Annotated in this window: 38 protein-coding genes and 2 pseudogenes (1 of these 40 running past the window's edge); 15 read left to right on the plus strand and 25 right to left on the minus strand. The window is 72.6% G+C overall.

The genetic code is table 11. The features are described from left to right. Window positions 1–392: 392 nt before the first annotated feature. Window positions 393–1,100, plus strand: coding sequence for a TetR/AcrR family transcriptional regulator (locus ABT057_RS29650; protein WP_352346683.1), 708 nt, complete (start codon window positions 393–395; stop codon window positions 1,098–1,100). Between the two features lie 75 nt (window positions 1,101–1,175). Here the strand turns inward: ABT057_RS29650 and ABT057_RS29655 are convergent, their stop codons facing one another. The 4 genes from ABT057_RS29655 to ABT057_RS29670 form a co-directional block, all read right to left on the minus strand. Then, complete coding sequence (locus ABT057_RS29655) at window positions 1,176–1,709, minus strand: TetR/AcrR family transcriptional regulator (protein WP_352346793.1); 534 nt, start codon at window positions 1,707–1,709, stop codon at window positions 1,176–1,178. 22 nt (window positions 1,710–1,731) lie between these two features. Continuing rightward, complete coding sequence (locus ABT057_RS29660; protein WP_352346684.1) at window positions 1,732–2,568, minus strand: alpha/beta fold hydrolase; 837 nt, start codon at window positions 2,566–2,568, stop codon at window positions 1,732–1,734. 95 nt (window positions 2,569–2,663) lie between these two features. Further along, a complete protein-coding gene (locus ABT057_RS29665) occupies window positions 2,664–4,805 on the minus strand; it encodes a SpoIIE family protein phosphatase (RefSeq protein WP_352346685.1) in 2,142 nt (713 codons plus the stop codon). Between the two features lie 58 nt (window positions 4,806–4,863). Beyond that, window positions 4,864–5,874, minus strand: coding sequence for a Ppx/GppA family phosphatase (locus ABT057_RS29670; protein WP_352346686.1), 1,011 nt, complete (start codon window positions 5,872–5,874; stop codon window positions 4,864–4,866). A gap of 109 nt (window positions 5,875–5,983) precedes the next feature. On the opposite strand from ABT057_RS29670, the gene ABT057_RS29675 reads away from it, so the two are divergent. Then, window positions 5,984–9,157, plus strand: a complete 3,174-nt coding sequence (locus ABT057_RS29675; RefSeq protein ID WP_502973983.1) for a beta-N-acetylglucosaminidase domain-containing protein — start codon at window positions 5,984–5,986, stop codon at window positions 9,155–9,157. A gap of 9 nt (window positions 9,158–9,166) precedes the next feature. On the opposite strand, the gene ABT057_RS29680 is transcribed toward ABT057_RS29675, so the two are convergent. Next, the gene (locus tag ABT057_RS29680; RefSeq protein ID WP_352346687.1) at window positions 9,167–9,955 is read right to left on the minus strand and encodes a sugar isomerase domain-containing protein; all 789 of its coding nucleotides are present in this window, start codon (window positions 9,953–9,955) and stop codon (window positions 9,167–9,169) included. 180 nt (window positions 9,956–10,135) lie between these two features. On the opposite strand from ABT057_RS29680, the gene ABT057_RS29685 reads away from it, so the two are divergent. The 6 genes from ABT057_RS29685 (at window position 10,136) to ABT057_RS29710 (ending at window position 19,528) form a co-directional block, all read left to right on the plus strand. Continuing rightward, window positions 10,136–11,020: a MurR/RpiR family transcriptional regulator gene (locus ABT057_RS29685; RefSeq protein ID WP_352346688.1), complete on the plus strand. Its 885-nt coding sequence runs from the start codon at window positions 10,136–10,138 to the stop codon at window positions 11,018–11,020. 108 nt (window positions 11,021–11,128) lie between these two features. After that, a complete protein-coding gene (locus ABT057_RS29690; protein ID WP_352346689.1) occupies window positions 11,129–15,394 on the plus strand; it encodes a glycoside hydrolase family 38 N-terminal domain-containing protein in 4,266 nt (1,421 codons plus the stop codon). Continuing rightward, window positions 15,391–16,083 carry a peptidyl-prolyl cis-trans isomerase gene (locus ABT057_RS29695; RefSeq protein WP_352346690.1) on the plus strand — a complete coding sequence of 231 codons (693 nt, stop codon included), beginning with the start codon at window positions 15,391–15,393 and terminating at the stop codon, window positions 16,081–16,083. The genes ABT057_RS29690 and ABT057_RS29695 overlap by 4 nt, the downstream gene beginning before the upstream one ends. A 177-nt stretch (window positions 16,084–16,260) precedes the next feature. Continuing rightward, the gene (locus ABT057_RS29700; protein WP_352346691.1) at window positions 16,261–17,631 is read left to right on the plus strand and encodes an extracellular solute-binding protein; all 1,371 of its coding nucleotides are present in this window, start codon (window positions 16,261–16,263) and stop codon (window positions 17,629–17,631) included. Further along, window positions 17,631–18,653, plus strand: coding sequence for a carbohydrate ABC transporter permease (locus ABT057_RS29705; RefSeq protein ID WP_352346795.1), 1,023 nt, complete (start codon window positions 17,631–17,633; stop codon window positions 18,651–18,653). Before ABT057_RS29700 ends, ABT057_RS29705 begins: the two co-directional genes overlap by 1 nt. A 26-nt stretch (window positions 18,654–18,679) precedes the next feature. Continuing rightward, entirely contained in the window at window positions 18,680–19,528 is an 849-nt protein-coding gene (locus ABT057_RS29710) for a carbohydrate ABC transporter permease (RefSeq protein ID WP_502973984.1), read from the plus strand. Here the strand turns inward: ABT057_RS29710 and ABT057_RS29715 are convergent. Further along, window positions 19,492–21,807: a glycoside hydrolase family 3 N-terminal domain-containing protein gene (locus tag ABT057_RS29715; RefSeq protein WP_352346693.1), complete on the minus strand. Its 2,316-nt coding sequence runs from the start codon at window positions 21,805–21,807 to the stop codon at window positions 19,492–19,494. The two genes, ABT057_RS29710 and ABT057_RS29715, sit on opposite strands and share 37 nt — an antisense overlap. A gap of 8 nt (window positions 21,808–21,815) precedes the next feature. Then, window positions 21,816–22,853, minus strand: a complete 1,038-nt coding sequence (locus tag ABT057_RS29720; RefSeq protein WP_352346694.1) for an N-acetylglucosamine kinase — start codon at window positions 22,851–22,853, stop codon at window positions 21,816–21,818. 109 nt (window positions 22,854–22,962) lie between these two features. On the opposite strand from ABT057_RS29720, the gene ABT057_RS29725 reads away from it, so the two are divergent. Further along, on the plus strand, window positions 22,963–24,189 hold the full coding sequence (locus ABT057_RS29725; RefSeq protein ID WP_352346796.1) for a glycoside hydrolase 5 family protein: 1,227 nt from the start codon (window positions 22,963–22,965) through the stop codon (window positions 24,187–24,189). Between the two features lie 40 nt (window positions 24,190–24,229). Here the strand turns inward: ABT057_RS29725 and ABT057_RS29730 are convergent, their stop codons facing one another. From ABT057_RS29730 to ABT057_RS29755, 6 genes are all read right to left on the minus strand, one after another. Continuing rightward, on the minus strand, window positions 24,230–25,723 hold the full coding sequence (locus ABT057_RS29730; protein WP_352346695.1) for a glycoside hydrolase family 3 N-terminal domain-containing protein: 1,494 nt from the start codon (window positions 25,721–25,723) through the stop codon (window positions 24,230–24,232). 184 nt (window positions 25,724–25,907) lie between these two features. Continuing rightward, window positions 25,908–27,653: an RICIN domain-containing protein gene (locus ABT057_RS29735; RefSeq protein ID WP_352346696.1), complete on the minus strand. Its 1,746-nt coding sequence runs from the start codon at window positions 27,651–27,653 to the stop codon at window positions 25,908–25,910. Window positions 27,654–27,695: 42 nt separating this feature from the next. Beyond that, window positions 27,696–28,457 carry a carbohydrate ABC transporter permease gene (locus tag ABT057_RS29740; RefSeq protein ID WP_352346797.1) on the minus strand — a complete coding sequence of 254 codons (762 nt, stop codon included), beginning with the start codon at window positions 28,455–28,457 and terminating at the stop codon, window positions 27,696–27,698. Window positions 28,458–28,501: 44 nt separating this feature from the next. Beyond that, window positions 28,502–29,464: a carbohydrate ABC transporter permease gene (locus ABT057_RS29745; protein WP_352346697.1), complete on the minus strand. Its 963-nt coding sequence runs from the start codon at window positions 29,462–29,464 to the stop codon at window positions 28,502–28,504. A 6-nt stretch (window positions 29,465–29,470) separates the two neighbouring features. After that, on the minus strand, window positions 29,471–30,715 hold the full coding sequence (locus ABT057_RS29750) for a sugar ABC transporter substrate-binding protein (protein ID WP_352346698.1): 1,245 nt from the start codon (window positions 30,713–30,715) through the stop codon (window positions 29,471–29,473). A gap of 39 nt (window positions 30,716–30,754) precedes the next feature. Further along, complete coding sequence (locus tag ABT057_RS29755; protein ID WP_352346699.1) at window positions 30,755–32,695, minus strand: glycoside hydrolase family 127 protein; 1,941 nt, start codon at window positions 32,693–32,695, stop codon at window positions 30,755–30,757. Window positions 32,696–32,919: 224 nt separating this feature from the next. Here ABT057_RS29755 and ABT057_RS29760 point away from each other — a divergent pair, with 224 nt between their 5' ends. Further along, window positions 32,920–33,939: a LacI family DNA-binding transcriptional regulator gene (locus tag ABT057_RS29760; RefSeq protein ID WP_352346700.1), complete on the plus strand. Its 1,020-nt coding sequence runs from the start codon at window positions 32,920–32,922 to the stop codon at window positions 33,937–33,939. 245 nt (window positions 33,940–34,184) lie between these two features. Here ABT057_RS29760 and ABT057_RS29765 read toward each other — a convergent pair whose 3' ends face one another. Next, entirely contained in the window at window positions 34,185–34,811 is a 627-nt protein-coding gene (locus ABT057_RS29765) for a hypothetical protein (RefSeq protein ID WP_352346701.1), read from the minus strand. A 304-nt stretch (window positions 34,812–35,115) separates the two neighbouring features. Between ABT057_RS29765 and ABT057_RS29770 the strand changes: the two genes are divergently transcribed. Beyond that, window positions 35,116–36,498, plus strand: a complete 1,383-nt coding sequence (locus ABT057_RS29770; RefSeq protein WP_352346702.1) for an FG-GAP and VCBS repeat-containing protein — start codon at window positions 35,116–35,118, stop codon at window positions 36,496–36,498. A 17-nt stretch (window positions 36,499–36,515) separates the two neighbouring features. On the opposite strand, the gene gap is transcribed toward ABT057_RS29770, so the two are convergent. From gap to ABT057_RS29800, 6 genes are all read right to left on the minus strand, one after another. Then, entirely contained in the window at window positions 36,516–37,514 is a 999-nt protein-coding gene (gene gap / locus ABT057_RS29775) for a type I glyceraldehyde-3-phosphate dehydrogenase (RefSeq protein ID WP_352346703.1), read from the minus strand. A gap of 117 nt (window positions 37,515–37,631) precedes the next feature. Next, window positions 37,632–38,591: a GlxA family transcriptional regulator gene (locus ABT057_RS29780; protein ID WP_352346704.1), complete on the minus strand. Its 960-nt coding sequence runs from the start codon at window positions 38,589–38,591 to the stop codon at window positions 37,632–37,634. Window positions 38,592–38,623: 32 nt separating this feature from the next. Next, the gene (locus ABT057_RS29785) at window positions 38,624–41,686 is read right to left on the minus strand and encodes an alpha-mannosidase (RefSeq protein ID WP_352346705.1); all 3,063 of its coding nucleotides are present in this window, start codon (window positions 41,684–41,686) and stop codon (window positions 38,624–38,626) included. 39 nt (window positions 41,687–41,725) lie between these two features. Next, a complete protein-coding gene (locus ABT057_RS29790) occupies window positions 41,726–42,622 on the minus strand; it encodes a carbohydrate ABC transporter permease (protein WP_352346706.1) in 897 nt (298 codons plus the stop codon). Continuing rightward, the gene (locus tag ABT057_RS29795) at window positions 42,622–43,539 is read right to left on the minus strand and encodes a carbohydrate ABC transporter permease (RefSeq protein ID WP_502973985.1); all 918 of its coding nucleotides are present in this window, start codon (window positions 43,537–43,539) and stop codon (window positions 42,622–42,624) included. The genes ABT057_RS29790 and ABT057_RS29795 overlap by 1 nt, the downstream gene beginning before the upstream one ends. 5 nt (window positions 43,540–43,544) lie before the next feature. After that, window positions 43,545–44,921 carry an extracellular solute-binding protein gene (locus ABT057_RS29800; protein ID WP_352346707.1) on the minus strand — a complete coding sequence of 459 codons (1,377 nt, stop codon included), beginning with the start codon at window positions 44,919–44,921 and terminating at the stop codon, window positions 43,545–43,547. Between the two features lie 232 nt (window positions 44,922–45,153). Here ABT057_RS29800 and ABT057_RS29805 point away from each other — a divergent pair, with 232 nt between their 5' ends. Then, window positions 45,154–46,398, plus strand: a complete 1,245-nt coding sequence (locus ABT057_RS29805; protein ID WP_352346708.1) for an ROK family transcriptional regulator — start codon at window positions 45,154–45,156, stop codon at window positions 46,396–46,398. Between the two features lie 18 nt (window positions 46,399–46,416). Here ABT057_RS29805 and ABT057_RS29810 read toward each other — a convergent pair. Further along, window positions 46,417–46,827: pseudogene (locus ABT057_RS29810) on the minus strand (MFS transporter); the annotation flags it as partial. 177 nt (window positions 46,828–47,004) lie between these two features. Here ABT057_RS29810 and ABT057_RS29815 point away from each other — a divergent pair. The 3 genes and pseudogenes from ABT057_RS29815 (at window position 47,005) to ABT057_RS29825 (ending at window position 53,998) form a co-directional block, all read left to right on the plus strand. Continuing rightward, window positions 47,005–52,185 carry a hypothetical protein gene (locus ABT057_RS29815; protein WP_352346709.1) on the plus strand — a complete coding sequence of 1,727 codons (5,181 nt, stop codon included), beginning with the start codon at window positions 47,005–47,007 and terminating at the stop codon, window positions 52,183–52,185. Window positions 52,186–52,218: 33 nt separating this feature from the next. Then, window positions 52,219–52,416: pseudogene (locus ABT057_RS29820) on the plus strand (helix-turn-helix domain-containing protein); the annotation flags it as partial. A 103-nt stretch (window positions 52,417–52,519) separates the two neighbouring features. Beyond that, window positions 52,520–53,998: a glutamate-cysteine ligase family protein gene (locus ABT057_RS29825; RefSeq protein WP_352346710.1), complete on the plus strand. Its 1,479-nt coding sequence runs from the start codon at window positions 52,520–52,522 to the stop codon at window positions 53,996–53,998. A gap of 126 nt (window positions 53,999–54,124) precedes the next feature. Here the strand turns inward: ABT057_RS29825 and ABT057_RS29830 are convergent, their stop codons facing one another. From ABT057_RS29830 to ABT057_RS29845, 4 genes are all read right to left on the minus strand, one after another. Further along, window positions 54,125–54,655: an AAA family ATPase gene (locus ABT057_RS29830; protein WP_352346711.1), complete on the minus strand. Its 531-nt coding sequence runs from the start codon at window positions 54,653–54,655 to the stop codon at window positions 54,125–54,127. Window positions 54,656–54,876: 221 nt separating this feature from the next. Beyond that, window positions 54,877–56,967: an NAD-dependent DNA ligase LigA gene (gene ligA / locus ABT057_RS29835; protein WP_352346712.1), complete on the minus strand. Its 2,091-nt coding sequence runs from the start codon at window positions 56,965–56,967 to the stop codon at window positions 54,877–54,879. A 39-nt stretch (window positions 56,968–57,006) separates the two neighbouring features. Continuing rightward, window positions 57,007–57,378 carry a hypothetical protein gene (locus ABT057_RS29840; RefSeq protein ID WP_352346713.1) on the minus strand — a complete coding sequence of 124 codons (372 nt, stop codon included), beginning with the start codon at window positions 57,376–57,378 and terminating at the stop codon, window positions 57,007–57,009. A gap of 114 nt (window positions 57,379–57,492) precedes the next feature. Beyond that, a protein-coding gene (locus ABT057_RS29845) for a VCBS repeat-containing protein (protein WP_352346714.1) crosses the window boundary here: on the minus strand, window positions 57,493–57,671 show its 3' end. 592 nt of this gene lie beyond the right edge of the window; only the last 179 of its 771 coding nucleotides appear in the window; its start codon lies off the right edge, out of view; its stop codon occupies window positions 57,493–57,495.

A 57,671-nucleotide genomic window follows, 5' to 3' on the forward strand; every position in this document is an offset into this window, starting at 1 on the left:
ACTTCTACGGCGCCAACATCCCCGGCAAACCGATCAAGCAACTCCTCAACCCGGCCGGACGCTGGAAACTCCAGGAGCTGATCCGGGAATCCGTCCAGAACGACTTCCCCGCCTTCACCTTCTCCAAAGCCGACACCCCGGACGCCTGAACACACCCGATGCCCGTGCCACCCCGCAAACCGGCGGCACGGGCGTCACACGTCATGGAATCCGGGTATGCCCTTCCGCGCCCGCGCGGCCGGAGCCCAACGCTAATGTACCGTTTGGTCTAGCAAACTGATCACAAGGGAACGAGGCTCCGGATCCGCTTCCCCCCGGACGGTCCACAGGCCGTCCGGACGCGGACACGGCGCCTCGGCGACACATCGACATGACAGGCGGGGAGAGAAGCAATGCCACGACCACCGGGCCACGGGCCGGACTTCGAGGTCCGACGCCAGAAGATCATCGACACCGCCGCGGAACTCTTCGCCCGCCAGGGCTACGCGGCGACCTCCGTCAACGACCTCGGCCGGGCGGTCGGGCTCGCCAAGGGCGCCCTCTACTACTACATCGTGTCCAAGGAAAACCTGCTGATCGAGATCCAGTCCCGGGTCATGGACCCCCTCCTCGCCCGCGCCCGGCAGATCACCGCCCTCGACACCGACCCACTGGTCCGGCTCCGCCTGCTGTCGGAATCGCTCCTGACGATCATCCTGCACCGACTCGACCACATCTGGGTCTACGAACACGACTACCGCAGCCTCACCGGCGACTACCTCCAGACCCTGCTGGGCCAACGCACCGAATTCGAACACCTCGTACGCACCCTGCTCACCGAAGCCGTCGAACAAGGCCGGTTCCGCCCCGTCGACCCGAGCCTGGCCACCCTGCAGTTCCTCAACCTCCACAACCACACCTACCAATGGGCCAGACCCGACGGCCGCTGGGACGCCAACCACCTCTCCCGCGAATACTGCGACACCCTCCTGCGCGGCTTCGGCGCCCCCGGCACCCCCCTCCCCGACATCGAAGAAGCAGCCGCCGCCTTCAAACGCGATCGTCCCGAACTCCCCCTCGACCCCGAAACCGCCTGGCAGCCCACCCCCGTCGCCGGCTGACCACCAAGCCCGCGGCACCCGCCGCCCGGCCACCGGGCCGGGAACGAACGCCTCGCGATCTCCGAAGGGCTGAACTCACATGGCACGCAGGCCCCGGTCGGCGAAGGCGATCAGCCACTCGAAGCTCGCGTCGATGTCGGTGCTCCACTGGAAGCCGCCTGCCACCTGCAGCGTGGCGAAGCCGTGGCAGAGGCTGCGGAGCATGCGCAGGGCGTGGTCCACGTCGGACTCCCCGAGTTCGTAGCCGCGCAGGACCGTCGTGAACGCGCCGAGCAGCCGCTCACCCGCGATGGCCAGCGGATCGTCCGGGCCGGACGGTTCCACGCCGATCGTCGCGGCGTACCGGCCGGGGTGCTCCAGGACGAAGGCACGGAAGGCGCGCGCCGCGGCCGCCAGGGCGTCACGGCCCGCGTACCCTTGGACCGCGCCTCCGACGGCGTCGGCGGCCTCGCTCAACGCCAGGGCCGCGATGCGCCGGTTGAGGTCCTCCTGACCGCCCACGTGCTTGTACAGGGACGGCGTACGCACGCCCACCCGTTCGGCCAGCAGCCCCATCGTCAGGCTGGCGAGGCCCACCTCGTCGGCGAGGGCGGCACCGGCCGCGACCACGGCCGCCGGGTCCAGGCCGGCCCTAGGCACGGGCGGCGTCCGAACGGAGGAAGGCGAGCACGAGCGACACCACCTGGTCGGAGAACTGGTCGTGCGGGTAGTGCCCGGCGCCCTCGATCATCTCGAGGCGGCCGAGGCCGGACGGGAGGGCGTCGACGATCGCCGAACCCTCGGCGTGCGGGTCGGCCCAGTCGGGGTCGAGCGTGCCCATCACGACCAGGACCGGGCAGCGGACGTTGCCGAGCTGCGCGTCGGCGTCGGTCGGGGCGCTGCGGCCCATGCCCTGCAGGGCCTTCATCCTGCCCGGCTCGCGCAGCAGGGAGTCGATGCGGCCGAGCCGCTCGGCCCAGTCGGCCGGCTTCACGCCGGGGTAGGCCACGTCGAGGTACGAGCGCCAGAGCGGCACGCTGCCGAGGACGGCCGTGCCGAGCAGCCGCAGCATGCCCCGGCGGACGCGCTTCACCCGCAGGTCGCCGAGGCGGATCGACTGCTTGCGGGTGAACGGCGCGAGCTCGACGACCGCGGTGACCAGCGAGGGCTCCTGGGCCGCGGCGATGGTGGCGGCGCCGCCTGAGATCGAGTGGCCGACGAGCACGGCCGGGCCGCCCAGGTGACGGATCACGGCGAGCAGGTCGCCGGCGACGGCGGTGCGGTTCCAGGCCGGCCAGTCGGAGCCGGACTCGCCGCAGCCGCGCAGATCGACCGCGGCGACCCGGTAGCCGGCCGCCAGGAGCGGCGGGATCACGGCGCGGTACGCGGCGCGGCTGTCGCCCATGCCGTGCGCGAGAACGATCAGCGGGCCGGACCCCGCCACCTCGTATGCGATCGTGCCGCCGTCGACGGCGAGGTACTCGGTCATGGCCTCTCCCAGGCTTGGCTAACTTCGTTAGCCAAAAGCTAATCCAATTAGCCAACTCTGTCAACGGCATGGGAATCACCCGGCACCGGATCGCCTCAGGTGTCGGGGTGGACCAGGAGGAGCGCGATGTCGTCGCTGCGCGGTGCGGAGCGGCGGGCATGCTGCACCAGGGTGTCGGCGAGGGCGTCCATGGTGGTGGGCCCGGTCCGGGAGAGCTGTCCGGCAAGGGCTTCGAGGGCGTCGTCGAGGTCGATGCCCGGAGCTTCGACGAGGCCGTCGGTGTAGAGGACGAGCACGGAGCCCGGTGGCAGGGTGATCTCCGTGGACTCGTAGCGGGCGTCGGGTTCGATGCCGAGGAGGAGCCCGGGCGGCACGTCGAGGACTTCGGCGCGGCCGTCGGGGTGGCGCAGCAGGGGCGGGGGGTGTCCGGCGGTGGCCAGGCGGGCCCGGTGGGTGCTCAGGTCCAGGTGGACGTAGAGGCAGCTGGTGAACAGGCCGGGGTCGAGGTCGGTGAGGAGGCGGTTGGTGCGGGTGAGGACCTCGTCGGGGGCGGCGCCGGCGGAGGCGTGGACGGCGGTGCGGACCTGGCCCATCAGGACGGCGGCGTTGACGTTGTGGCCCTGGACGTCGCCGATGGCCGCGGCGACCGTCGTGTCGTCGAGGCGGATGAGGTCGTAGAAGTCCCCGCCGATGTCCATGCCGCGGGTGGCCGGGAGGTAGCGGGCCGCCACGTCGAGGCCCGGAACACGCGGCAGGGTGCGCGGCAGGAGGGCGGCCTGGAGGTCGTGGGCGAGCTGCTGCTTGGTGTCGTACAGCCGGGCGCGGTCGAGGGCCTGGGCGATCAGTCCGGCGGTGGAGGTGAGGACGGAGCGTTCCTCGGACGGGAAGTCGTGGGGACGGTCGTAGGCCAGGACCAGCGTGCCGACGGGCCGGCCCGAGGTGATCAGGGGCAGGAAGGCCCAGGCGCCCATGCCGTCCTGGAGGGAGGCGGGCGGGTAGGTGCGCCTGAGGTCGGCGAAGGTGGCGAAGAATCCCGGGACGCCCGTGGTCAGGACGCGTACGGCGGGGGTGTCGGAGGTGAGCGGGGCCGCGTCGAAGCGTTCCATGAGTTCGGCGCTGTAGCCGCGGTAGCCGATGATCCGCAGCCGGCCGTCCTCCGCCGTCATCAGGGCGAGGGCTTCGGCGCCGAAGGCGGCCGGAATCTGCTCGGTGACCTGGTCGACGACGTCGCGTACGCCGACGGCCTCGGTGAGGGTGGCGGCCAGGTGCATCAGGTGGAACAGCGTGGCCGCCCGCCCCGCTGTGGCCGTGGACGCCGACGGCGGCTGCGGCGGGCTCGTCACATGGGCTTGGGCCGAGTGGGTGGGCGCGATCTGGACACTGATGCCGGAGGCGTCCGGATGGAGGCGGAAGGACAGCCACCGGTCGGGCGGGCGCAGGGCGGTGAAGGACACCGGTTCACGGCTGAGCACGGCCGACCGGTAGCTGTCCTCGGCGGTCGGCTCGTCCAGCCAGGGCAGGGACTCCCAGGGCTTGGTGCCCAGCAGGTCGGTGACGGGCGCGTCCAGCAGTTCGGCGGCCTTGGTGCTGACGAAGGCGATCCGGCCGTCCGCGTCGAGCGAGCAGCAGCCGCCGGGCACGCGTTCGGCGAAGTCGACCGCCGCCTGTGCCTCGGCCGGTCCCGCGGCGCGGGCGCGCACGGGAGGCAGCATCACCGGCTCGGGGGCGGGCCGTATCGGACGGCCGTCGGCGGCGGCCTGACGCAGCAGCCGGCCCAGTTCGTCGCAGACACCGGTGATGGTGTCGCGTTCCGTGGGACCGAGCCGGGGCGGATGGGAGGCGGGGAACTGCAGGACCAGGCCGCCCCAGGTGTCGGGGCCCGTGGTGATCGCGGCGGCGGCCAGGGCGAAGCGGTACGGCACGACGAGCGCGAGGCGCGGGTAACGGCGCGCCATGTCCTCCTGGCCGCCCACCCACACCAGGCGGCGCTCGCGCACGGCGTCGGACACCGGGGAAGCGGTGTCCAGGGTCAGCCCCGCCCACGGCGTGGACATCTCCGAGGGAATCCCGCCCAGCACGGCCAGCCGCAGGGTCGGCTCGTCCCGCGCCAGCAGGTACAGCGCGGTCACGGACGCGCCGGTCGCCCGGGCGAGTTCCACCAGAGACGGCTTCAGCCGCTCCGGACCCCCGCCCCGGCCCGGCGCGGCACCGCGGCGGACACGCCGGTCGCCACCCATAAGCGGACGATACGCCCAACCTGCCGGAACGGCCTCCGATGGCGCCGGGGCCCCGCGCTCAGGCGGGGGCGTCGGCGGCGAGGCGGAGGTTGCCTCTGGCGTGCGGCACGGCGGTGCCCGTGTCCCGGACGACGTCCGTCCACCAGCCGGGGCCGTCCTCGATGCAGCGCAGCATGACCCCCTCCCGGATGGCCCACGGGCTGACCGTGGCCGCGCGCAGTCCCATGAGTTTCAGAGCGGTGTGGCCGACCACCGCCCCGGCCAGGCTCTGCGCGGCACGGGGCGCGGTGATGCCCGGCAGCTGCGCGCGCTCGTCCACCGGGAGCGCGGCGAGGGTGCGGACGGCCTCGCGGAGGTCCCCGCGGGCCATCCGGCGGTGGCTGAACGGCCCCCGGCGCCCCGGGGCGGCGCCACACAGCCGGGCCAGTTGCTGGAAGGTGCGCGAGGTGACCGCGGCGGTCGTCGGGCGCTCCCACCGGATCCGGGCCCCCACGTCCCGCAGTTCGTGCCGCACCTTGCGGCGCAGCGCCTTCAGCTCCGCCGCCGTGGGCGTGTCCTCGGAGAGGAAGAACTCGCGGGTCAGGCGGCCCGCGCCGAGCGACAGGGACGCGGCGAAGTCGGGCACGCGGCCGCGGCCGAAGGCCACCTCCAGCGAGCCGCCGCCGATGTCGAGCACGGCCATCGGGCCCGCTCGCCAGCCCATCCACCGGCGGGCCGCCAGGAAGGTCAGTTCGGCCTCGGTCTCGCCCGTGAGGGTGCACATGGGGACGCCGGTCTCCTGGTGCACCACGCGCAGCACGTCCAGCCGGTTGGGCGCGTTGCGCACGACCGCGGTCCCGAACGCCAGGGGTTCCGCGGCGTGCCAGCGCTGGGCCGTGCGGGCCGCGCCCGCGACCGCGTCGGCCAGTTGTCCCAGGGCTCGGTCGCCGATGGTGCCGTCCGGCTCGACCTGTTCGGACAGGCGCAGTTTCCACTTCGACGTGTGCACGGGCAGCGGCACGCCGCCCGCCACGTCCGCCACCACGAGCCGGACCGTGTTCGACCCCGCGTCCACCACGCTGATTCTCATTGGGCCGCAGTACCCGGGCCACCCGCACCGAAACGGCCGCTTTCGGACGGACATCGAGTCCGGGGGCGACACTATTGAATGATTGATTCAACATCTCTAGCATTTTCCGGTGACTTCAATCACCTCATCACCCCCACGCCCCTCACGTCCCCCCAGACCCCGGCGGCTGCGCTGGGCCCTCCTCCTGGCCGCCATCGGTCTGACGGTCCCTTCCCTCCCTGCCGCCGCCGCACCGGCGGCCGCCACCGCGCCACGGCCCCAGGTGTGGCCGACTCCCCGGCAGCTCGAGACCACGGGCCGTCGACTCGCCATCCCCGACCGGGTGGTGGAGGTCGTCGGACCGCACACCGACCCCTCGGCCCGCCGCGTCGTCGAGACGGCGCTGCGCTCCGCGGGCGCCGACCGGATCGTCACCGTCGGCGCGGACGAGCACCGACCGGCGGCCGGGCTCACCGTCTTCGTCGGCGGCCCCGGCGAAAACCCGGCCACCCAAGGCGCGTTGAAGCGTCTCGGCGTCACGTCCCCGGCCGGGCTGCCCGCGGAAGGGTACGTCCTCGCCTCCGGCCGTGGCGCGAGCGGCGCCCTGCTCGCCCTCTCCGGCGTCGACACCACCGGCACCTTCTACGCGGCCCAGACCCTCCGTCAGCTCCTCACCGGCCCCCGCCTGCCCGAGGTGACGGTCCGCGACTGGCCGACGGCCCGGCTGCGCGGGGTCGTCGAGGGCTTCTACGGCACTCCCTGGACGCACGCCGAGCGGCTGAGCCAGCTCGACTTCTACGGCCGAACCAAGCAGAACGCGTACGTCTACTCCCCCAAGGACGACGTGTATCTGAGGGAGCGCTGGCGGGACGAGTATCCGGCCGCCGAGCTGGGGCGGTTGCGCGAACTCGTCGACCGGTCCGCCGTGAACCACGTCCGTTTCACCTACGCCCTCTCCCCAGGCCTGTCGGTCTGCTACTCCTCGGACACCGATGCCGCCGCGCTGGTCCGCAAGTTCGCCTCGCTGTACGACATCGGGGTGCGCTCCTTCGCGGTCCCGCTGGACGACATCAGCTACACGAAGTGGAACTGCCCAGCCGATCAGGAGGAGTTCGGCACCGGGGGCGGGGCCGCCGGGGCCGCGCAGGCCCGGCTGCTGAACCGGGTGTGGCAGGAGTTCTCCGCCGGGCGTTCCGGACTCCAGCCCCTGGAGACGGTCCCCACCGAGTACTCCGACCTCGCCGACACGCCCTACAAGAAGGCGCTGCGCGAGCAGCTCGCCCCGGACGTCGTCGTCGAGTGGACCGGCGTCGGAGTGATCGCGCCGACGGTCACCGCCGCACAGGTGCGGCAGGCCCGCGCGGTCTACGGGCATCCGATCCTGCTCTGGGACAACTACCCGGTCAACGACTACACCACCAGCCGTCTGCTGCTCGGCCCGTACACCGGCCGGGAGGCGGGCGTGGCGCGGGAGGCCGTCGGCGTCACCGCCAACCCGATGGTCCAGGGCGAGGCCAGCAGACTCGCGCTGTTCACCTCGGCGGCCTTCGGCTGGAACCCGGACACCTACGACCCGCGGGCCGCCTTCCTCGCCTCCGTCCGCGACCTCGCACAGCCCGCGGCGACCGCGACGACCGCGACGACCGCGGCGACCGCGACGAAATGGCTGCGGATCTTCGCCGAGAACAACTACTCGTCGCAGCTCGACGCCACCGAGTCCCCGACGCTGACCCCGCTCATCGCCGCCTTCCGCACGGCGTACGAGCAGGACAGGGGTCTCGCGCGAGCGACGGCCGCGCTGCGGTCCTACTTCGCCGACATGGCCGCCACACCGGCGCAGTTGCGCGCCCGCCTCGCCAACCCCGGTTTTCTGACGGAGACTTCGCCCTGGCTGGACAAGCTGGGCTCGTACGGCACCGCCGGGCTGACCGCCGTGGACCTGCTGCTGGCCGGCAAGCGGGGCGACACCGAGGCGGTGTCGACGTACTGGAACCGGCTGCGGAGCGAGCGGAAGGCGCTGGACACGGTTCCGCAGCAGGTGGCGCCGGGTGTGATGGACGACTTCCTGTACCGGGCGATGATCCGCAACGCCCCCGATCCCGGCGTGGATCCCTCCTTCTCGCCCGCCTCGCTGTCCCTCGCGCCCGGGGAGAGCGCCACGGTCGAGCTCACGTTCGCCGACGACCGGTCCACCGCCGCGACGTCCGTCGACTGGAAGCTCACGGTTCCCGCCGGGGTCGGCGCGTCCCCGGACGGCGGCACGCTCTCCGTCCCGGCGGGCGGCAGCGCGACGGCCGCCGTCACGTTCACGGCCGCCGAGGGCGCCTCGGCGGGTGTCCGCTCGGTCGTGGTGTCGAGCGGTTCCGCCGGCCTCACCCGGGCGATACCCGTCCAGGTGAGCGACGGCCGGGGGACGCCACGGGCGCTCACCGCGAACTTCAGCGGCGCGTCGGTCAGTTCGCTGGACCTCGGGTCCGGGGACGGCACCGAGATCAAGGTGGGCGCCAACCCCGGCGAGGTGGTGGTGAGCGCCGACGGCCGTACCGCGTACGCGGCGAACCAGGGGTCGGACACGGTCAGTGTGATCGACGTGTCGAGCGGGACGGTCACCGGCACGGTGGCGGTGGGCCGCGTCCCGTCCGGGCTGGCGCTCACGCCCGACGGCGGCACGCTCTGGGTCGCCGACTACACGGACGGCACGGTACAGCCCGTCGACACCGGCACGCTCACCGCGGGAGCGGCGGTCACGGTCGGCTCGGGTCCGGAGAACATGGCGGTCACGCCCGACGGGGACACGCTGTACGTGGCGAACATCCACGACGCCACGGTCACCCCGGTCGACCTCGCGACCCGCACGGCGGGGAAGGCGATTCCCGTGGGCCCGTCACCGTTCAACGTGGTCGCGGCGCCCGACGGCAGGACCGTGTACGTGTCCGACTCGGGCGGTTCGACGGTGACTCCGATCGACACGGCCACGAACGACACCGAGCCGACCCTCCTGGTCACCGGCCAGGCGTACGGCCTGGCTCTCTCGCCCGACGGCCGCACCCTGTGGGTCAGTCCGAGCAACGGCGACACCGTCACACCGGTCGACACGGTGACCGGTGCCCCGGGGACACCGGTCACCGTGGGCAGGTCGGCCTTCGACGTGGGCCTGGACTGGAAGGGCGGCACGGCGTACGTCACGACGGCCGACGGCAACACGCTGGTGCCGGTCGACACGGCGTCCGGAACCCTCGGGCCCGCGCTGCCGACCGGCGCCTATCCGCTGGCGGTCGCGCTGACCCCCGTACCGGTGCCGTAGGGCCCCGGCTCAACTGGCGGTGCGCCGGATCCGTCCGGCGTACCGCTTCTCCAGTTCGAGGTTGCCCTCGAAGCCGCCGGGCACGTTGGCGGAGACATAGACCGGGGGGCGGTCGCCGGTGGCGAGGAGGCGGGCGGCGGCCCCGGCGACCGCCATCTGCACCAGCAGCACCCCGGTCAGCGTGGACAGGGCGCAGACCGCGCCGCCGCCGGGGAGTTCGAGGAGGGCGTCCCCGCGCGGGGCCGCGTTGTCGAGGACGACGTCGGCGAGGTCGACGAGCTTCTTGCCGCTGGGGTGGGCGGCCGGGACGGCCCGGGTGTGGGTGAGGGAGGTGATGGCGAGGAGCCGGTGGCCGTGCTCCTTGGCCTGCAGGGCCATCTCGACGACAACGTTGTTCACACCGGAGTTGGAGATGATGACGAAGAGATCCTGGCGGTGCGGGGCGGCGAGGTCGTAGAGGCGGGCCGCGACACCGGGCTGCCGTTCCAGCAGCGGGTCGTCGAGGACGCTCGGGTGGTCGCCGCCGTAGAGGACGAGGTCGGCCATGCTGAGCCGGTTGGTGGGCACGAGGCCGCCCGCGCGGCCGGCGAGTTCGAGGACCATGGCCTGCGAGTGGCCGGTGCCGAACGCCTGCACGACGCCGTCCTCGCGCACACAGTCGGCGATCAGCGCGGCGGCGGCGTCCACGTCGGCGCGCGCGGACTCGGTGAGGCGGTTCAGGACGGAGAGACTCTCGCGCGCGAAGCGGTCGGCGCTCACCGGTTCGGTCACGGACTCGTTGGCGGACTCGACGGACACCTGGGACTCCCCACTGGCGGTATCTGGTGGATTGAACCACCTCATACATAACTATCAGTGAATCAATAAATCACAGCCCCGGCGCCGCGGGCAATGGCGCAGCTCGCCAAGGGTGACGGGGGCCGATCTCGGTCCTGGTATTCAAGGGCTGCGTCAACGGGTGGCTGATACCTTCTTTGCATGCCCTCGACCGATGTCACCACACTGATCCGCACCGAGCTGCCCCGGCTGCCCGGCTCCCTGCGGAAGGTCGGCGAGCTGATCCTCGAGGATCCGGCCGCCGTCACCCACTGCTCGGCGGCGGAACTCGGCCGGCGCACCGGCACCTCCCAGGCCACCGTGACCCGGTTCTGCCGGGCCATCGGTCTCGACTCCTACCAGCATCTGCTGATCGAACTGGCGCAGGAGCGCGGCCGCGGCGAGTCCTCCGACTGGGGCAGCGCCGAGATCGGCCCGGACATCTCCCCCGACGACAGTCTGGAGCGGGTCGTGCAGGTCGTCGGGACCGCCGATCTGCGGGCCATCCAGCAGACCATCGACCGGATCGACCTGGACGCGATCGAACGCGCGGCGCAGGCCGTGGCGCGTGCCCGGCGCATAGACGTCTACGGCGTCGGCGGCAGCGGCGCGGTCGCCCAGGAGACCGAGACCCGGCTGTTCCGCATCGGCTGCGCGGTGCGCGGCTGGACCGAGGTGCACGGCGCCACCACCTCGGCCGCCCTGCTCACACCGGCCGACGTCGCGATCGGCATCTCGCACTCGGGGGCGACCCGGGAGACGATCGAGCCGTTCGAGCTGGCCAAGGAGCGCGGCGCCACCACCGTCGCGCTGACCGCGGACCCGCGCTCGCCGCTGGCCCGCGCGGCCGATGTGCGGCTGATCACCGCCTCCTCGGAGACCAGCTTCCGCACCGGCAGCATCGGCGCCCGCCACTCGGCGCTGATGCTCATCGACTGCCTCTACGTCCGGGTCGGACAGCTCTCCTACCAGCGCGCGAGCGCCTCCCTGGCCCTGACCGACCACATCGCGGGGGCGCACTCGGTGAAGTCCCGGCGGACTCGCTGAGCCGACCGGTAATGCATGGATGAACCAACCAAGGAAGCTATGAATGGTTGATTGAACCATCCCTCGATGCCAGGATGGGGCTCCCCCGAGCACACTCGTAGGAGCCCCATGCGTGTCATCTCAGCCGAGTCGACCGAGCTCTTCACCGGCACGGAGGACCAGCCCCACCAGGTGGTCGCCGTCGTCGTCGAGCACGAGCCGGGCCGGCCGGTCCGGCTGACCGTGACGGGCCAGGGCGTCCGCGAGGCCGGGGAGACCGTCGTCACCACCGGCGAGGACGGCAGCCTGCGCGCCGAGATATCCGTGACCACCGACGGCCTCGCGCCCGGCGACCGCCGCGAGATCACCATCACCGCCGCCGACGGGGACCGAACGGCCCGGCACAGCACCGAGTTCACGGCCGCCGAGCCCGGCTGGACCATGTTCATGGTCAGCCACTTCCACTACGACCCCGTCTGGTGGAACACCCAGGCCGCCTACACCGAGACCTGGGACGTCGCCGACGACCCCGCCGTCACCGGGCTGCCCGCCCGTACCTTCGACTCGCGCGGCCAGTCCGGCATGAGCCTGGTACGGGCCCACTGCGACCTGGCCCGGCGCGACCCGGCCTACACCTTCGTGCTGGCCGAGGTCGACTATCTCAAGCCCTACTGGGACGCCTTCCCCGAGGAGCGGGCGTTCCTGCGCCAGCTGATCCGGACCGGCCGGGTCGAGATCATGGGCGGCACCTACAACGAGCCCAACACCAACCTCACCGGCGCCGAGGCGACCGTACGCAACGCGCTGTACGGCGACGGGTTCCAGCGCGGGATCATGGGGGCGGCTCCGGAGACCGCCTGGCAGCTGGACGCGTTCGGGCACGACCCGCAGTTCCCGGGACTGATGGCGGACGCGGGGATCTCCTCCAGCTCGTGGGCGCGCGGCCCGTTCCACCAGTGGGGGCCGACCCTGTCGGTGTTCGGCGAGGAGCCGCGCGACCCGCAACGCATGCAGTTCCCCGCCGAGTTCAGCTGGATCGCCCCGTCCGGACGCGGCCTGCTGACCGCCTACATGGTCAACCACTACGGCGCCGGCTGGGCCATCGACAACGCGCCCGGCCTCCCCGAGGCGGAGGCGGCCGCGCTCAAGCTGTTCCGGGGGCTGAAGAAGGTCGCGCTCACCCGCAACGTCCTGCTGCCCGTCGGCGGCGACTACGCCCCGCCGTGCCGCTGGGTGATGGGCATCCACCGCGACTGGAACGCCCGGTACGTCTGGCCGCGGTTCGTCAGCGCCGTCCCCCGGGACTTCTTCGCCGCCGTCCGCGCCGAGCTGGAGCGGGAGGGACGCACGGCGTCCCCGCAGACCCGGGACATGAACCCCGTCTACACCGGCAAGGACGTCTCCTACATCGACACCAAGCAGGCGCAGCGGCACGGCGAGGCCCTGCTCGCCGACGCCGAGGCCTGGGCGACCCTCGCCTCCCTCGTCGCCGGGCACGCCTACCCGGACGCCGCCCTGGACAAGGCCTGGCGGCAGCTGATCTACGGCGCCCACCACGACGCGATCACCGGCTCCGAGTCGGACCAGGTCTACATCGACCTGCTCACCGGCTGGCGGGAGCTGTACGACCTGGCCGGGGCCGTGCACGCCGACGCGACCGACGCGCTGGCCCGCCGGGTGGTCCCGCTGCCGGGCGGCGCGCCCGACCTGGTCGTCTTCAACTCCGCGACCTGGCAGCGCCGTGACGTGCTGACGGCTCCCGACCCGGGTCTGGTCCCGCTGGACCTCACCGGGCTGCCGCTGCCCGCGGTGTGCGAGGACGGCGAACTCAAGGTCGTCGTACCGGACGTGCCCGGCATGGGCCTGAAGGCGCTCTCGCTCGCGGAGGGGCGGGTGCCGGGCTGGACGCCCGGCGAGGGGACGGCCATCCGCAACGAGTTCTACGAGGTGACGGTCGACCCGGCGCGCGGCGGCGGCGTGAGCAGCCTGCGCGCGCTCGGCGAGGGCGGCCGGGAGCTGCTGCGCCCCGGGGACATCGGCAACGAGCTGGTGGTGCAGGAGGAGTACCCGCGGCATCCGCGCTTCGGCGAGGGGCCCTGGCACCTCACCCCGACCGGGACCACCGTCGCGCGCAGTCGGGACACCGCGGCTGACATCGATGTCGAGCACTCGCCGGCGGGCTCCCGCATCACCGTCCGCGCCGACCTCGGCCTGTTCCGCTACACCCAGCGGCTCACGCTGTGGGCGGGCGTCGACCGGCTGGACGTGACGACGACGATCGACGGCTACGACGGCGCCGACCGGCTGATCCGGGTGCGCTGGCCCTCGGACGTGCGCGGCGGACTGCCGGTGCACGAGGTCGCGGACGCGGTGATCGGGCGCGGCTTCGGGTTCGTGGAGGTGGACAGCAAGGAGTTCCCCTGGACGCTCGACAACCCGGCCAACACCTGGTTCGGGCTCGGCTCCACGGCCCGGGTCGCCCTCCACGACGGCGCCGGCAAACCGCTCGGGCACCGGTCGATCGGCGTCGCCGAGCTGATCTTCACCGACTGGGACACCGCCGGTGAGCTGGGCACCCCGCTGTCCGCCGCCCTGGTGCGCTCGGGCGTGACGGCCACGTCGACGATCGCGGGCGGCCCACGCTACGGCGACCTCGAGGTCGACTCCAACCTGCCCGACATCCGCATCGCCGTGGGCGGCCCGGAACGCAACGGCGTCGTCGCCGAGGCCCTCGGCTGGGACCCGGCGGCCGCCCGGGAACTGCGCCGCCAGCTGGCCGAAGGGGGCCTGGCCGCCGTGTGGGTGGCGCCGCGTGCCTCGCTGCGCGAGGAGTGGGTGCCCGGCGCGGACCTGCGCGACCTGGAGCGGCTGCCGCTGCTGGTGGTGGCGGGCGCCCGGCCCGAGGACGACGCGAAGGCCGTGGACGCGCTGGTCGCCGACCTGGACGACGCGACCGTGCGGGCCACGGCGCCCGGCGCCGGTGAGGCGCTGCCGCCGGGCGACGCCTGGGACGGCCGGGGCTTCGCCGTCCTCAACCGGGGCACACCGGGCTGTGTGGTCACCTCCTCCGGCGACCTCTACATGTCCCTGATGCGTTCCTGCACCGGCTGGCCCTCGGGCATCTGGGTCGACCCACCGCGGCGCACCGCCCCGGACGGCTCCGCCTTCCAGCTGCAACGCTGGTCGCACACGTTCGAGTACGCGGTCGTCGCGGGCGAGGGCGACTGGCGCGACCTGGGCTGGCCGCGGGCCGGGCACGCCTTCAACCATCCGCTGACCGCACGGCTGCGGGAGCCCGGCGAGACCCCGGCCGACCTGCCCAGGACCGCGTCCCTGCTGAGTGTGCAGCCCGAGGGCCGGGTGCTGCTGGACGCGCTGAAACCGGCCGGTTCGCCGCTGGCCCGGGGCTCCGCCGCTCCCGCGGACCCCGCGCGCGGGATCGTCGTACGGGCGCACGAGGTGGACGGGCGCCCGGTGCGGGCGCGGCTGACGGGGCCCTCGGCGTGGGCCGAAGGGGCCCGGGCGGACGTGCTGGAACGGCCCGGAGAGTCCCTGGTGCCCGGCCCGGACGGCGCGCTGGAGCTGGACCTGACGGGCTTCGAGGTGGCCACCGTCCTGGCCGTGCCGCGGGACGCTCGGCGGGCGGAGGGTCCCGCCGTCGCCGCCCACGAACCGGCCCAGCCGGTGCACACCCGCTACTGGCTGCACAACTCCGGCCCCGCGCCGCGCGGGAACCTGCCCGTGGCCGTCCACCTCTCCCCGGCCGCGCTCACCGCCGACGGCCCCGTCACGGCGACGGTCCGGGTCTCCTCCGAGCTGACCGACGCGCCCGTGTCGGGCACGGTGGCCCTGGAGGTGCCGTCCGGCTGGAGTGCCGAGCCCGCCGAACTGCCGTACGCGCTCGGCCCGGGCGGCTTCACGCTCACCGAGGTCACCGTCACACCTCCGGCGGACCCCGTGCCCGGCCGGTATCTTCTCGCCGCGCGGCTGGCGTACGGCGGGCAGACGTTCGAGGACACGGTCGCCCTCGATGTGCCGGGCGAGGCCCCGGAAGGCGGGCCGGACGGGCGGACCGGGCCGAGCCTGGTGATGGAACTGGGCGTGGACCGGGTCGAGGTACGCCGGGGTGAGCGGGCGCGGGTGCCGGTGATCCTGCGCAACACGACCCGCGGGCCGGTGAGCGGGACGCTGTGGGCGGTGTCGTCCTGGGGCACCTGGGCCGGGGTCGGGCCGGGCTGCCAGGGGTTCACCGTGGCCGCCGGCGAGGAGCTGCGGCACCTGGTCGAGGTGGACGGATCGGCGGCCCCGCCGGGGTCGTACTGGCTGATGGCGAAGGCCGGCTGGCACGGCTGTGTCGCCTACACGGAGGCGGTCGTGCTGGAGGTGACGGAATGAGCGGGCCCACGGACGCCGTACCCGGGACAGGGCAGCGGCACGGACACCGGCACCCGGGCGGCCCGGGCGGGCCGGCCGCGGTGGTCGCCGGGGAGGAGGTCCCCACGGCCCGGGTGGAGGCGCTGCTGTCGGCCGTGCCCGCCCGGGACCGGGAGACCCGGCCGGAGGCTCTCGCGCGGGCCGAGCGGCAGCGCAGACGCTGGGCCACGCAGGTCGTGGTCACCGACGAACTCGCCCGGCGGGCCTGCGCGGAGCGCGGTCTCGCGCCGCCGGCCGAGGTGTCCCCGGCCCGTGTGCCGACGGTGTCGGGGACCGACGTCGCCGACCTGGGCAGCATCGTCGCCGTGGCGCTCGCCCACTCCCCGGCCGCGCGTCTGCTGCTGGCGGCGCTGGAAGCCGAGCAGAAGGTCCCGGAGCGGGCCGTGCGGGACTACTACGACCGCAACCGCGACCGGTTCCTCACCCGGGAGGCGCTGCGGCTCGGGGTCGACCCCTACGGCGCCCTGCGGGCCTCCGACGTCCTGCCGTACCGGAAGGTCCGCGAGGAGATCGTGCGCGAACTGCGGCGGGCGGTGGCCCGGCAGGCGTTCTTCGACTGGCTGGACCGCGCCCGGGCGGACGTCGAGTACACGGCGGGGCACGAGCACCCGGGCGATCCGTCGCACCCCGACCACGAGCACCGGCACTGAACACGCCGGTAACGACACGGAACCGAAAAGCAACACGGCCAGCCATTGACCTCCGATGAATTCTGGTCCACCTTTTCATCAATCGAAGTCCATGTTGGTGATTTGAACCAGCAGAGGACAGGCCGCGGGGACGAGCCGGCGGCTTCAACCAGTGGCTGACTGATCGCAGGAGGCAACATGCGCGCGGGAAGACTTACCGGAACCGTGGCAGGCGTCATAGCCCTCGCCCTGACCGCCGCCGGCTGCGGCCTGTCGGGCGGCTCCGACAGCGGGGACGCCACAGCCGGCGGCTGCAAGGTCGACAAGGGCAACGTCGGTTCCGGAAAGCTCACCGGGGACGTCAAGGGGAAGATCACCTTCCAGACGACCAACCTGAAGAAGGACTTCGGGGACTTCTTCAACGGGGTGATCAAGGACTTCGAGAAGGCCCACCCCGGCACGACGGTCAAGTGGATCGACGACCCCGGCGACAACACCTTCACCCAGCGCACCGTCGCCGACGCACAGGCCTGCACCCTGCCGGACGTGCTCAACCTCAACTCCGAGACCGGGACCGCCCTCACCAAGGCCGGCTACCTGCTCAACCTCGGCGTGAAGGCCCCGGACGCCGAGAAGCCGTTCGTCCCCGCGTTCTGGAACTCCAGCACGATGAAGGACTCCACGGGCATGCCGCAGCACACCGTGTTCCCCTGGTACACCGGCGGCATCGTCCTGACGTACAACAAGGACCTGCTCCAGCAGGCCGGGATCGACCCGGCGAAGCCGCCGACGACGATGTTCGGACTGTTCGCCGACTACGAGAAGATCGCCAAGGCGGCGGACGGCAAGTACTACGCGACGATGGCCAACCCGGTCTGGCGGATTCCGGCCGACTGGGACCAGATGAACATCCAGGTGCTGGCCGCCAACGGAAAGTCCGCCGTCTTCGCCGACGACCCGAGGACCACCGAGTGGGTCGAGTGGATGGCGAAGCTGTACAAGGAAGGGGCCATGCCTAAGGACTCGCTGTCCTCCAGCAACGACCCCTCCACGCTGTACAGCCAGGGGAAGGTCGCCTACGGCTCGACGAACCCGAGCTTCGTGCGCTTCGTGAAGCAGAACAGCCCGTCGGTCTACGCCAAGACCGCCGTCGGCCAGCAGCCCTTCGACAAGCTCGGCCACACCACCGGTGCCCCGCAGTACATCGCCGTCGCCGCCACCAGCAAGCACGCACCCGCCGCGCTCGCCTTCGCGGAGTTCCTGACCAACGCCGAGAACCAGACGGCCTGGTGCAAGGACCCGAACGTGGTGATCTTCCCGACGACCGCCGACTCGCTGAACGACCCCTTCTTCCAGAAGGTGACCGGCAACGACCCCTTCTCCGAGGCCCGCAAGCTCGTCGCCGAGCAGCTGAAGACCACGACCGCCTTCCAGACCAACCTCTCCCCGGCCGCGCAGAACGCGATCGTGGCCCAGGTGCAGCTGGCGATGCAGGGCAAGAAGAGCGCCAAGCAGGCCGTGACGGACGCCGAGGCCAAGGTCAACGAGCTGCTGAAGCAGGCGGGCTGATCGTGGCGACGCAGATCATGAAGCCGGTGTCGGTGCCCGGTGCGGAGCACAGCTCCTCCGCGCCGGGCCCGGCCCCGTCCCGCACCCGTCGAATCCTCCGGGCCGTGCTGCCCGGCCCCGCTCCGGGCGCCAACGGAGCGGCGCTGTACCGCCGTTGGTGGCTGCCCTGGCTGTGGACCGCGCCCGCGGTCGCCTGCGCGGTGATCTTCGGCGTGTTCCCGTTCTTCAACACCGTCCTGCTGTCGTTCACCGACGCCAAGCCGCTCGGCGGCGCGGCGGGCTTCGTCGGTCTCGACAACTACACCCGGATGCTGGACGACTCGGACTTCTGGCTGGCGACCCGCAACAGCATCCTGTACGCGCTGATCGTGATCCCGCTGATGGTGCTGCTGCCGCTGCTGCTGGCCGTCCTGGTGGAGAAGAACCTGCCCGGCATCGGCTTCTTCCGCTCCGCGTTCTACACCCCGGTCCTCGCCTCCAGCGTGGTCGTGGGTCTGAGCTGGCAGTGGCTGCTGGCCGACGACGGCCTGGTCAACACCTGGCTGGAGAAGGCGCATCTGATCAAGGACGCCATCCCCTTCCTGTCCGACTCCTGGCTGATCCTGCTGTCGGCGATGGGCCTGACCCTGTGGAAGGGGCTCGGCTGGTACATGATCTTCTACCTGGCCGCCCTGGGGAACGTGCCGAAGGAGCTGCACGAGGCGGCGTCCATGGACGGCGCCGGCGCCGCCCGGCGCTTCTGGCACATCACCGTGCCGGGCGTGCGGCAGGCCATGATGCTGGTCGGCACGCTCACCGGCATCGGTTCGCTCCGGGTGTACACCGAGATCTACATGCTGGGCAGCTCCACCGGCGGGCCCGGCGGCGCCGACCGCACGCTGCCCTTCTACATCAAGGATGTCGGCCTGGACCCGCTCACCGGCAACGCCGGTTACGGCTCGGCGGTCAGTGTGGCCCTGTTCGCGCTGACGCTGGGGCTGACCCTGCTGGCGCAGCGGCTGACGAAGGAGGACGAGTCGTGACGACCGCGGTGGAGAAGCCCCGGCGGATGGTGCCGCGCTGGCGTGACTACGGCCGCCCGCGCGAGCTCGTCGTCCGCTACCTGCTGCTGCTCCTGGTGCTCGGTATCACCGTCGGCCCGCTGGTCTGGCAGTTGCTGGCGTCGCTGAAGAGCACGAGCGAGGACGTCTTCGGCTCGAACGCCTCCCTGCTGCCGCACCACCCGACCCTGCGCGCCTACCGTCAGGTCTTCGACCAGGTGCCGATGGCCACGTACATCAGGAACAGCATGATCGTGGTGATCCTGTCGATCACCAGCCAGCTGCTGTTCTCCACCACCGCCGGCTACATGCTCTCCAAGCCCGGCTGGAAGGGCCGCAAGGCGGTCTGGGTGGTGCTGGTGGCCTCCATGATGTTCCCGTTCGAGTCGATCATGGTGTCGCTGTTCCTGAGCATCCGTGACCTGGGTCTGGTCGACAACCTGGCCGGCGTGTGGCTGCCGGGGTTCGTCGGCGCCATCAACGTGCTGCTGATGCGCGGGGCGTTCCTCGCGGTGCCCCGCGAGATCGAGGACTCGGCGATGCTCGACGGCGCGAACGAGTGGCAGCGCTTCCGGCATCTGTATCTGCCGTCCGCCTGGGGCGCGATCATGGTGGTCACCATCAACACCTTCATCAGCGCCTGGGACGACTTCCTGTGGCCGCAGATCGTGCTGCGCTCCGAGGACCACATGACGCTGACGCTGGGTCTGTCCCGGCTGCAGAGCTCGTCGTTCGGCTACGACCAGCGGGTCGTGATGGCCGGTTCGGTGATCTCCGTGATCCCGGTGCTGGTGCTGTTCGTGATCACCCAGCGCTGGTTCTACCGCGGCGTCTCGGCCGGCGCCGTCAAGCTCTGACCGAAGACCAGAGGTACGGCGTCCAGCGCCTCGCGCGCGGACGCGGCGACCCGGATCTCCACCGCCTGTGACGGTACGAACGTCTCCAGATCGGCGCCGACCATCTCCAGTTGGTCGGCGCCGAGGCGTGTCGCGACCGTGCGGCACTCCCCCGGGGCGAGCCACACGCCCTCGAACGCCCGCAGCTCCAGCGTGCGCGGCCAGACGGACGTGCGCAGCCGGCGGACGTAGAACTGGACGACGCTGCGGCCGGGCCGGGCGCCGGTGTTGGTGACGTCCACCTCGACGGTGTCGCCGGTCAGCCGGGGCGGGCCGTAGGAGAACGCCGTGTACGACAGCCCGTGCCCGAAGGAGTAGAGGGGACCGGCGTCGCCGTCGGCGTACGAGCCGTACTCGGTGTCCTTGTGGTTGTAGTGGACGGGGAGCCGGTCGGCGGAGCGCGGGACGGAGACGGGGAGGCGGCCGGCCGGTTCGGTGCGCCCGAGCAGGACCTCCGCGATCGCCTCGCCACCCCACGGCCCGGGATACCAGGCGGTGAGCAGGGCGCCGGCCCGGTCCGCCGCCTCGGGCACGGCATGCGGGCGGCCCTGGATCAGGACGACCACGGTGGGGGTGCCGGTGGCGGTGACCGCGTCGAGCAGCGCGTGCTGGGCCTCGCCCAGCCGCAGCCCGGCGAGGTCGACGCCCTCACCGCAGGTCATCTCGGACACGACCGTCCGCGCGGCCCCGTTGGCGTCGAACTCGGTGTCGGCGGTGCGGGCGCTGCTGCCGCCCAGGACGAGTACGGCCAGGTCGCAGGAGGCTGCCGTGGCGATCGCCTCGGGGAGGCCGGTGCGGTCGGCACCGGTGAGGGCCGCGCCCCGGGCGTGGCGGACGTCCGTGCCGGGCGGGGCGAGGCGGCGCAGGGCGTCGAGGACGCTCACGCCGGTGCCGGGGCGCTGCGGGGCGGTGTAGTCGCCGAGCTGGTGGGCGGTGGTGGCGGCGTGCGGGCCGAGCACGGCGATGCGCCGCACCGAGGGCCCGACGGGCAGGACACCGGCCGAATTGTGGAGGAGGGTGACGCAGGCGCGGGCCAGACCGGTGCTGAGGGCGCGCCCCGTCTCCTCGGGAATCGGTCTGCGGCGCGTGTACGGCTGCTCGAACAGTCCGAGGCGGAACTTCAGGCGCAGCACGCGGGCGACGGCGGCGTCCACGGCGGCCTCGCTCACCAGTCCCCGTTCGACGGCCTCGGCCAGATGCGTGAAGCCCTCGTCCCAGAGGCTGAGGTCGACCCCGGCGGCCAGGGCGAGGGCGCCGGCGGAGACCCTGTCGCCGGTGATGCGGGCCAGCCGGTCCACGGCGAGTCCGTCGGCCATGACCAGGCCCTCGAAGCCCCAGCGGTCGCGGAGCAGACCGGTGAGGAGGGCACGGTTGCCGGCGCAGGGCAGCCCGTCGACCTCGTTGTAGGCGGCCATGACGGCGGCGGCTCCGGCGCGGATGCCGGCCCGGGCCGCCGGGAGGTGGATCTCGTGCAGTTCGCGCGGGCCGAGTTCGGACTCGGCGGAGTTGCGGCCGCCGACGGTGGCGCCCTGCCCGGCGAAGTGCTTGAGGACGACGGGAGCCTTGTCGTCGGCGAACAGTTCTCCGGAGCCGGCGCCCGTGCCCTGCATTCCTCGGACCAGCGCCTCGGTCAGCCGGGCCGCGAGGTAGGGGTCCTCGCCGAAGCACTCCTCGGTGCGGCCCCAGCGCGGGTCCCGGGCGATGTCCAGCGCGGACACCAGCGCCACATGGCCGCCCCGGGCGCGCAGCTCGGCGGCGGCGTGGGCGGCCGCCCGCTCGTAGAGGGCGGGGTCCCAGGTGGCGCCGACGGCCAGGTTGACCGGGAAGACCGTGCCGTCGAGGGCCATGTGGCCGTGCGGGACCTCCTCGACGAACAGGGCGGGGATCCCCAGCCTGCTGCTCTCCAGGACATGGCGCTGGACCAGGTCGGCGAGGTCGGCGCTGTCCTTCGCGCCCGGTCCGTCACCGTGGTCGACGCCGGACCAGGCGTCGGCCCGCATCAGCCCGTACAGGGCGCCGAGGCCCTCGAAACGTTCGGTCTCGGCCCGCAGGGCCTCGGTGATCCGGAAGTCCCCGTCGGGGGTGGGCCGGTAGGCGTGCCAGCCGTACATCCGCTGGTTGAGCTGGCCCGCCTTCTCGCGGAGGGTCATCCGGGAGAGGAGGTCGGCGACCCGGACGTCGACGGGGGCGGCGGGGTCGAGGTAGGGGTGCGGGGCGACCGTGGGGTCCTGTGTGGGCATGGGGCGTCCTAGTGCGGGGCGCGGCGGCGGCCGGTGCCGTGGGCGAGGCGGGCCAGGGCCACGGCGCCCGGGGAGCCGTCCGACACCGGGGTGACCGTGAGCGCGAGGGGCGTGAGGCGTTCGGTGAGAGGGGTCAGCAGGGGGCCGTCGGGGGCGAGGAGGCCGCCGGTGACGACCAGGGGCTCGCCCGGGCGGGGGGCGAGGGCGGTCACGGTCTCGGCGAGAGCGCGGGCGGCGTCCCGCAGGATCTCCGCGGCGATGTCGTCCTTGTCCTCGGCGGCCCGGACGACCAGCGGCGCGTGGTCGGCGAGCCGGACCGGCGGCCGGTCCATGACGGCGGGCAGCAGATGGGCGCGGTAGGCGGTGCGCAGGGCCGCGGTCCAGGCGACGCCGTCGGCGACGCCGTAGCCCTCCGGGGGCAGGACGCCCGGCGGCAGCCCGAGCTCGCGGCCGACCTCGCGGGCGAGGACGGTGGGCGCGCCGCGGCCGTCGGCCGCCCGCAGCGCGCAGCGCACGGCGGAGCGGCCGATCCAGAAGCCGCTGCCGTCGTCGCCGAGCAGCCAGCCGTCGCCGCCGGAGGTCGCGGTCGGCGCCCGTGCGGCGATCCGGGCGGCGACCGCGCCGGTGCCGGCCACCAGGACCAGACCGTCGGCGGGGTGGCCGGGGGCGGTCGCGAACGTGGTCTCGATGTCGCTGTGCACGCCGACCTCGGCGGCGGTGATGCCCAGCCGGGCGAGCGCGCCGGTCAGAGCGGTGTGCGCCCGGACGCGGCCGGGCTCGTCGGCGCCCTGGCCCTGGTGTCCGGCGCCGGCGAAACCGCCCGCCACCGCGGCCACCCGGCCGCGCAGCGGTTCGGGCACGGCGAGCGCGAGGGCCTCGGTGAGGTGGTCGGCGAGCTGCGGACCGGGCACGGTGAGTGCGTTTCCCGGTCCGGCCGTGCCCTCGCCCCGGGTGCGGCCGTCGCCGAGGTCCGCCAGGACGGCACGGGTACGCGTGCCGCCGGCGTCCAGGCCGACCACGAGGTCTTGGTTCAAATCACTATTCATTGCACCCCATGGTGGTTGATACATTCGCCCCACACAAGGTCCGCAGACGAGGTCCGTCCATACGTCCGCGGCCCGTCCGCACACACGTCCGTCTCTTCAGGAGGACGCCATCAACACACCCGCGCTCCGCTTCGGTGTCAACTACACCCCACGCCGGGGCTGGTTCCACGCGTGGCACGACTTCGACGCCGGTCAGGCGCGCGAGGATCTGGCGCAGATCGCCGGGCTGGGCCTGGACCATGTCCGGGTCTTCCACCTGTGGCCCCTGCTCCAGCCCAACCGCACTCTGGTCCGCGCGTCGGCCGTGGACCAGCTCGTCCGCCTGGTGGACCTGGCGGCCGAGTGCGGCCTCGACGTCCTGGTGGACGGCGTCCAGGGCCATCTGTCCAGCTTCGACTTCTACCCGGAGTGGACCCGCAGCTGGCACCACCGCAACGTGTTCACCGACCCCGAGGCGATCGAGGCCCAGGCGCTGCTGCTGCGCACCCTGGGCCGCGCCCTGTCCGGGCACCCCCGGCTCCTCGGCCTCCAGCTCGGCAACGAGCTCAACAACCTGGTCGAACACAACCCGGTGACGGTGGACGAGGTGGACCACTATCTGGACACCCTGCTGGCCGCCGCGCGGGACGGACTGGGCGGGGGCGCGGGCCTGGTCACGCACTCGGCGTACGACGCGGCCTGGTACGGCGACGACCACCCGTTCACCCCCGAGGCCTCGGCCCGCAAGGGCGATCTGACCACCGTGCACCCCTGGGTGTTCTCCGCCGACTGCGCCCGCCGCTACGGCCCGCGCTCGCCGCAGGTGCACCATCTCGCGGAGTACGGCACCGAGCTCGCGGCGGCCTACGCCACCGATCCGGCGCGCCCGGTGTGGGTGCAGGAGACCGGGGCGCCCGAACCGCACATCCCGGCGGCGGACGCCCCCGACTTCGCCCGGGCGACGCTGCTCAACGCGGCCGGCTGCCCACAGCTGTGGGGCGTCACCTGGTGGTGCTCGCACGACGTCGACCGATCCCTGGCCGACTTCCCCGAGCTGGAGTACACCCTGGGCCTGTTCGACTCCACGGGCCGCCCGAAGCCGATCGCGGACGCCCTGTCCGCCACGGTGGCCGAACTCCGCGCCACCGCCGCCCCGCCCCCGCCCCGGTCGACGGCCCTGGTCCTGGACTGCACCCGGTCCACGCGCTCCGTCTCCGGCCCGGGCGGCCGGTTCTTCGAGGCCTGGACGGACCTGCGCCAGAAGGGCGCCCGCCCTGCGGTCGTCCTCGCGGAGCGGGCGGGTGACACCGCCTACCTGGCGGCGCGGGGGATCACGGAGCTGATCGACACCGAGTGACACGACCGGGGGGCGACCCCCGGTCGGTGACATCCACAGGTCAGCCGGTACGACCGGTCAGGGCCTCCGCCGCCGCCCGCAGGTTGACCCGCCCCCGCCCGTGCGCGCACACCGCGCTGCCCGGCTCGGGCAGCCCGGTGGAGACCCGCAGTGCGTCCGGCCGTGCGGTCAGCAGCGCCTCGCGCAGACGCCGCTGCCAGGGGTACAGCTCGGCATCGCAGACGGCGACCACCAGCGGCCGCCCCGCCGCGGCCCGCAGCACCTCCTCGACGACGATCCCGGCGTCCTCCGGCTCCCCGGTGACCGCCGTCCCGGTCGCTGTCGGGTCGATGGCCCGCCAGGCGGTCAGCAGGTCCTCGCCACCCCAGTTGAGGGCGGGGTGCGGGGCCGGGAACAGGTCGACGACGTGGGCACCCGGCACCGGCCGCGGCAGGGGTCCCCCGCTCCGCACGGCCAGCCGCGCCGCGGTCAGCCCGGCCTCCGCGTCCCACCCGGCCACCGCATCCGGCCGGCGGGGAGCCGCGTACCGCAGCGCGAGCCGCCGCACCCGCTCCGCGGCCCGCGTCACCCGCTCCTCGGCCAGCTCCCCCGACCGCAGGGCGTCCAGCACGGCGTCCCGGCAGGCGAGGGTGACGTCCAGATCGGGTACGGCGACGATGACCTGGTCCGCCCCGGCGGCGAGCGCGAGTCGCGCGCCGGCCGCCTCGCCGTAGCGGTCGGCGATGGCCTTCATCTCCAGTGCGTCGCTGACCAGGACGCCCTCGAAGCCGAGTTCGCCGCGCAGCAGGTCGGAGAGGATGCGCGGACTGAGCGTGGCGGGCCGGTCCGGGTCCAGGGCCGGGAAGACCACATGGGCGCTCATCAGCAGGGGGACGCCCGCGTCGATCGCGGCGCGGAAGGGTGCCAGGTCGAGCTCGTCGTACGGCCGGGGGTCGACGGCCAGATCGTGGTGGCTGTCGGTGACGGTCCCGCCGTGGCCGGGGAAGTGCTTGGCGCAGGAGGCCACGCCGCGCGCCTCGGTGGCCGCGATCCAGGCCCGCAGATGCCGGGAGACCAGCTCGGGGTCGGATCCGAAGGCGCGGGTGCGCACGATGGGGTTCTCGGGCCGGCTCTGGACGTCGGCGACGGGCGCGTAGGAGGCGGTGATGCCGAGCGAGAGCAGGTGTCCGGCCAGGGCGTCGGCGCAGGCGGCGGTGAGCCGGGGGTCGTCGGCCGCGCCGAGCGCCCAGGAGCCGGGCACCTCGGGGGCGCCCGCGGCCACCAGGTGGCCGATGCCGCCGCCCTCGTTGTCGATGGCGATCAGCAGGTCCGGGCGCAACTCCCTCAGCGCGCCGGTGAGTTCGCGGACCTGGTCGGCGTCGCGGACGTTGCGGGTGAACAGGATGACCCCGCCGAGGCCGCGGTCGACGAGCCGTTTCAGGGGGTCGGGGACGGTCGTCGTACCGGCGAAGCCCGCGACGAGGCAGCGGTGGACGGCCTCGTCGAGGGCGGCGGGCAGGACGGTTTCTGCGGGCCCGGGGGCGGAGTGCGTCACCTCCGGAATCCTCTGGTTCGCCGAGCCGAAAGTCAACATCTTGATGGATTGATGATTCAGTCATGTCTCGGTGCACGGTGGATCATTGCGTGTTGGTGGACGTTGCCGGTGAGGGCCGGCGCGGCGGCGCACGTGCCTGTGCCCCCGGCCGCCGACATCGGCCAGGGACACAGGCGTCCGGGGATCAGCGTGCGGTCAGTCTCCAGAGGTGGTCGGCGGTGCCGTTGTCGGTCCACTGCAGGACCTGGGCGCCGGAGGAGGTGCTCATGCCGTTCACGCCGAGCAGGAGCCCGCTGTTGTAGTTGGCGATCTTGTCGTAGCCGTCGCGGGCCGGTATGACCTGCCAGAGGTGGTCCGCGGTGCCGTTGTCACCCCAGATCAGCGCGGTGCCGCCGTCGGAGGTGCTCATGCCGTTGATGCCCAGCAGCAGTCCGCTCTTCTGGTTGACGATCTTGTAGAGACCGGAACCTGCCGCCACCAGGGTCCAGTTCTGGTCCGTGCCCGTGGTGGAGGTCGCCTGGACGACCGAGGTGCCCTGAGCCGTGCCCGCGTTCAGGGTGTCCAGCGCGAGTCCGCTGTTCTTGTTGGTGATCTGGTAGCGGCCGGCGAGGGAGGTGCTGGTGCCGCTCGGGGTGATCACCAGGTGGTAGCCGTCGGAGGCGTTCATCGTGACGGGCACGGTGATCGAGCCGCCCGAGACGGTGTAGTCGGTGTCGGAGACGGTGACCGGGCCGGGGGACGCGGTGGTGCGGCCGGTGTGCGGGCTGTACTCCAGCTTCACATGGACCGTGCCGCCGAAGGCCGACAGCGAGGACAGGCCGTTGACGGTCACCGCGCAGGAGCCGGTGCAGCCGCCGGTGACGACGCTGATCTGGTTGCCGGCGCCGTTGAGGGAGGCGAGGCCGTCGATACCGGTCTGCGCGGGCGGCGTGGTGACGAGCATGTTCCCGGACATGTCGCCGTACCACTTGTACGTCCAGTAGGAGCCGTTGGGCGAGCCGCCGGTGTCGGTGAGGGTGTCGCCGAGGGTGCCGTAGTGGTTCCAGAAGGCGAGCTCGGCGTCGCGGACACCCGCCCGCTCGAACTTGGCCGCGTACCCGATGAGGGCACCGGAGTTGCCCATCTCGTCGGGGGTGCCGTACTCCTCGATGGCGATGGGGCGCGGGCTGATGCCGAGGCTCGACTCGAGGGAGCGGTAGGCCGCGACGTGCGCGGCGATGTTCGCGCTGCCCTGGAGTTCGTGCCAGGCGACGACGTCGGGGAGCGTGCCGCTCGCCTTGGCGTCGGTGAGGAAGGAGCTCATCCAGGACTGGTTCCACGCCGAGTGGCTCGGCCCCTGGATCGGTGTCGTGGTGTCCTTGGTGCGCACCTCCTTGAACGTGCGCGCCCAACCCGCGTCGAATGCGCCCGCGTTGGTGGTGTCCCAGGTCCAGTCCGGCTCGTTCCACAGCTCGTAGGCGCTGATGTTCGTCGCGCCCGAGGACCGCACGGACGTGACCTGCTTGTCGACGGCGGACAGCCAGTCGGTCCAGCTCACCCACTTGTAGGGGAAGTCGGGGTACCAGTCCGGCATCCGGACGACGACCTTGGCGCCGGCGCGGGCCGCCTTCGGCGCGACGACGAGCGCGTCACCCGCGGGGGCCGGCTCCCCGTTGGGCAGTTGGGAACCGCCCGGGGCCATCTGGACGAAGGTGTTGGGCTTCAACGCCGTGACCAGGCTGTCCGCGGGGGTGTTGTTGTCGGCGAGACCGTAGAGGCCGCCGGTCGCGACATGGGTGACCGACCGGAGGGTCTGGTTCGCGCTCACGACCAGGGTGGTGGCGGAGGTCGGGGCCGCGTGCGCCGGGAGGGCGCCGGCCAGCAGGGCCGCGGTCAGCGCGGCCGTGCTCAGCACGGCGGTCGGGAGGGTCAGGGATCTGGTGCGGCTCATGGAAGGTGTCTCCTCGAACGGGAGGGGATGGTGGGGGGGAGGTCAGTCCTTGACCGCGCCGGCGGTGACGCCCGCGGCCACGTAGCGCTGGGCGAGCACCAGCAGGACCGCCGCGGGGACGGAGGCGACGACGGCGGTGGCCATGATCGCGTTCCATTCCTGGTTGTTGTTGCCGATGTACTTGTAGATGCCGAGGGTGATCGGCCTCAGGTCGCCGCCGCCGTCGAGGGTGTTGGCGAAGACGAAGTCGGACCAGGCCCACAGGAAGGAGAAGAGCGAGACGGTGACGACGGCGTTGCGGCTCACCGGCAGGACCACCGACCAGAAGGTGCGGAAGGCCCCGGCGCCGTCGATGCGGGCGGCAGCGATCAGTTCGCCGGGGATGCCCGACATGAACGCCGTGAAGATCATGACGCCGAAGGGCACGGCGATGGTGGAGTCCGCGACGATCAGTCCCCACCAGGAGTTCAGCAGGCCGAGGTCGAGGAAGACGCCGTAGAAGCCCATCGCCATGACGATGCCGGGGATCATCTGCGCGACCAGCAGGAACAGGCCGAGGGCGGCACCGCCGCGGGGGCGGAGTCTCGCCAGCGAGTAACCGGCCGGGGCGGCGAGAACGAGGGTGAGGGCGACCGTGCCGAGGCCGATGAGGAGGCTGGTGCCGAGGTAGGGCAGCTGGTCGTCGAGGACGGCCCGGTAGCCCTCGAAGGTGGGATGCAGCGGAAGCAGGTCGGGTGGGGTCTTCCGCATGTCCCGCTGCGGGGTGAGGGACACGTTGAGCATCCAGTAGACGGGGAACAGCATCAGCGCGGTGAGGAGGACCCCGATGGCCGTGAAGGTACGCGACTTCACGCTTCCTGCCTCCTCTGGACGCGGATGTACAGCAGCCCGAAGACGAGGGCGATGAGGATGAGGATGTTGCCGACGGCCGCGCCGGGGCCGAACTTGGGCAACAGGGTGCCGAAGCCCAGCTGGTAGGACCAGGTCGCCAGGGTGGAGGAGGCGTCTCCCGGACCGCCCTTGGTCATGATCCAGATCAGGTCGAACACCTTGAGGGTGTAGACGAGGCCGAGCAGGAGGGTGATCGCCGAGACGGGGCGCAGCAGCGGGAAGGTGATCCGGCGGAACTGCTGCCAGACGCCGGCCCCGTCCAGGGCCGCCGCCTCGTACAGCTCCGCGGGGATGTTCTGCAGGCCGCTGTACAGGATCACCAGGTTGAAGGGGATGCCGATCCAGATGTTGGCGACGATCACCGAGGTCAGCGCCCAGTCGGGCGAGGTGAGCCAGCCGACCGGATCCATGCCGACGAGGTGCAGGAAGTAGTTCACCACGCCCGACTCGCTGTTGAACATCCAGGACCAGGTGGACGCGGACACGATCAGCGGCAGCAGCCAGGGGATCAGGAACAGCGCGCGGAGCGTCGGGGCCAGCCGGAAGTGCCGGTTGAAGAAGACGGCGAGGGCGAGCCCGATGGCGTACTGGAAGACGATCGACACGAACGTGAAGACCATCGTGTGGCGCAGCGCCGGGCCGAACGTCGGGTCGTCGAGGACGTGTTGGAAGTTCTCCCAGCCGGTGAAGGGTGCGTCCCCGGCCACGAACGACCGGACGGTGTAGTCGCGCAGGCTCAGGTCGAGGTTGCGGTAGAGGGGATAGAGGTAGAAGGCGGCGAGGTAGGCGACCAGTGGGGCGACGAAGGCGAGCGCGGTCAGCCGGGACCCGCGGGTGTGCCTGCGTCGGTGCGCCGGGGTGGCGCTCGCCCCGGAGGCCGCCGGCGGCCTCCGGGGGCGCTCGACTCGGGCGAGGGTCATGCCGCCCTAGCCCTTCCGCGCGGTCGACTGGGCCGTGTCGAGGGCGTCCTCGGGGCTCTTGCCGCCGGAGAGGGCCGCCTGGACGGCCGTCCACATCGGCTGCGAGATGGTCGGGTACTTGGTGCCGAGGCCGCCGCTGGTGCGGCCGCGTGCCGCGGCCACGGCGGCCACCCAGGCCTTCAGCTCCGGGTTCTGCTTCACCTGCTCGGCCTGGACCGCCGCCGTGGGCGCCACGTACGTCAGGGTCGTGTCGCTGGCGAGGAGGTTGGCGTCGCTGGTGAGACAGGTGACGATCTTCTTGGTGACGTCGTAGCGCGCGGTGTCCTTCTGCACGGGCACGGTGACGAACTCGCCGCCCGTCGGTACCGGCGCCGAACCGCCGTTCTGTGCGGGGATGTTGATGACGCCGTAGGCGAAGCCGGCCTTGTCGGCGTTGCCGAGCTGCCAGGTGCCGTTCTCGCCGAAGGCGTAGTCACCGGTGGCGAACTCCTGCCAGCTGGTGGTCTGGGTGTTCTGCAGGACGTCCTTGGGGGCGAGGCCGTCGTCCACCCAGCCCTTCCACAGCGAGAGCGCGGCCACGCCCTTCGCCGAGTTCAGCTCGGTGAGGTCGGCGCCCGCGCCCCAGAACCAGGGCAGGAACTGGAAGCTGCCCTCCTCCGTGTTGATCGCGGAGAACGTGATGCCCTTCTTCCCGGCCGCCTTGACCTTCTTCAGGGCGGCGGTGAGGGAGTTCCAGTCCTTGACCGAGGCCGGGTCGACGCCGGCGGCCGTCAGGACCTTCTTGTTGTAGTAGAGGGCGAGCGTGTTGGCGCCGATCGGGACGCCGTAGGCGGCGTCGTCGATGGTGCCCGCGCCGATGATGTTCTTCTGGATCGACTTCGTGTCGAGGCCGAGATCGCTCGTCTTGTTGAGGATGCCGGCCTCGACCAGCGTGGAGACCACCGGGTTGTCGACCAGCATCACGTCGGGCGCGTTGCCCTGCTGGGCGGCGAGCAGCGCCTTGTTGCCGAGGTCGGTGGTGTCGTACGCGGTTCTCTTGACGGTGACACCGGCCTCGGTCCCGCAGGCGGCGACGCGCTTGCCCCACGGGGAGGAGGCGTCGAACTGCGGGTAGGGGTCCCAGAAGGTGTACGTCCCGCCCGCGGCGTCGGACGAGCCCGAGCTGTCGGAGCCGCCCGAGCAGGCGGTGAGGGAGGCGAGGGTGCCGACGGCGGCGAGCGCGGCGAGGAGGGTGCGGCGGGTGGGTATCACGGGGTGACCTCGTTGTCGTAGAAGTGGAGCGGGAGGGTTTCAGCCGGTGGGCAGCCAGACGCGCATGCTGCCGTCCTCGCGGTTGGCCCAGGCGTAGTAGGGGACGGCGGTCAGTTCGACGGGATCGCCCTCGGTCCGTGCCGGGTCCTCGACGCCGTCCGTGGAGGTGTACGGCCACCAGTCGCGGTCGGCGATGCGTCGCCGGTGGCCGGCCGTCACGATCGTGGTGACCCCGCCGAGCAGGTCCGGGCGGTGCTTCACGGCGAGCGGGCGGCCGGTGTCGAGGACGATGTCGTCCAGGCCGCCGCCGGGGTGGTCGACCTGTTCGAGGCAGTACACGAGCGGCCCGCGCTCGATCGCCACGCAGCCGCGTACGGCGTCCACCCGGGGGTCGGCGGTGGTGAGCCGGGGCTCCAGGCCGAGTTCGAGGACGACCCGGTCGCCCGGGGACCAGGTGTCCTCGATCCGCAGCCAGCCGTCGGTGACGGGGGTGTCCGTCCGGTCGTGGGTGCGCGAGCCGTGACGGACCCGGAAGTCGCGGCACCACTGCGGGATGCGCAGGGAGAGGGTCCGGGGGCCGTCGGCGGGGGCCGCCTCGACGGTGAGGGCGATGGTGCCGTGCCAGGGGTAGTCGGTCTCGCAGCGGACGGTGAACCCGTCGTCGCCGTAGCGGCCGGTGACGTACTGGTGGATCTGCAGTCCGGTGTCGTCGGTGGTGGCCAGGTAGTGTTCGAGACCGGCCAGCAGCCGCATCACGTTGGGCGGGCAGCAGGCGCAGCGGAACCAGCGGGTGCGGCGGGCCGACTGGTCGCCGCCGGTGTCGGTGTGGCCGTCGCGGACCTGGAGCGGGTTGACGTACAGCCAGCGCTCGCCGTCCAGTGAGACGCCGGCCAGGAAGCCGTTGTAGAGGGTGCGTTCGACCAGGTCGGAGTAGCGGGCCTCGCCGGTGAGCAGGGCGAGTCGCCAGCTCCACTGGATCGAGGCGATGGCGGCGCAGGTCTCGCAGTAGGCGCGCTCGTTGGGGAGTTCGTAGGGGTCGCCGAAGTCCTCCTCGTCGTGGTGGGCGCCGAGCCCGCCGGTGAGGTGGGTCTTGGTGGCGGTCATCGCCCGCCACAACCGCTCCCCCGCCGCCCGCAGTCCGGCGTCCCCGGTCTCCGTGGCGAGATCGGTCGCGCCGGCCAGGAGGTACAGCTGCCGTACGGCGTGGCCCTCGACGTTCGTCGCCTCGCGGAGCGGGACGCGGTCCTGGCAGTAGGCCTCGCCGCCGAGCAGGCCGTGACCGTAGCGGTCGACGAAGTAGCCGGCCAGGTCCAGGTAGCGGCGCTCCCCCGTCTCCCGGTACAGCTCCACGAGGGCGGTCTCGACCTCGGGGTGGCCGTCGATCCCGTCGATGGGTCTGCCGCTGCCGGGCGGGCCGAAGACGGAGTCGATGTGGTCGGCGAACTTCACGGCGACGTCGAGGAGTTCGGGGCGTCCGGTGGCGCGGTGGTGGGCGACGGCGGCCTGGATGAGATGGCCCGCGCAGTACAACTCGTGGCCCCAGCGCAGGTCCTGGTAGCGCCGGCCGTCCTTCACGAGCTGGAACCAGGTGTTGAGGTAGCCGTCGGGCTGCTGGGCGGCGGCGACCAGGGCGACGATCCGTTCGACCTCGTCGGCGAGCTCGCCGGTCAGGTCGCCCGGAGTCTGGGCGAGTTGCCAGGCGGCCGCCTCGAGCCACTTGTAGACGTCCGTGTCGACGAAGGGGTAGGCGCCCTGGAACGCGCCCTCGGCGGTGCCCGCCGCGAGCCGCAGGTTGTGCAGGTTCCCGGCGGACTCCAGCAGGCCCGGCCCCTGGGGGATGGAGACGTGCGCGTTGGTGGCGCGGCGGGTGTGCCAGAACCCGGAGTCGATGCCGACGGCGGCGGGGCGCAGCGCGGCACGGGCGTCGGGGCCGAGACGGACCGGTCCGGGGGCGGGCGGGAGGGAGCGTGTGCGGGGCATGGCTCTCCGGGGAGGGGTGGGGGTGCCGGGGGTGAGCTGAGGGGCTCATCGGAACCTGGTTTGCGCAACCGTTTTCTCGCGAGAAAGTAGAGGGCAGCGGATCAATGGGGTCAAGGGGAACAGCAAGAGTTTTTTCGTCTTTCCCACCGACTGGCGCACGACTCGGCCAGCTGCCACCATGTCGGGCGTCCGTATCATCGAGGCATCGAGGAAAAGGTTTGCCCGTGACAGCTGTTCCAGGCTCTCCCCCGTCCGGCCGGGCCCGGCTGACCGATGTCGCCGCACTGGCCGGCGTCAGTGTCGGTACGGCCTCGAAGGCGCTGAGCGGTGCCGGACGGATGCGTCCCGAGACGCGCCAACGGGTCCTGGACGCGGTGGCGGAACTGGGGTTCCGGCCGAACCAGCAGGCGCAGAGCCTGCACAGCGGCCGCAGCTGGACGGTGGGCCTGATGACGACGGACGGCATCGGCCGCTTCAGCACGCCGGTACTGCTGGGCGCCGAGGACGCGCTCGGCGCCGGGAAGATCTCCGTGCTGCTGTGCGACACCCGGGGCGACGCGATCCGGGAGCAGCATCATCTGCGCAATCTCATGGACCGCAGGGTGGACGGCATCATCGTCACCGGCCGCCGCACCGATGCGCGGCCGCCGCTGCCGGGGGTGGAGTCCGTGCCCGTGGTGTACGCGCTCTCGCCGTCCACGGACCCGGCGGACACCTCGGTCGTCACCGACGACCGCGGGGGCGCGCGGCTGGCGGTGGAGCACCTGGTCGCCACCGGCCGCACCAGGATCGCCCATGTCACCGGCCCCGAACACCACGCCGCCGCCCGCGAGCGGGCCAGGTACACGGTCGAGCACCTGGCCGGCGCCTCCCTGAAGCCGTCCACCGGGCGTATCCACTACGGCGAGTGGAGCGAGGCGTGGGGCCGCAGCGCCGCGGAGGCGGTGCTGCGCACGGCGCCGGACACGGACGCCTTCTTCTGCGGCAACGACCAGATCGCGCGGGGGGTGACGGACGCGCTGCGCGAGCGCGGGGTGACGGTGCCGGGGGACGTCGCCGTCGTCGGCTACGACAACTGGGACACCATGGCCCTGGCCAGCCGCCCGCCGCTCACCACCGTCGACACCAATCTCACCGAGATCGGCCGGATCGCGGCGCTGGAGCTGCTGCGGGCGATCGACGCGGAGCCCCGTCCGGGAGTGCAGAGCGTGCCGTGCCGGCTGGTGGTGCGCGAGTCCAGCTGAGCCGGCCCCTCGGCCCGCTCGTGGCCGGGGCCCGCCCGACAGTCCCTGGACGGGCGCCGACGCCGGGAAGTCGGCTGTGGTGTCGGGGAGTTCCGCCCGGACCGTCCTGCCGTGGCGGGCATGGCGTGTGCCCCGGTGTTCACCGGCACCGACGTCACCTTCCGCCCGGGCGGGTCAGCCACCTGACCGCCCGCTCCCGTACATGCGGACGGCGGCACCCGTCCCCGGGTGCCGCCGTCCGCCGGTCAGGACTTCTTGCCCGCCGCCCGGTCGAGTGCCTTCTCCACGGCCTGCTCACCCTGGCCCAGGAGTTTCTTCTCGAGACTGTGGTCGCCCGACCGGCCGGTCCGCTCGCCCTGGGCGAAGCCGTCGGTGTCCAGGACCTGCCCGCACCACTCGCCCCGCCCGACCACCTGCCCGTCGAACGGCACCACAGCGCCCTCCCCGAGGGACACCCACCGCTTGTCCTCCCAGCGCAGCGCCAGGATGTAGGTGTGGTCCGGCACCACCCGCGGGGCGTCGCCCGTGAGCTGCGCGATCCTGGTCTTGCCGTCCGCGAGCAGCTTCCAGCCCTCGCCGATGTAGTCGAGGTCGGATCCGACCGCCGGGTGGGAACGGGCATCGGACGTGAACGGCTTGGCCTGAACGTCCAGTTGGACCGTCCGCTCGAGCCGGTAGCTCCCTCCCGCCAGTTCCTCGCGCCCGCTCTCCCGCTCCTGTGCCGCCTTGGCGACGACCACGACGTCCGCGTACTGCACCCAGTCACGGGCCGTCTCGGACGGATACCGGTTCACCGCGAGCCCGCACCCGTTGACCGTGTCCAGCCCCGGCCAGCCGGTCAGCACCCCGGCCACCACACCGACCACAGCCACGACGCCGACGACGGGACGGCCCGTCGCGCGAGCCGGTAAGAAATTTCTCCGCATTCGACGATCTTGATACGCGCATGATCAATCGACCGTGACGCCGGTCACATCAGCCGTCACAGCCCTGTCACGGGCCCGTCACAGACGGCCCGTACAACCATCGGGCAACCATCGGACAGCATTCGGACAGCCATTGGACAGCCGGAGAGCAACGGGCGGGCCTACAACCCTTGGTGTCCGCTGTGTGTCTTGCTGTTGCCGTGCAGGTGAACCGTGCGGCCAATCGCTCTTCGTTCCCAAGGAGTTGGGCATGTCCTCCCGGAGACTGCAGATATCCGCCGCGGCCGCTGCCGCCGCTGTCATCGCCGTGGTCGGCACCTTCCCCGCCACGGCCTCCCCCGGAGCGGGCGCCGCCGCTCCCGCCCGGGTCGACTTCGACGGTGACGGATACGCGGACATGGCGATCGCCGCCCCGGGCGGCACCGTGGGCGGCCGGGCCGGCGCCGGGTACGTCGCGGTCGTCTACGGCATGGCCGAGGGCCCGAACGGCGTGAAACGGCAGATCATCAGCCAGAACCGCTACGGCGTGCCCGGCACGGCGGAGACCGGGGACCACTTCGGCGGGCAGCTCACGGCCGCCGACCTGGACGGCGACGGCTACACCGATCTGGTGGTCACCACGCCCGGCGAGGACATCGGCAGTGCGCGGGACGCCGGTCTGCAGACCGTGCTGTGGGGTGGTCCGGGCGGGCTGGCCACCGCCGCCTCGCTCGGCCAGGGGCGGGACCGCATGCAGGCCGGCGACTTCGACGGCGATGGGCACATCGACCTCGCGACCCCGTACAAGATGCTGTACGGGCCCCTCACCCGGGCCGGTGGCACGGCCCGCACCACGCCCCTCGTCGATCTCGATGTGCGGATCACCGCCCTGCAGGCCGGCGACGTCGACGGGGACGGCATCACCGATCTGGTGGTCAGCAGCGGATCGTGGGACTCCGACGACGGGGGGAGCATCCCCCCGCCGCATCTGCAGCTGCTCAAGGGCACCAGCCGCGGACTGGTGGCGGGGCCGCCCCTCGCCTACGCCGACAGCGTGAACGCGGACAGCATCGCGATCGGCGACGTCGACGGCGACGGCCGGCAGGACGTCGTCTTCGGGCGCTCCACCGCGGCCGGCGGCGGCCTCGTGGGCGTCGTTCGCGGCACGGCCGACGGATTCGCGCCGAGGGCCAGGCTGATCGGGCAGAACACCGCCGGTGTGCCCGGCTCCGGGGAGAGCGGCGACGGGTTCGGCACCGACGTCCGCGTCGGTGACGTCGACGGCGACGGGTACGCCGACGTCGTCACCGGCATTCCCGGCGAGGACCTCGCCGGCCGCAAGAACGCCGGCGCCTTCGCCGTCCTGAGGGGAAGCGCGGCGGGGGTCACCGGCACCGGGGCCCGGGCCGTGAACCAGAACACGGCCGGGGTGCCCGGCACGGCCGAGAGCAACGACCGGTTCGGGTACCGCACCACCGTGGTGGGGCGGTACGTCGCCGTCTCGGCCGCCGGGGAGAACAGCGGCACCGGAGCGGTGTGGGTCTTCCCCACCACCTCCTCCGGCGTCACCGCGACGGGGGCGGTGACCTTCGGGCCCCACACCCTCGCCGCACCGGTGCCGGGAGCAGGGCTCGGTTCCGCCTTCGACCACTGACCCCGCCGGGCCGCCGGTCAGCGGGCGGCGAGCAGTTCGAGCGTGTCGATCACCCGGTTGGAGAAGCCCCACTCGTTGTCGTACCAGGCGACCACCTTGACGTGGCGGCCGTCGACCCGGGTGAGGGCCGAGTCGAAGATCGACGACGCCGGGTTCCCGGTGATGTCGGAGGACACGAGCGCGTCCTCGGAGTACTCGAGGATCCCGGCGAGGGGCCCCTCGGCGGCGGTGCGGTACGCGGCGAGCACCTCGTCGCGGGTCACGTCGCGGGCGACGGTCGTGTTGAGTTCGACGATCGAGCCCACCGGGACGGGCACCCGGATCGAGTCGCCCGACAGCTTGCCGTCGAGGTTCGGCAGCACGAGGCCGATCGCCTTGGCCGCACCGGTCGTGGTCGGCACGATGTTGACCCCGGCGGCACGCGCGCGCCGTGCGTCGCGGTGCGGGCCGTCCTGGAGGTTCTGCTCCTGCGTGTAGGCGTGCACCGTCGTCATGAAGCCGTGCTCGATGCCGGCGAGGTCGTCGAGGACGGCGGCCAGCGGGGCGAGCGCGTTGGTGGTGCAGGAGGCGTTCGAGACGATCGTGTGCAGATCCGCGTCGTAGGCGTCCGTGTTGACCCCGTAGGCGAGGGTGACGTCGGCGCCGTCCGAGGGCGCGCTGACGAGCACCTTGCGCGCGCCCGCGTCGAGGTGGACACGGGCGGCCTTGGCGGAGGTGAAGCGGCCGGTCGCCTCCAGGACGAGGTCGACCTCGAGCTCGGCCCACGGCAGCTGCGCCGGCTCGCGCTCGGCGAGCACCTTGATGCGGCGGCCGTCGACGACGAGGTCGCCGCCGTCGACGGAGACCGGGCGGCCCAGCCGGCCGGCCGTCGAGTCGAAGGCGAGCAGCCGGGCCAGGGTGGCGGGCTCGGTGAGGTCGTTGACGGCCACGATCTCCAGGTCGCTGTCGCGTTCGAGGAGCGCGCGCAGCACGTTGCGCCCGATGCGGCCGAATCCGTTGATGGCGATGCGAGTCATGAATGATGTCCCTTCCGTTTCGCCACCAGCCTCGCGTGCCGGGTCCGCCGGTGGCCGAGGCGTGAGCGCCACGGTTCGCAAGGATCCCGCCAAGCCGACGGCGGCCGGGCCGGGCGGCTACTCGCCCTTGGTGAAGGTGCGCCGGTACTCGCTCGGCGTGGTGCCGAGGATCTGCTGGAAGTGCATCCGCAGATTCGCGCCGGTGCCGAGCCCGACGTCGCCCGCGATCTGCTCGACGCCCCGCTCGGAGCGTTCGAGCAGTTCGCGTGCCCGGTCGATGCGGGCGCGCATCACCCACTGCATGGGGGTGTATCCGGTGTCCTCGGCGAAGCGGCGGGAGAACGTGCGCGCCGAGACGGCCGCGTGCCGGGCGAGCGTCTCGAGCGTGAGGGGTTCGTCGAGGCGGTGCAGGGCCCATTCGCGGGTGGCGGCGAACCGTTCGCCCAGCGGTTCCGGCACGCTGCGCGGCACGTACTGCGCCTGGCCGCCGCTGCGGTACGGGGCCGCGACCAGACGCCGGGCCGCGTGGTTGGAGGCGGCCACCCCGAGGTCGCCGCGCAGGACGTGCAGACACAGGTCGATGCCCGAGGCGGCGCCCGCCGAGGTGAGCACGCTGCCCTCGTCGACGAACAGGACGTTCTCGTCGACCCGTACGAGCGGGTGCCTGGCGGCCAGGGCCCGCGTGTAGTGCCAGTGCGTCGTGGCGCGTCTGCCGTCGAGCAGGCCGGTGGCGGCGAGCGCGAACGCTCCCGTCGAGATGGCCGCGAGCCGGGCACCCCGGGCGTGCGCGCCGAGCAGCGCGGCGACGACCTCCCGCGGCGGGTCCTCGCGGTCCGGGGCACGGTAGCCGGGGATGAAGACGATGTCGGCCCACTCCAGCGCCTCGAGGCCGTGGGCCACGTGGTACGACAGCCCGTCGCCTCCGGTCACCAGCCCGGGAGCCGCCCCGCACACCCGGACCTCGTACGGCATGCTCGCCCGGGTGGTGAAGACCTGCGCGGGAATGCCGACGTCGAGCGGCTTGGCGCCTTCGAGCACGAGGACGGCGGCACGGCGCAAGGGGGAGGGGGTGGACACAGCCACCAGGGTAAGGGGCCCGGAAGCCCTGTTCAGGCCGTCCGTGGGCGCAGGCGGAGGGTGAGGATCTGGAAGGGGCGCAGGGTGAGACGTACGTCCCCGTCGGCGACCTCGTGGCTCGCCGGGTCGGGCAGCGGGCGTTCCAGGAGGTCGGTGGTGCCGGCGGCGGCGAGGGGGAAGCCGGGGGTGAGGGTGGCGCGGGCGCGGACGCCCCGGGCCTCGTAGAGGCGGACCACCACGTCCCCGCTGTGGTCGTCGGCGAGTTTGACGGCTTCGATCACCACGCCCTCGTGGTCCACGGTGGCCAGCGGGGCGACGGGGGTGCTGCCCGGCCGGGTGCGTTCCGGAAGGTTGAGGTGGTAGCCCTCGCGGACGGCGTCGGAGACGCCGGCGCCGATCAGCAGGGCGTGGCGCAGACGGTGGGTGCCCTGGTCCTGGTCCGGGTCGGGGAAGCGGGCGGAGCGCAGCAGGGAGAGCCGGACGGTCGTGGTGGTGCCGCCGTCGGGCCGGACGTCACGGGTGATGTCGTGGCCGTAGGTGGAGTCGTTGACCAGGGCGCAGCCCCAGTCGCGTTCGCCGACGTGCAGGAAGCGGTGGGCGCAGACCTCGAACTTGGCCGCGTCCCAACTGGTGTTGGTGTGGGTGGGGCGCTCGACGTGGCCGAAGGGGATCTCGGCGGTGGAGTGCGCGGCGCGCACGTCCAGCGGGAAGGCCGCCTTGAGGAGCTTCTCGCGTTCGTGCCAGTCGACGACCGTGTCGACGTCGAGCCGTCGGGAGCCGGCCGCGAGGCTGAGGGTCTGCTCGATCCGGGACGCGCCGAAGGTCCGTACGACGCGTACGGCGCCTCCGTCGACGACGGTGACCGACTCCGCCTCGGTGAGGTCGCGGACGGTGTTGCGGTAGAAGGCGTCGATGTCCCAGGCGTCCCACTGGTTGGGGAAGTCCTGGTGCAGCTGGAGCAGATTGGCACGGGCGCCGGGAGCGAGGGCCTCGCGGGCGGCGCTGAGGTCGTAGGCGGAGGTGATCAGGCCGTCGGCGTCGATCACCACCCTGACCAGGCCGTTGTCGAGGACGAAGCCGTCTGCGGTGGCGAGCGGGGGTACGGGGGCCGAGGTGTCCTCGGTGCGGGGTGCGGCGCCGAGGGCGGGGACGCCGGCGCGGGCGTGCGGGGCGGCGTTGAAGACGAGGGTGCCGTCGCCGTCCGCGGCGAGTGTCTGCTGCGCCGCGTCGATCAGCCCTTCGAGTTCCCGGGCGACGGCCGTGTACGTCTCCTCCGCCTCGCGGTGCACCCAGGCGATGGAGGTGCCGGGCAGGATGTCGTGGAACTGGTGGAGCAGGACCGTCTTCCACAGCCGGTCCAGGGCGTCGTACGGGTAGGGGTGTCCGTGCCGTACGGCGGCGGTGGCGGCCCACAACTCGGCCTCCCGCAGCAGGTGTTCGCTGCGCCGGTTGCCCTGCTTGGTGGCGAGCTGGCTGGTGAGGGTGCCGCGGTGGAACTCCAGATAGAGCTCGCCGGACCAGACGGGTGCGCCACCGGCGGCCTCGTACTCGGCGTGGGCACGCTCGAAGAAGTCGGCGGGGCCCTCGACGGCGACGCGCGCGGAACCCTCCAGGTCGGCCGTACGGGCGGCGCGGGCGAGCATCTCGCGGGTCGGACCGCCGCCGCCGTCGCCGTAGCCGAAGGGGATGAGGGAGCTGTTGACGGCGGCCTTCTCCTGGAAGTTCCGCACGCTGTGCGCGACTTCGGCGCCGGACAGCTCGCCGTTGTAGCTGTCGACGGGCGGGAAGTGGCTGAAGATCCGGGTGCCGTCGATGCCCTCCCACCAGAAGGTGTGGTGCGGGAACTTGTTGGTGGTGTTCCAGGAGATCTTCTGGGTGAGGAACCAGCGCACCCCGGCGAGTTTCATCAGCTGCGGCAGCGCGGCGTTGTAGCCGAAGGTGTCCGGGAGCCACATCTCCTCGGTCTCGACGCCGAACTCGTCGAGGAAGAACCGCTTGCCGTGGACGAACTGGCGGACGAGCGCCTCACCGCCGGAGATGTTGGTGTCGGGTTCGACCCAGAGGCTGCCGGTGGGCAGGAACTGCCCGGTCTTGGCCTTCTCCTGGGCGCGGGCGTACACGTCGGGCCGGTGCCGCTTGAGCCAGGCGAGCTGCTGCGCCTGGGACATCACGAACTTGAACTCGGGGTGGTCGTCCATGAGTTGGGTGACATTGGAGACCGTACGGGCGACCTTGCGGACGGTCTCGCGCAGCGGCCACAGCCAGGCGGTGTCGATGTGCGCGTGTCCGACGGCGGAGATGCGGTGGGCGCTGGCGTGGGCGGGGGCCGCGAGGGCGGGGGCCAACGCGGCACGGGCGGCCGCGGCGGTCCCGCCGATGTCGTGCAGGTCGACCGCGTCCAGGGCGCGTTCGGCCGCGCGCAGGAGTTGCCAGCGGCGCGGGGAGTCGGGGGACAGCTCGGGCATGAGCTGCTCGACGACCTCGAGGTCCTGGACGAGTTCGTACACCGGCCGGTCGACCACCGCGAGGTCCAACCGCTTCAGCCGGTAGAGGGGTTCGCCCGGGTCGGCGGCGGGGTCGCCGAGCCAGGGGGCGCGGCCGCCGACCGCGGTGGGGCCGAAGGTGAGTTCGCCGGGGGCGGTGTGCATCACCACGGGGTTCGCGGCGGCCTCGATGTACGCGGTGAACTCCTCGCCGCCCACGGCGGATTCGGTCACCGGCACCCAGGTGTTGCGCGGGTTGAGCGCCTTCACCGCGGTGCCGTCGGCGCGGTGGACGAGGCCCTCGGCGGAGAATCCGGCCGAGTGGGTGGCGAAACCGAGGTCGAGGACGGCCTCGACGGGCAGTCCTGCCCAGTCGTCGGGAATCGTGCCGCTGACCCGGAACCAGCTCGTCGACCAGGCGGGGCCCCATCGGTCGCCCGTCCTCGCCGGCCGGTAGGGGGCGGCCAGGCCCTCGGGCACGGGGACGGGCTCGCCGGGGACGTCCCAGACCTCGACCCGGAGCGGGACCGCGCGGGCGTGGACGGCGGGCCGGATGCGCTCGTTCAGCACCCGGCGCAGCCGCTGCTCGGTGAGTTCACGGTCGTTGTGCATGGATCTCTTCTCCGTGGGGGGGTGGGGGGCCTGCGGGGCTCAGCCCTTGAGGGCGCCGCCGAGCGCGAAGCCGCCGCCGAGCTTGCGGGACAGCAGGAGGTAGAGCATCACGACGGGCAGCGAGTAGAGGATCGAGAAGGCGGACAGCTGCCCGTACTGGGTCTGGTCGTGGGCACTGAGGAAGGTGAACACGCTGACGGACGCGGGGAGTTTCTCCGGGGACAGCAGCAGGATGAAGGGGACGAAGAAGTTCCCCCACATGCCGATGAAGGTGAAGATGGTGACCACGGTGACGCCGGGCCGCATCAGCGGCAGGACGACCCGCCACAGCACCTGCATGGCGTTCGCGCCGTCGATGCGGGCCGCCTCCTCCAGGACGATCGGCACCGCGTCCATGAAGTTCTTCATCAGCCAGATCCCGAACGGCAGCGCGGAGGCGGCCAGGAACAGGGTCGTGCCGGGCATCGAGTCGATCAGGTTCACCTGCACGAACATGCTGTAGACGGGGATCATCACGGCGGTGATCGGAAGCCCCGTGGAGAACAGGATGGTGTAGAGGAAGGGCCGGTGCAGCCGCGAGCGGTAGCGGGAGAGCGGGTAGGCCGCAAGCACCGACACCGCGACCGTGATCAGGGTGGCGAAGCCGCACAGCAGCAGGCTGTTGAGCATCGGCCGGTAGGTGGTGTCCACGTTGAGGACCGCGTCGAAGTTGTCGAGGGTCAGCGACTTCGGCAGCTTCAGCCGGAAGGTGTTGAGGTCGCTGACCGAGGCGAGCAGCATCCACAGCAGCGGCAGGACGTAGGCCACGGAGACCGCCAGCAGGACGAGGTTCACGCCCAGGCGGCCGAGACGGGCGCGGCGCCGGCGCGACGAGCGCGGGGCGGCGGGGCGGTCCTTCGCGGGGGAGCCGGTGCGCGGCTTGACGGCGACGGCCATCAGTCGTCCTCCAGTCGGAGCAGCCGGATGTACACGGCGGAGAACAGGGCGCCGACCACCAGCAGCACGAGCGCGATGGCCGTGCCGTAGCCGATGAGGCTGTTCTGGAACGCCTGTTGGTACATGAAGACGGGGAGTGTCTCGCTCTTGTTGCCGGGGCCGCCGCGGGTCATGGTGTAGATCAGGCCGAAGACGGAGAGCGTCTGGAGCGTGATCAGCATCAGGTTGGTCAGGATCGACCGCCGGATGACCGGCAGGGTGACCCGCCACAGCCGCTGCCAGGGACCGGCGCCGTCCATCTCGGCGGCCTCGACGAGCTCGCGCGGCACGTCGTTGAGCGCGGCGGAGAAGACCATCATCGAGAACGCGGTGCCGCGCCAGACGTTGGCCAGGCAGACCGCCAGGATCGGCAGGGTGTAGAGCCAGTTCTGCCGCGGCAGGTGCAGGGCCTGGAGGATCGAGTTGAGAGAGCCCTCGTTGTAGAAGAAGGCGTACATCAGGTAGCCGGCGACGACCTCGGGCAGGACCCAGGCGGCGATGACGACGCCGTTGGTGAGTGAGCGGACCGGCTTGGACGCCTTCTCCATCAGGACGGCGAGGGCGAGCCCCAGGGTGTTCTGGCCGACGACGGCGGAGCCGACGACGAACACCAGGGTGAGCCGTACGGCATTGAGGAAGTCGCTGTCCTTGAACGCGCGGGTGAAGTTGTCGAAGCCGGTGAAGTGGGTGCCGGTGGTGCCGGTGAGCTGCATGTCGGTGAAGGCGTAGTACACGCAGTAGGCGATCGGACCGGCGAGGAAGACGGCCAGCAGGACCACGGCCGGCAGGAGCGGCAGGCCGCGCAGCAGACCGCGTACGGGCGCGGGAGCCCCGCGGGAGCGGCGGCGGCCGTCGCTCCCGCGGGGGGCTGAGGTCAGTGCGGTCACGAGGTGGCCTTGACCGTCTTGTCGTCGCCGACCGCGGCGGCCACGTCGCTGTCGTAGGTGGCGGCGGCCTTGTCGACGGAGGCCTGGCCGGTGGTCACGGACTCCATGGCCTTCTGGATGGCGGTGGAGACCTGGTTGTAGGTGGGCAGACCGGGCCGGTAGTGGGTGTCGGCGACCAGGGCGGTGAAGAACTCGTTCGTGGGGACGGCCTTCAGATACGTCGGGTCGGTGGCGACGTCGGTGCGGGTGGCGATGGTGGCGTTGAGCGCGTTCCATTTCGCCGAGCCGGTCTTCGTCTGGATGGACTCGAGGAACTTCCAGGCCAGGTCGGGGTTGCCCGCCTTCGCGGGGATCGACCAGGCCCAGCCGCCCGACATCGATGTCTTGCCCGGGGCCTGGCCGTTCTGCGTCGGCATGGCCGCCGTACCCATCGTGCTCTGCCAGGCGCTCCACGGCTTGGCGCTGGTCGAGCCCCAGTTGTTGGGCATCCAGGAGCCGTCGATGTCGATGGCGAGCTTGCCCTCGGGGATCAGCTCGGTGCCGACGGTGGTGCCGAAGTTGGCGCCGAGTGCCTGGTCGACGGACGGGCCGAGCTTCTCGCTGAAGACGGTGTGGACGAACGTCAGCGCGTCCTTGAAGCCCTGGCTGCCCACCACCCACTTCTTCTGGCTCGCGTCGTAGAGGGACTTGTCACCGGCCGGGGTGCCGTACAGCAGCATCTCGAAGCCCTGCATGGAGGACGCCTCGCCGCCGGCGGTGCCGGTGTAGATGTTCATGGGGGTGACGCCGGGCAGCTTCGCCTTGATCTTTCTGGCGGCGGCCAGCACGTCGGCCCAGGTCTTCGGCTGCCAGGGCACGGACACGCCGGCCTTCTGGAGGAGCTGTTTGTTGTACCAGATGCCGCGGGTGTCGGTGTTGTCCGGTACGCCGTACACCTTGCCGTCGGAGGCGCCGGTGACCGCGCCCTTGGCCGCCGCGGCGTAGTTCGACCAGTCGGCCCACTTCGCGGTGTAGGCGTCCAGGGGCTTGAGGTAGCCGCCCGCGATGTCGGAGTTGATCAGCGCGGTGTCCTCGTAGACCAGGTCGGGGGCGGTCGACGGGGACCGCATCATCAGCTGGATCTTGGTGTAGTAGTCGTTCTCGGAGGCGGTCACCGGGACGAGGTTCACCTTGGTACCCGGATTGGCCTTGGTGAACTCCTTCACCATCGAGGCGAGGTAGTTCGCCTGGAGCTTGTTCGCGCTGTTGAGGTTCTGCCAGTAGACGACCTTGATCGACTTGCTCGAGCTCCCGGAGGAGCCGGAGCCGCAGCCGGTGGCGGCCAGGGCGGTGACTGCGGTGAGGGCGGCGGCGGTGACGAGTTTCAGACGCACTGTGGTTCCTCCGGACGGAAAACCTGCGGGAGAGCCGCGCTGGGAGGCGGACCGCGACAGCTCACGCGGGGCGGCGCCCCCCCTCACACCACCTCGCGTGACCGGCCCTTCGACCCGGTTTGGTGGGCGACAGCTAAATCCAATGGATGGATTAAGTCAACGCTTCCGACATGTAAACTTCCGGCCATACCGGCGCGATGAGGGCATGATGTGGAGGTCAGGTGATGGGCAAGTGACGACGCTCGGCGGCACGAATCTGCCGCGGGTCGGCGGGTACAACCAGGCCGTCGTGCTGGACGCCATCCGTACCCGGGGCGCGGTCAGCCGGGTCGAGCTGGCCGCCCTCACCGGTCTGACCAACCAGACCGTCTCGAACGTCGTCCGCAAGCTGCTCGACGCCGGGCTCGTCACGGAGACCGGGTACGCCCCCTCCAGCGGCGGCAAGCGCCGCACCCTGCTCTCCCCGCGCCCCGACGGCGCCTACGCGATCGGCGTCCATCTCGACCCCGACTCCGCCGTGATCGTCCTGGTCGACCTGGCGGGCGAGGTGATCGTCAGCCGGCGGCTCAGGCTCACCGCCCCGGACGACCCCGCCGACGTCGTGGACCGGGTGGCCCGCGCGGCCCGGCGGCTGCTCGGCCGCTCGGCGGTGGACGCCACCAGACTGCTCGGCCTGGGCATCGCCGCGCCGGGACCGATCGACGGCTCCTCGGGCTGTGTGGTCTCGCCGCCGAACCTGCCGGGGTGGGGCCGGGTGCCCTTGGTGGAGATGTTCACCTCGGCCACCGGCCTGCCCGTCGCCCTGGACAACGACGCCACCGCCGCCGCGATAGGCGAGCGCTGGATCGGCGGCGAGTCCCGGGCCGGCAGCTTCCTCTTCATCTACCTGGGCACCGGCATCGGCGCCGGGATCGTCCTCGACAACACGGTGCTGCACGGCGGCACGGGCAACGCCGGGGAGTTCGGCCACATGCCCGTCGAACCGGGCGACCGGGTCTGCGCCTGCGGCGCCACCGACTGTCTCGGTCCCTACTGCAGTCCGGCCGCGATCATCGACGACCTGCTGCGCCTGCACGGCCGGGCCGCCGCCGACCGCATCGGGCTGACCGGCACCCCCGAGTCCCCGCACGACGACTGGAAGGCACTGCGCCGGGCCGCCCGCACCGGCGACCCGGACGCCGTCGACGTGGTGCGCCGCGCCGCCCGCCGGATGGCCCAGGCCACCCGGGGCGCCGTCAGCCTGCTGGACGTCAGCCGGGTCGTGCTGGGCGGCGAGGCGCTGCGCGGCATCGAGCCGATCCTGCTCGAGGAGATCGACCAGGCCGTCAACCGGACCTCGGTGGCCCGCTCCATCCGCCGCGTGACGATCGAGCGGAGCGTCATCGGCGACACCGTCGGCGCGATCGGCGCCGCGTCCCTGGTCCTGCACGGCAACTACGCCCCTGGCTGGCGCCTCCTCACCGACACGGCGAGCTGAGACGCGCGGGGCCCGTGCTCAGTGCGGGACCGGCGTCCGTCCCGGCGTCTTCGCCTGGGGCTCCCCGGCAGCCGGTGTGCCCCGGCCGCCCGGGTGGCGGAGGGCGCAGAAGTAGCCGATGCCGAGGGCGACGGCCATGCCGTAGAACACCCACTGGTTCGCCTCTGCGAAGTCCAGACGGATCGCCGACATCGCGTCGTGCATGGTCGTCGCGGCCCGGCCGTCGCCGTCGGGCGTGCGGGCGTCCGCGTTCCCGGTGACGGCCTCGGTCACGTCCCGGGCCACGGAGTGCGCCGTGTCCGAGGGCACCCCGCGCTGCCGGAGGGTGTCCACGACGTTGTCGGTCATGGCGTGGGTCAGCATGCTGCCGTAGACGGCGAGGCCCACGCCGGCCGCGTAGTTCCGGACGGTTCGGGTGACGCCGGTGACCGTGCGTTCCGGTCACCCGGCCAGTCTGCGCCGGCGCCGGTGGCGGCGCACGCCGGGCCTCCCGGCGGGCGGCGGCCGGCGTCCCGGGCGGGTGCCCGACGACCTTTGGGTATACGGGAGTTGAACACTGCGCGGGGAGGTCCGCGCGGCCCGCGGGGCGTCCCTACGCTGACGCGCGTGCCAGATCATCAGCAGGCGGGCCAGGACCGCCACGGCAGTGCCCGCGACCGGTCCCCGCTGGCGACCCGCGCGCCCCGGACCGCCGGTCGCAGCGACCGACCGAACCCCCTGCTGGGCCTTCAGCAGACCGCGGGCAACGCGGCCACGGTCGCGGCCCTGCACGGCGCGGGCCCCTCCACCGCCGGACGTCCCGGCGCCGGCCGCTCCACCGTCGGCCGTCCCACCGCGGGCCGCTCGCTCGATCCGGTCCTGGAGTCCATCGCGGAGGTCGACGACGACGCCCTGGAACTCCCGCCGTATCTGCGGTCCATGGAGGCCGGAGGGCTGTCGACGGCGTCCGGGCTCACCGGCCACGAGTTCGTCACGACCCTCCTGGCCGAGAAGACCGGGCACCGCGACGGGGTCGTCGCCGAGATCGGCGCGGAACTGGCGGGCCGGCCCGAGTCGTTCTACGGGCGCGGCCGGGCCTTCGCCGTCAACGGGGCCCGGGGCACCGACCGTTACGACGTGACGGTGAGCCTCTCCCCCGCCGACGACGACCGGCCCCCCGTCTTCCCGGCCGCCGGCCCGGACACCGAGGGCGCGGCCACCAAGGTGGACATGCAGCACAACACCTCCGCCGCCGTCGCCCACAGTGCGGGCTCGTCCGCGTCGAAGGGTGTGTCGTTCACCGCGTTCGGGCTGGTCCCGGCGGCGCCCGCGGTGTGGGCGGGCGCGGCGGCCACCGTCAACGCCCAGCCCTTCCAGTCGTCCCGGGACTCGCGCACCCAGCGCGGCGTGGCGGAGCCGCGGGTGCTGCGCAGCGACAAGGGGTCCGTGGAGGTGCCGCGCAAGGTGCGCTGTCTCGTGCGGATCAAGAAGGACGGCGGCCGCGCGGAGCGCTTCAGCAGGCCCGGCACGCTCACCATGCGGGTGCCGGTGGAGCATCTGGTGCCGGTCGCCGCGCAGGCGCCGCCGACGCCTGCTCCGGTGGAGGAGGACACGGCGCGGGCGGTGTCGCTGGCCGACTCCATGGCTCCGCTCGCCGTCTCCGACGACGCCGGCCCGCACCAGGGCGGCGGCGGGCTGTTCGACGCGGTCGCCTCGGCCCTACACCCGTCCCTGACCTGGCCAGGCGCCCCCGGCCGGGCCCGGCTGTACGAGGCCACCGCCACCTCGACGGTGCTGGAGGACCTGCCGCGGCTGCTGCGCGACGGCGTGGTCGGCGAGGATCTGACCAGCCGGGACGGCACCACCACCGGCACCTACCGGATGCGGGCCGCGATCACCGAGCTGGCGCCCGGCTGGAGCACCGGCAAGACCCAGCTGCGCACCCACCAGCAGGCCCAGCACGGGGTCACGGACACCGCGGCCAAGGGGCGCGGCGGTACCGTCGGCGTAGGTCCTGCGGCGGGGTTCGGCGTCCTCGGCAACGCGGCCGCCGTCCGCGGCACCGTCATGCCGGTGGCCGGCGCGCGCCAGGCGCGGTTCACGGTGGCCGAGCAGACCGTGTCCAGCAGGCAGGGCGCGGAGGTGCGCGGCGAGAAAGTGCTGTATCTGGGCACGGTCCTGTTCACCGTCGAGGGCAGCGGACCGGCCTCGCCGCTGACCCGGGCGCATGGCGGCGGTCGTACGGCGCACCACTCGATGCGGGTCTGGATCAGCCTGCGGGCAGACGAGGCCAAGGAGTTGGGGCTGCCGCTGCCGGAGGGCGTGACCGCCGGTGAGTTCGTCGAGCGGCCACCGGCGCCCACGACGACGGCCGAGGACGAGAGCCAGGGCGCGGGCAAGGGGAAGGGAAAGGCCAGGGCCGTCGACGAGCAGGCGGACGAGAGCGAGGCGCCCCGGCACCTCGTACGGCATCTGCCGTTCGGGGCGATGGGCTCCAGCGTGGCGATCAGCCGGCTGGACACCGCGCCGATGATGCGGGCCGTGCAGCAGTTGTTCGCCACCGATCCCCGGCTCGCCGGCTATCTGCCGGCGTTCGGCGAGGAGGAGCGCACACGTGAGCCGAGCCCGGAGGAGGCCGAGGTCCAGCGGCGCAACTACCGGGAGCTGGTCACCGTACTGTCGGAGACCAACCTGCGGGTCAACAAGGACCAGCTGCTGTCGTCGGGCATCCGGGTGCGGCTGCGCCGCAAGTCCCGCCTCCACACGCACGACGTGCAGGTGAAGGTGACCGGATCCCTGACGGAGACGGGCTATCGGGGCGACACCCGGGACTGGCTGGTGCGCTCGCACACGGGTGTCACGAGCAACGTGCAGAGCGGCCGCGCCAGTTCGCGGACCGTGTCCGGGATGGCGCTCGGCCAGTTCCGGCTGATCCCGGGCGCCCTGACGGCCTCCGTGCGCGGCGAGAAGGGGCGTACGACGACCCGTCGCGGGCAGGCCGGGCCGACCCTGCGCACCGACGTCCTCACCAACGGCTCGGAGACCGCGAGCGTGTTCGGCGGGTCGCTGAGCCTGAACGTCGGCGTCACCATGACGAGCCGGCAGCGCAAGACCGCCCGCACTCTGACCCCGGGCGCGCCGGGCCAGGACATGCCCACGGTCGAGGACATCGACACGCTGCCCCTCGACGCGCAGGACGTACGGCTGCTCACCCCCACGGCGTTCACCCTGGATGACGCCGGCAAGCAGCGGCTCGACACCGGGACGACGTCACGCAGGGCGCAACACCACGACAGGCCCGCGTCCTTCGCGGCCGCGGGCATCGGCGATCTGGCCGGGCTGGCCCCGCAGCAGCTGGGCGGCGGCGGGGTGCGGGACTGGACGCTGGTGGAGACGGTCGGCGACGGCAGGCCCGTGCGGGACCTGGCGTTCGACCTGCTGTCGCGGGCCGCCGCACGCAACCGTCAGGAACCCGACGGGCGCATCCGCAAGGACCGGGCGCTGGAGTCGGAGGGGCTCGCGCCGAGGCTCGCGATCGAGGAGCGGTTCAGTCCGCAGGCCGTGACGTCGGCGCTGCGGCAGGCGGTCTCCGCGGGCTGGGTGGTGCAGAACCTGCGCTACGCGCGCCGGCTGGCCGAGCTGAACGGCGCGGTCGGCACCCGGTTCGCGCTGACCGCCCCGCGGATCGTGCACCAGGGCACCGGGGCGGGCACCGAGACCTTCGTCCTGGGCGGGCACCAGGTCACCGGCCAGGAGGGCAGGAGCCACAACACCACGGTGCAGGGCGGGCTGACGGGCGCGGAGAACGGCACCGAGTGGCGGGTCGCCGAGGGCGTCGCGGCCGGCCGCACCCTGGGCCACGGCGACACCGCGGCGAACACGCTCGCCGGCACCGTCGAACGCAACGCGCACACCTCCCGCAAGAACCCGCTCTACCTCGTCCAGTGCGACCTCGTGGTGCGGATGGTCGCCGAGGTCGCCGTGACGGGCGGCGGCCCGTACGTGGCGCGCGGCGGCCGTACGGTGCCGGCGGGCGTCGCCGTGTGGCTGACCGCCGCCCAGCTGCGGGCGGCGGGGCTGAAGGTGCCCGGCGAGGAGGAGCGCGACGAGACGGCGGCCTCCGGCTCGGGCACGAAGGCGCCCGGCAAGGGGGACGCCGAGGCCTCGCGAACGGGGAAGACGCGCGAGGCCGCGGCGGCTGGTCCGGGCGGCACCGCCCCGGGCACCCGGCCGGCCCGCGAACCCTCCCTGGCCGCGGGCCTGCCCCTCGGCTTCGGCATGATCGAGGACCTGCCCGACTTCGTGCCGCTGCTGGAGGGGATCCGCGGCAGACTCGGCGCGCCCCTCGCCGACGACCTGCTGCCGCGCACCCGGCTGACGGACCGGAACGACAACGTGCAGCGGCTGCTGCGGGTGCTCGACCGGGACGGCTCGGCCGGACTGCTGTCGAGCGCGATGGACGGGGGCGTGGGGGTCGAGCTGTTCGACGGGCGCAAGCGGCCCTACCGGGCGGTGTTCAGCCTGCGCAGGACCGGACCGGGCACACACCTGGAGCAGGCCTCCGACGGCCGGGACATGGAGTACATCACCTCCGCCGCCGCCCAGCGGGCCGCCGCCCACGACGAGAGCGACACCCGGGGTGTCGAGGGGGTCCTCGCCGGTTCGGGGAAGCCCGAGGGCGGCACCGGGCAGCTGAAGAGCGCGGGGGCGGCCGCCGGCCTCGGCGTGTCGGCGAGCGACTCCCGGCGCTCCGTGAGCGTCGGGCGGGCCCAGCTGGGCGTGAAGACCGTCGCCGAGGCGTCGTCCGCGCCGTCCGCCCGGATGAAGGTACCGCTCGAGGCGAGCCTCGAGATCTTCTCGGGCAACCGCCGGACAGCCCTGTACAAGCTGACGGGCCTGAGCCTGGTCCATCGGGTCCTGGCCGCCGACCTGCGTGCCCTGGCGAAACTCTCCCCCGTGGAGCCCGAGCGGGTGGGCCGGCATGTCGTCCCCGTCGAGCAGACCGGCACCGAGCGGCTCGGCGCGTGGCGGTCCAACGGAGTGCGGCTGCCCATGGAGGCCCAGGTCAACGGGTTCCGGGGGGCGCCCAGGGTGCAGCAAGCGGTGGACGAGGCGGTCAAGCGGGCGGGCGGGAACGCGCGGTTCCGCACCGGCGGCGAGGCGCCGTTCCATCTGCTGCGCGAAGCCGTCTCCACGGAGTGGCTGACCGCCGCGCTGCCGTTGCTGACCGCCGCGGGCGTCGACCTCCCGCCGGTGCACGCGACCGGCGCCACCGGTCAGGACCTGCACACCTCGCTGCACGCCCGGCTGCGCCGGGGCCGGGTGCTGGGCGTGGGCGACAAGATGACCTTCGAGACCGTCGCGCAGAGCGGCCTCGACGCGCCGCGCCCGACGGGCACGGACGGGCAGCAGGCGAACGAGCACGGCAGGACGGCGCGCGGCATGTTCGGCGCGGGGGTGCTGAACGCCGACGAGTTCCGGACGAACCAGTTCCTCGGCACGATGGACGGCAGCGGCAGCGGCACCGACACGGCCGCGAACTCCGCCGGCTCGATGCCGCTGCACAAGCCCAAGTTCGAATCGGTGCTGGTGCAGTTCAGGCTGGAGGTGCGGGTGGTGGCGCAGGTGACCGACCGGGTGACGGGCCGGCGGTCGACGGCCGCGCAGGAGGTGGTCCTCCCCGACCCGGTGGTCGTCAGGATGCCCGCGCCGGTGGTCAAGCGGATGCTGGCCGACCCGTCCAACGAGGGGCTCCTGCGGGACCCGCGCAACCACCTGAAGCTGCGCGCCGAACCGGAGACCACCTGACGGCCCGCTGGACGACGGTACGGACAGGGCCTCCTGCGTCTGGCGCGCTGCGTGGTCGAGGACGGCCGGCCGCCGCGCCGGGCTGCCGAGCGTTTCCAGGTCTCACCGACCACCGCCCGGCGCTGGGCCGACCGCCACCGCCGACTCGGCGAAGCAGGCATGGCCGACAGCCGCCGCCCTGCCCGTGTCCGGCGCCGCGGACGGGTTCCGGGGGCGTGGGCACCGCGCCGATCACCGGGTGGGCGGTCGCCGGCCGCGGTCCGCGTGGTAGGGGACGCCCGGCGGTGCGACGCTGGAGGGTGAGGCGTCGAGCAGCCACGAGCCGGGAGGGCCGATGGGTCGCGATGTCCCGGCGCTGGTCTTCACCCGCGAGGACCGCCGCCGTTACCGGATCAAGATGCAGGAATGCCTCGACGTCCTCGCGCAGATGCTGCGCGAGGAGCGGTTCGAGTCCGGGCGGCCCCAGGTGGGGCTGGAGATCGAACTGAACCTGGTCGACGACGAGGCCGAGCCGGCGATGCGCAACACCGAGGTGCTGGACGCGATCGCGGACCCCGCCTGGTCGACCGAGCTGGGCCGGTTCAACCTGGAGATCAACGTGGCGCCGCGCCGGCTGACCGAGGGCGGTCCGGACGCCTGGGAGTCCGAGATCCGGGCCGCGCTCAACCACGCCGAGGAACGCGCCGGGTCGGCCGACACCCGGCTGATCATGATCGGCATCCTGCCCACCCTGCGGCAGAAGGACGTCGGCGAAGGAGCGCTGTCGGAGAACGCGCGCTACCGGCTGCTCAACGACCAGGTCTTCGCGGCGCGCGGTGAGGACCTGCGGATCGAGATGGACGGGGTCGACCGGCTGCGGACGTACGCCGACACCATCACCCCGGAGGCCGCGTGCACCAGCACGCAGTTCCACCTCCAGGTCGAGCCGCGGGAGTTCGCCCGCTACTGGAACGCGGCGCAGGCGATCGCCGGAGTACAGGTGGCACTGGCGGCCAACTCGCCGTTCCTGTTCGGCAAGGAGTTGTGGCACGAGAGCCGTATCCCGCTGTTCGAGCAGGCCACCGACACCCGCCCGCAGGAGATCAAGGTGCAGGGGGTACGGCCGCGGGTGTGGTTCGGGGAACGGTGGATCACCAGTGTCTTCGACCTGTTCGAGGAGAACCTGCGCTACTTCCCGGCGCTGCTGCCGCTGTGCGACGAGCAGGACCCCGCGAAGACCCTGGACCAGGGCGACATCCCCGAACTGGGCGAACTCACCCTGCACAACGGCACGATCTACCGCTGGAACCGTCCGGTGTACGCCGTCGCCCACGACCAGCCGCACGTACGCGTGGAGAACCGCTGTCTGCCGGCCGGGCCGACCGTCGCCGACACCCTCGCCAACGGCGCGTTCTACTACGGCCTCACCCGCGCCCTGGTCGAGGAGGAGCGGCCGGTGTGGTCCCGGATGTCCTTCCAGGCCGCCGAGGACAACCTGCACCAGGCGGCGCGGCACGGCATCGAGGCCCGGCTGTACTGGCCCGGGACGGGCGAGGTCCCGGTCCCCGAACTCGTGCTGCGCCGGCTGCTGCCGCTGGCGCACCGCGGCCTGGAGCGTTCCGGCATGGACGAGGCGTGGCGGGAGCCGCTGCTCGGCGTCATCGAGCAGCGCTGCGTCACCGCCCGCAACGGGGCCGTCTGGCAGAAGGAGACCTTCCACCGTTTCGCCGACGCCGGTCACGCGGGCCGCCACGAGGCGCTGCGCCGGATGACCCAGCTGTACATCGACTACATGCATCTCAACGCTCCGGTGCACACCTGGCCGGTCGACTGACCCGGCGGCGGGCATCGGCGTACTGATCACGGGAGCCGGGCCGGTCGGCCCGAGTGCGGCCGCCGAGGCCCTCTCCGGCCGCCTCGCCGCCCTCTTCATGCGGACACCGGCCCGGCAGTGAGCCCGTCACGGCCGTGCGGGCAGGGTGTCCAGGCCGGTTTCGCGCATGATGCGGTCGACGGTCCGGGACAGGGTGCTGTCGGCGCCGATGACGGTCTCGACGTCGTCGGGCAGCAGATCGAGCTCGCGGTACCAGTCGCGCAGTTGTGCCTCGCCGACCTCGTGGGCGATCGGTTTGGTGGCGTGCCGGGCGAGGGTCTCCTCCCACGGCACGTGCAGATAGTAGGCGTGGGTGGGACCTCGGTGCTCGGTGCGCAGCCGGGCGAGCATCTCGCCGTAGCGGTCGGCCTGCAGGATGCCTTCGAGGACGACGTGGTAGCCGGCGTCGAGTGCGTAGCGGGCGACGGTGTCGATGAGGCCGATGTTCGCCGCGCCGGGACGGTCCCTCTCCCGCAGGACGATCCGGCGAAGGTTGTCCTGTCCGACCAGGGCCACTCCCCGTCCGAACCGGTGGCGGACGCCTGCCGCGACCGAGGACTTCCCGGAGGCGGAGTTGCCGCGCAGTACGACGAGCCGGGTCTCTGTGGTGCCCACCATCACCGGGCCAGAGTAGCGTCGGAGGTCCGGAACGACAGGAAACGTGAACTGCTGTACGGAATCGTCTTGTTGGGACGTAGGTCGTGCTCTGACCGATGCACTCCCCGACCAGAGGACGGAAACGTCGTCGCGGAGCACGGCGGTCTCGCCCGCAGGCCGTGACGTGCGGGCGCGGGCGGCCGCGCCGGTCTGCGCAGGGGCGGGGACCGGCACGGCGGCCGCTACACGCCCGTGTCGAGATGGTCGGCGACCAGCGCGGCGAACTCGTCCGGGGTGGCCAGGCGCACACCCAGTGACTCGGCCTTGGTGCGCTTGGAGCCTGCGCCCTCTCCGGCGACGACCAGTGCGGTCTTCCTGGAGACGCTGGAGGAGGCACGGCCGCCCGCCCGTTCGACGAGTTCGTTCATCTCGCCCCGGCTGAGCTTCTCCAGGGGGCCGGTCATCGCGCCGGTGATCACCACGGCCATGCCGGCCAGCGGACCGGCCGCGGCCGGCTCAGGGGACGGCTCGTCCGCGGCGGGCGGGGGCGTGGCGCCCGGTTCGGTCATGTTGACGCCGGCCGCGGTGAGCCGGTCGATGAGCGGGGCGAGTTCGGCGAGTTCGGCGACGATGGACGGGGCCTTCTCGGTGCCGATGCCCTCCACCCGCCGGATCGCCTCGGCGTCGGCGGCGCGCAGCGCGTCCATGGTGGCGAAGTGCCGGGCGATACGGCGGGACATGGAGCGGCCGGTGCCGCGGACGCCGAGGGCGCACAGGACCCGGGACAGGGGCTGTCCCTTGGCTCTGGTGAGGGCGCCGAGGAGGTTGTCGGTGCTGGTCTCCCCCATGCGCTCCAGACCGAGGAGCTGGTCGCGGGTGAGGGTGAACAGGTCCGCGAGATCGGTGACCAGGCCGGCCTCGACGAGCTGCACCACCCGGGTGTGGCCGAGGCCCTCGATGTCGAGCTGGTCGCGGCCGGCGGCGTAGGAGAGGGAGGCGACGAGGTGGCAGTTGCGGCCGTTCTCGCAGCGCCAGCGCTGTTCGCCGGTGTCGATGCCGGCGCCGCAGCGGGGGCAGGCGTCGGGAAAGGCGATGGGCTGTTCGTCGCCGGTGCGCAGATGGGCGACGGGGGCCTCGATGCGGGGGATGACGTCGCCGGCCCGGTGGACCATGACGTGGTCGCCCAGGCGCAGGTCGCGGCGGGTGATGTCGGCCGGGTTGTGGAGGGTGGCGTAGGTGATGGTGGAGCCGTCGATCTCGACCGGTTCCAGGACGCCTCTCGGGGCGATGATGCCGGTGCGGCCGACGTTCCACTCCACCGCGAGCAGGCGGGTGATCTTCTCCACGGCCGGGAGTTTGTAGGCGATCGCCCAGCGCGGGGCCCGCGAGCCCGATCCGGCGGCCCGCTGGTCGGCCGCCAGGTCTGCCTTGATCACGATCCCGTCGATCCCGAACGGCAGGTCCGCCCGCAGGGCGGCGATCTCCTGGACACGGGCCAGGACCTCTTCGACGGTCGTGGCCGTGGTGCCGGGCACCGCGGTGGTGGCGGTGGTGTTCACGCCGTAGCCGCCGGTGCGGGTCATGAGCTCGCTGTGGGCGCTCTCGGTGAGGGCGTCGGCGAGCGTCGGGTCGGTGCCGGGCAGGGGCAGCAGGCCGTAGCCGAAGAACGTCATGGGCACGGTGTAGGCGCGGTCCTTGGCGCGCAGGGTGCCCGCGGCGGCGCCTCGGGGGTTGGCGAAGGGCTGTCCGCCGTGCGCGGTGCGCACCTCGTTGGCGTGCTCGAACTGGGCGGTCGTCATGAGGATCTCGCCGCGCACCTCGACCGTGACGGGCTCGGTCAGCCGGTCCGGGAGGCCCTCGACGGTGCCGATCGCGTGCGAGACGTCCTCCCCGGCCGTCCCGTCGCCGCGGGTGATCAGCCGGGTCAGCCGGCCTTGGGAGTAGCGGGCGGCGATCGCCAGTCCGTCGAGCTTGGGCTCCACGCTGAACCGGGTCACGTCATGGCCGGCACGGCGGGCCAGTGAGGCGGTCCAGGCGGTGAACTCCGGCGCCGAGAACACGTTGTCCAGGCTCAGCATCGCGGTCGTGTGGGGCACGTCCCCCTCCGCGGCGCCGCCGGCGACCTTGCCGGTCGGCGAGTCGGGCAGCACCTGCCCGGGGTGTTCGGCCTCCCATGCCGCGATTCCCCGCACCAGCCGGTCGTAGGCGTCGTCGTCCAGCGCGGAGGTACCGCCCGCGTAGTAGGCCGCGGCCGCCCGCACCGCGTCCTCGACCGCCTGCGCGTAGGCGACGGCATCCACGATCACTGCACCAGGTGTTGTCATGCGGCTCATCCTGCCTGCCACCACTGACAACGCCCCCGCGCCGGACTGTCAGGCGGCGCGGGCGCCCCGGTCACGGACGACGCGCAGGGCGGGTACGCGCGGCGGGCGCGGGGCCGCGATGGGGGCGCGCCCGACCGAGCGGACCCGGTACGTCGTCCGGTGGGGGTCGGCCACGGGCTCGCCGAGCGATATTCGGCCTGCCGCCTGCAGTCGGTCGCACTCCTCGGTGGGCAGGGCGACGTAGCAGCCGCCCCGGCCGGTCGCGGAGTCCAGCGGCCGCCAGTAGCTGTATCTGCGGCGCCCGTTGGTGTGCACGGTGACGAACACGGGGTGGCGGGCGTCGCAGATGATCCGCAGGACCTCGGCTTCGGCACGGGTCAGCGGAGTGCGGGCGGGCGACTGATCGGCGGCGGGCGGCATCGGCGGTGACCTCTTCTCGGAACGGCGGCTCCCCACCGTTTACCCTGTCCGGGCGTAGTTGATCTCTACGGCCACGCATTCTTCAACACGACAGTGACAATCCCAACGCGTTTGTCACGCGCCGGGTGCCGTGTCGTCGCTTCCGCACGGTGGATAGAAGGGCGCCAGGCCCGCGTTGGGGAAGGCGACCGAGTCGCGGTTCCCCGGGTCCACGTTGTCCTCGGTGAACTCCCTGGTGTCCGGGCCGAGTCCGCGGGCGCGCTCACCGAGGCGGGCCTCTCTGCTGAACACGC

The sequence above is a fragment of the Streptomyces sp. NPDC002588 genome (genome assembly GCF_040295925.1).
GTDB lineage: Bacteria > Actinomycetota > Actinomycetes > Streptomycetales > Streptomycetaceae > Streptomyces.

Excerpts from the sequence above, each read along its gene's own strand:
- gap (WP_352346703.1), bottom strand. The coding sequence starts at position 37,514 with ATGACTCGCATCGCCATCAACGGATTCGGCCGCATCGGGCGCAACGTG.
- ABT057_RS29670 (WP_352346686.1), bottom strand. The coding sequence starts at position 5,874 with ATGAGAATCAGCGTGGTGGACGCGGGGTCGAACACGGTCCGGCTCGTG.
- ABT057_RS29710 (WP_502973984.1), top strand. The coding sequence starts at position 18,680 with ATGGTGCCGCGCTGGCGTGACTACGGCCGCCCGCGCGAGCTCGTCGTC.
- ABT057_RS29840 (WP_352346713.1), bottom strand. The coding sequence starts at position 57,378 with ATGCCGCCCGCCGCCGATCAGTCGCCCGCCCGCACTCCGCTGACCCGT.
- ABT057_RS29755 (WP_352346699.1), bottom strand. The coding sequence starts at position 32,695 with ATGCCCCGCACACGCTCCCTCCCGCCCGCCCCCGGACCGGTCCGTCTC.
- ABT057_RS29700 (WP_352346691.1), top strand. The coding sequence starts at position 16,261 with ATGCGCGCGGGAAGACTTACCGGAACCGTGGCAGGCGTCATAGCCCTC.
- ABT057_RS29770 (WP_352346702.1), top strand. The coding sequence starts at position 35,116 with ATGTCCTCCCGGAGACTGCAGATATCCGCCGCGGCCGCTGCCGCCGCT.
- ABT057_RS29665 (WP_352346685.1), bottom strand. The coding sequence starts at position 4,805 with ATGGGTGGCGACCGGCGTGTCCGCCGCGGTGCCGCGCCGGGCCGGGGC.
- ABT057_RS29695 (WP_352346690.1), top strand. The coding sequence starts at position 15,391 with ATGAGCGGGCCCACGGACGCCGTACCCGGGACAGGGCAGCGGCACGGA.
- ABT057_RS29735 (WP_352346696.1), bottom strand. The coding sequence starts at position 27,653 with ATGAGCCGCACCAGATCCCTGACCCTCCCGACCGCCGTGCTGAGCACG.
- ABT057_RS29830 (WP_352346711.1), bottom strand. The coding sequence starts at position 54,655 with ATGGTGGGCACCACAGAGACCCGGCTCGTCGTACTGCGCGGCAACTCC.
- ABT057_RS29690 (WP_352346689.1), top strand. The coding sequence starts at position 11,129 with ATGCGTGTCATCTCAGCCGAGTCGACCGAGCTCTTCACCGGCACGGAG.
- ABT057_RS29715 (WP_352346693.1), bottom strand. The coding sequence starts at position 21,807 with ATGCCCACACAGGACCCCACGGTCGCCCCGCACCCCTACCTCGACCCC.
- ABT057_RS29785 (WP_352346705.1), bottom strand. The coding sequence starts at position 41,686 with ATGCACAACGACCGTGAACTCACCGAGCAGCGGCTGCGCCGGGTGCTG.
- ABT057_RS29650 (WP_352346683.1), top strand. The coding sequence starts at position 393 with ATGCCACGACCACCGGGCCACGGGCCGGACTTCGAGGTCCGACGCCAG.
- ABT057_RS29790 (WP_352346706.1), bottom strand. The coding sequence starts at position 42,622 with ATGGCCGTCGCCGTCAAGCCGCGCACCGGCTCCCCCGCGAAGGACCGC.
- ABT057_RS29720 (WP_352346694.1), bottom strand. The coding sequence starts at position 22,853 with ATGAATAGTGATTTGAACCAAGACCTCGTGGTCGGCCTGGACGCCGGC.
- ligA (WP_352346712.1), bottom strand. The coding sequence starts at position 56,967 with ATGAGCCGCATGACAACACCTGGTGCAGTGATCGTGGATGCCGTCGCC.
- ABT057_RS29745 (WP_352346697.1), bottom strand. The coding sequence starts at position 29,464 with ATGACCCTCGCCCGAGTCGAGCGCCCCCGGAGGCCGCCGGCGGCCTCC.
- ABT057_RS29740 (WP_352346797.1), bottom strand. The coding sequence starts at position 28,457 with ATGCTGTTCCCCGTCTACTGGATGCTCAACGTGTCCCTCACCCCGCAG.
- ABT057_RS29825 (WP_352346710.1), top strand. The coding sequence starts at position 52,520 with ATGGGTCGCGATGTCCCGGCGCTGGTCTTCACCCGCGAGGACCGCCGC.
- ABT057_RS29685 (WP_352346688.1), top strand. The coding sequence starts at position 10,136 with ATGCCCTCGACCGATGTCACCACACTGATCCGCACCGAGCTGCCCCGG.
- ABT057_RS29660 (WP_352346684.1), bottom strand. The coding sequence starts at position 2,568 with ATGACCGAGTACCTCGCCGTCGACGGCGGCACGATCGCATACGAGGTG.